We start from the raw sequence: 56,396 nt of genomic DNA, 5'->3' as shown, positions 1-56,396 counted from the left end.
GGGCCAGGTTGAAGGCCGTGAACTCGAGCGCTCGGAGGGAGAGGTCCGTGGCGGTGACGTGGTCGGCGTGGGCCAGCAGGTGCAGGGTCTGGATGCCGCAGCCGGTGCCGAGGTCCAGGGCGCGGGCCACGGGGCGGCGGATCACGTTGCCCGCCAGGGTCATCGACGCCCGGCCGATGCCGAGCACGTGCCAGGAAGGCAAGGTGGTCCGGGTCTGCAGGGCGGTCTGGTCGCTGGCCACCCATACCTCACCGAGGTCGTCGGTCGAGTAGGGCGAGAGGTCGACCACCGGGTGGAAGGCACCGTCCCGGATCCAGCCCAGGTTGAGCTCGGCGGCATCGGCGGCCGTCAGCGCGGGCAGGGCGGCGTCCAGCGCGGTGGTCGGCACCGCGTCGCCGAGCATCCAGCAGGACACGACGGCGGCGAGCGCGCGCTGGGAGGCGGGGGCGCCGGCGTCGTGCATCACCTGGGCGAGGCGGCGGCGGGCCGGCTCGGCCTGCTCGCGCTCCAGTGCGGCGGTGGCCATGGCCCCCAGCAGATCCCCGACCGCATCGGTAGTGTAGGGCAGGGCGCGCAAGTCGGCGGCGAGGGCGGCAACGGCGTCGACGGCGGCGGGACCCCGGCCCCACCGCGGCGGGTCGATCATCGCGTGGTTGAAGGGCTGCTCGGTGCTGGGAGTGCTGGCGGGACTGGCAGTGTTGGCGGCCTTCGGACGCGGTTCGGTCATGACTCCATTGTGGTGCGTGGCCGGCACCGCCTCCGCATCACCGCCGCCCCCTCCTCAGGGCGCTGCCTCACGGTGCCGCCGCGAGGAGTCCCTGCCGGAGTTTCTCGACCTGCCGGTCGAACGCCGCCACCACGGTCTCCGGGTCCACGAGGATGCCGCTGACCATGACGTGGTGATGGCCCACGGTGTCCACGGCGATGGTCACGCTGGCGTCCCCGAGCAACTCGTCACCGCTGCTGTGCGCCACCACCCCGTCCCGGCCCCCGGGCAGGGGCGCCACGGTGACAGTGGCCTCGCCCTGGCGCAGTTCCGTGGCCTCGCAGTCCCGGCCCACCGCGGTGTAGAGCGGGCCCGGCTCCGGCCCGTTCGCATCCTCGCGGGCGAACAGCGCGGTGGACAGGATGGGAGGCAGGTACGCATCCTCGTAGCCCTCGACCACGCTGACGGCCTCGGCGGCGCTGGCGGTGGTCTCGAAGGATGCGGACTGCAGGGCCTGCAGCGCGTCAGCGCAGGCGCCCTCGGCCTGGGAGGGATCGTCGACCACGGTCGCGATCAGGCTCGGGTCGATCTGCTCCCCCGGACCGTCGGCTCCCTCCAGCCCATACTCCTCCATGGTCAGGAGCATCGCCCGGAGCTGCTCCCCGGACTGGGGAGGGGTATCCGCCGGGTCGGGCGACCCGCAACCGGTCAGCAAAAGCCCCGCGAGAACCAGCCCGGCGGCCCGGCGTCTCACCGGCACACCGCGCACGTGCGGTCCGGGGCGGCCAGGACGCAGGCATCGCACACGGTGTCCAGGGTCTGGCAGGACGGATCGGAGCAGTTCCGCAGCTCCGAGGTGGGACCCGCACAGAGGGTGCACTCGCCGATAGTCGCGGACTGGTCGGAGAACTGGACCCGCATGCGCTGGTCGAAGACGGCCAGGGACCCCTCCCAGAGGCCGGAGTCACCATAGGCCTCTCCGTACTTCACGATTCCGCCGTCCAGTTGATAGACCTCCCCGAAGCCGCGGTGGTGCATCAGCGCCGTCAGCACTTCACAGCGGACCCCGCCGGTGCAGTAGGTGACCACGGGCTGGTCCTTGAGGTGGTCATAGGCACCCGAGTCCAGTTCGGAGACGAAGTCCCGGGTGGTGACGGTGTCCGGCACCACGGCCCCGGCGAATCGACCGATCTTGGCCTCCACGGCGTTGCGCCCGTCGAAGAACACCACGGGGGTCCCGGCGGACTCCTTCTCCTCCACCAACCGGTGCAGGTCCTCGGGTGTCAGGTGCACTCCGGTGTCTTGCACGCCGTCCTCGGTCACGACGATCTCGTCCGGGGCGTCGAAGGCCACCAGCTCGGGCCGCACCTTGACGGACAACCGCGGGAAGTCCTCCGCCGAACCGTCGGACCACTTGACCTCCAGACCGGCGAAGGGGCCATAGGTGCGGGTGGTCTTGACGTACTGTTTCACCGCCGCCAGCGGTCCACCCACGGTGCCGTTGATCCCGTGCGGGGACACGATGATGCGCCCGGTCAGCCCCCAGCGCGAGGCCAAGGCGTGCTGCCAGAGGCGCACGGCCTCTGGATCGGCCAACGGGGCGAAGCGGTAGTACAGGGCGATCTTGGACTGGCTCACTGCATCAAGGGTAGTCCGGGATCTCCCGCCCCACGAGGGCCGTCCGGAGACGGCGCCGCTGCGGGGGACCGCGGCATACTGGGAAGTGACGATTTGACCCGGATATTGATCCGACGCGTGCGGGCAGCCTCCGGCTCGGGCTAGTCTCGTCCCATGACTTCTGCCTTGAATGACGCGCTGGTCAGCACCTGGGTGACCGGCTGGTCCCGCTGCCGGAACTACGACGTGCAACATGACGGCGTGGTCCACGCATCCCTGCGCAGTGGAGTCCAGGCCGGTGACGGACAGGACTGGGAGTACGTCCTGGCCCACCCGGACGAGACCGCCCTCAAGGCGGTGTCCGCGGAGGTCCAGAACCACCCCGGACGGCTGCTGACCGTGGTCGGACCGCCGCCCACCGTGCCGGCCGGTGTCCCCCTCAAGGCGCTCTCCACCGGCGAGAAGCTCATGGTGGTGGACATGGGAGGCCAGGATGTCGAAGCCCCCATCGTGCCCGAGGAGTTCGAGGCCACCGTGGAACGCAAGGACCCGGACTGGTTCCTCGTCACGATCACCAGCACGGAGGAGCATCCCCAGGGCGAGGGCGCTGTGGCAGCCCGCGGCCGGGTGGCCGCCGTGGACGGCTATGCCGTGTTCGACCGCATCTGGACCTCCCCCGAATTCCGCCGGCAAGGCCTCGGTTCGCTGGTGATGCGCTACCTCGCCTCGCTGGCCCTGGAGCACGACGTCGAGGAGGGCCTGCTCGTGGCCAGTGCCGACGGACAGGCCCTCTACGGCCACCTCGGTTGGACCGAGCTCGCCGACGTCACCGTCTACGGCGCCCTGGAGCACGACACCGAGAACCCGTCCCACTCGGACGCCGGCTGAGTGGACCCCCGCGGGGAACACCCCCGGAACGGCACCGGAGACGGGCCTGAAGACGGGACTGGAGACGGGTTCGTGCAGCCGGCCGGTGGCCCACGCACAGATGACCCCCGCGACGCCGAGGCCCTGAGCCGCACGCTCGGCCGCCGCTCCATCCCGCCGCAGCTGCTCCACGTCCGGCACCTGCCCGAACGGCAGGCCATCACGGTGCCCTGGCCGGAGGGTACTCCGGACGGCCTCATCCACGCGCTCGGGGGCTCCGGGGCTTTGGAGCCATGGAAGCACCAGGCCGAGGCGGCCGGCCTTGCTGCCGCCGGGACCAACGTGGTGTTGGCGACGGGGACGGCGTCGGGCAAGTCCCTCGGCTACCAGCTCGCCGCCGGGACCGCCCTGTACGACGACCCCGCCGGGACCGTGCTCTATCTGTCCCCCACGAAGGCGCTCGCGGCCGACCAGCTCAACGCCTGGCGCGCCCTGGCCCGGGACGGCGCCACCTGGCTGCGGCCGGCCCCCTATGACGGGGACACGGACATCGCCGACCGCAAGTGGGCCCGAGAGCATGCGAACGTGCTGCTGACGAACCCGGACATGCTGCACGTCGGCATCCTGCCGCACCACGAACGCTGGTCCCGCTTCTTCCGGCGGCTGCGCTTCGTGGTGGTGGACGAGGCTCACGTGTACCGGGGGGTCTTCGGCTCCCACGTGGCCGTGCTGCTGCGCCGGCTGGCCCGCGTCTGCGCGCACTATCGGTCCGGGCGGCGAGACGGGGTCGAGGCCCCGGCCACACCAGGCCCGGTCTTCATCGGGGCCTCGGCCACCAGTGCGGACCCCGCCGGGTCCTTCTCGCGCCTGATCGGCGCGGACGCGGTGGCCGTGACCGAGGACGCCTCCCCCCACGGGGCCGTCACGGTCGGCTTCTGGGAACCGGAGCTCACGGACCGGCGCGGCGAGAACGGGGCTCCCGTGCGCCGTTCGGCCACGGCCGAGGGCGCCGGGATGATGGCCGACCTGGCCGTCACCGGCACCCGGACCATTGCCTTCATCCGCTCCCGCCGCGGAGCCGAGGCGATGGCCTCCGCCGCCAAACGTGAGCTCGCCGAGGTGGACCCGTCCTTGCCGCCCCGAGTGGCGGCCTACCGAGCGGGATACCTGCCCGAGGAGCGCCGCGAGGTGGAGACGGCTCTGCGTACCGGCCGGTTGCTGGGGGTCGCCTCCACGCCGGCGCTGGAGCTGGGCATCGACATCGCCGGACTCGACGCCGTGCTGGTGGCCGGCTGGCCGGGCACCCGCGCGTCGTTCTTCCAGCAGGTGGGACGCGCCGGACGATCGGGGCAGGAATCGGTGGCGCTCTACGTGGCCGGGGACGATCCCCTGGACACCTACGTGGTCCACCACCCGGAGGCCGTCTTCGAACTGGCCGTGGAGGACTCGGTCACGGACCCGACCAACCCGCACATCCTCGCCCCACACCTGTGCGCCGCGGCCGCCGAGTTCCCCCTGGTCCCGGACGGGCTCGGTGACTTCGGGGACCCGGACGAAGTCCGCGGACTGGTGGAACAGCTCGTCGAGGAGGGCTACCTGAGGCGCCGTCCGGCCGGCTGGTTCTGGACGCATCCGGAGCATGCCGCCGGATTGGTGTCCCTGCGGGACGACGGCGGCGGACCGGTGGACATCATCGACACCGAGACCGGCGCCCTGCTGGGCTCCATGGGCTCCCCGCAGACCCACTACCAGGCCCACCCCGGTGCCGTGTACGTCCACCAGGACCGGACGTATCTCGTGGAGGACCTCGACGAGGACGCCCACGCCGTCCTGGTCACGCGGGCGTGGCCGGACTTCTTCACGCAGGCCCGGGACATCACCGAGATCGAGATCCTGGACACCGTCCACCGCGTGGACGCGGGAGACCTGCAATGGTGCACGGGTCCGGTGAAGGTCACCACCCAGGTGGTGTCCTACCAGCGCAAAGCCCTGGTCTCCGGGGAGGTCCTCGGCGAGGAACCCCTGGAGCTGCCCGCCCGGGATCTCTTCACCACGGCCGTCTGGTTCCACTGCCCCCCGGAGGTGCTCGTGGCCGCCGGCCTGACGATGGACCGGCTGCCCGGGTCCCTGCACGCCGCCGAACACGCGATGATCGGCCTCCTGCCCATCGTGGCCTCGAACGACCGCTGGGACATCGGCGGGGTGTCCATGGCCCTGCACCCGGACACCGGTCAGCCCTCCGTGTTCGTCTACGACGGTCACCCGGGCGGCGCCGGCTTCGCCGAACGGGGCTTCGCGGAGGCCGCGACCTGGCTGCAGGCCACCCTGGACACGGTGCTCTCCTGCAGTTGCTCCTCGGGCTGCCCGTCCTGTGTGCAGTCTCCGAAGTGTGGCAACCGCAACAACCCGTTGGACAAGCACGGGGCCGCCACCCTGCTGACGTTCGTGTTGCAGGGCGTCCGGATCGCGGCGGCACGGTCGCTGCGGGGCGCCGCTCACCGCGGCACCGTTGATGCCGGCGGTCCGGCCCGGGCCACCCCTTCGGAAGGCCACGGCAGCGCCGACTCATAGCGGGTGCGCACCTGCACGGTGCCGTCTGAGGCAGCAACGCACTCGATGACCGTGGCTCCGTGGCGATCAGCCGTCTGGGCAGCCACGACGCACGGATCGGCCAGCACCAGTCCACGGGCGGCATCGGCGGCGGCGAGCGCGGCGAGGTCCGCGGCTCCGGAGGCCCGTGCCGCCGCCGTGGCCGCGGTGCCCAACGCCGCGGTGGCCCCCAGCAGCGCCAGGGTCAGGAACACGGTGGCCAGCACGGTGACGCTGCCGGCGCCCTGTTCACCCTGTTCATCCCGTTCGCGCTGTTCAGTCTGTTCGCGTGACCGGCGTTCCGTCGTCCGGTTCATGGTGCTCCCGTGGGAGGCACGGCCCACTGGTCCGGCGCGTGGGCCGTGGCCTCCAGTTCCCACCCGTCCCACCACGCCAGGGGCCCTGGAGGGGCGTGGGCCACGGTCACGGCGACCCAGCCAGTGTTCCGGTCGCTGCTGAGTTCCGTGGCCGTGCCGGCCATGCGCCGGGCGGTGGAGCGGACGTCGGCCTCGCTCTCTCCCCGGGCCAGCTCCCGGACCGAGGCCGCTGCGGCTTCCTCCAGCCGGACCTGCTGCAGGGTCGCCGCACCAGCAAGCAGGGCGCCCACCAGCACCAGGGCCGCGGCCGGCAGCATGACCGCGTATTCCGCGGTGACCGATCCTCGGTCTGCCCCGGCACCACGGGCAGCACCAGCGGGTCCGCAAGGGCGCTCGGGTCCCAGGGGGCCGCCGGGATCGGCGGAAGTGCCAGGAGTGCCAGGAGGGCCCGGATCGGCGGAACGGCCGGGCCCCGTGGACCCGGTCAGTGGAGAACGTACGGTCGGAGGACGGCGGTCCATGGCTTCCTCGAGTCTTCGGTGTCGCTCGGTTGGGACGGGAGCAGTGCGGGTGGGTGGGAGGATTCGGCAAGGTCCGGCCATGCCTGATCGGCCGGGGCCTGCCGCGGGTCCCGGGCCCCGCCGGGAAGGGTATCGGCGGGACCCGGAGGCCGGTGGCCGGTGGCCGGTGGAGGGATCTCAGCCGAAGCTGAGGGCGTTCTTGACGATGTCCAGCAGCAGTCCCTGCACGTCGGTCCCGGCGAGGACGACGGCCAGGACTCCGGCAAACCCGACGGCGGCGAGCGTGACGATGCCGTACTCGGCTGTCTGCGCACCGGTCTCATCGCCCCAATCCAGGGCCGAGGCGCGACGGCCCTGCACGGTGAGGGCGGTGGCGGCGCTCTCCGCGGTGTCGGCAGTGCTGGCGGTGCCTGCGGGCCGGTGGACTTCGCTGGCAGTTCGCAGGGTGTGGTGTTCGTGCTGCAGTGTGGCGGTCATGGTGTCTCCTCTGGTGTGATGGCGGCCGGTGTGGTCGCCTGTTTCCAGCCTGCGTCGGTGTTCTCCCCCGTGGGGCGCGGAGGCCGGCCGATCTGGATGGCTGGAGCACTTTGGGACGGTGTGGAGGACTGCGCCGGACTCCCGGCGGTGACCCCGCCTCCCCCGAGTGAACTCGCGCATGCAGGCACCAGGGCGGGTGTCAGGGCGGACATCAGGTCGGATGCCAGGTCGGATGTCAGGGCAGCAAGGCCAGGACGAGCGGGACCACACCCAGGCAGAGGAATGAGGGCAACTGGCAGAGCCCCAGAGGCAGGACCAATCGGGTGCCCAGTTCTGCGGCTCGTTGCTCGGCCCGGCGTTTCCGGTGACGGCGGAGCGTCGAGGCCGTGGACCGCAGCAGGGCCGCCGTGGGCGCTCCGGTGAGGTGGGCAAAGCGGAGTTCGCCGGCCAGTTCCTGCAGGTCGGGGTCACTGGCTTCGGGCTCATGGGCCGTCCAGGCGTCATCCCAGTCGACACCGGCCCGCAGCAGGGCGGCCACCCGCCGGACCGGCGCCGCCCCGGGGACATGGGTGCCCAGTAGATCCAGACCGGAGACGAGACTCTGCCCTGTTTCCAGCAGTCCCGCCACCAGATCCATGGCTAGGGCGGCATCCAGCGCGTCCGGTGGTGCCGAGGTGCCGGGCCGGACGGGCGTGCTCGTGCTCGTGCTCGTGCTCGTGCTCATGTGATCTCCTCCGACCGGCGGATCAGCGCGCGGGTCCAGAGCTGGCCGATCACAGCCAGTCCGACTCCGGTGCCGATCACGAGCCAGCCGAGGGGGCCGGCCAGCAACTCCGTGGGCGGCCCCCCGACCAGGGCCGTCATCGCGATCCCGGCGAGAGGCAGGAAGCCCAGCAGTTGTGCCGTGGAGCGCGGACCGGCGGCTGCCGCGTCCCGCGCCTGCTGGGCATCCTGACCTTCCTCCAGTGCATCGGCCAGACGCTCGAGCAGTCCGGCCAGCGGAATCCCGGCGTGGTGGGAGACCGCCAGGCAGCCATCCAGCTGCCGCCAATGACGGCCCTGCCCCGGCGCCTCCACGGCGGCGAACGGCTCGCCGCCGAGCATGATCTCCAGGTCAGCTACGACCAGGACGTGGTGCAGGCAGCATCCCGCCCGACTGGCTGGCCCCCGTGGCCCGCGTAACCCGTCTGGTCCGCCCGGGCACGGTTCGTAGAGCCCCGAGAGCTCCACCCAGACACGCTCCGGACGACGGCCTGCCTGCAACAGGGCGGACGCCCGGCGGAGCAGGGCGACGAATTCCTCGGTCTCGCGCTCACTCCGGCGCCGAGCCTGCCCCGGGAGCCACCGCAGCCACCGCGACCGCCACCGTCGCCTGCCTCGTCGTTCAGGCCCCGATCGCATGCCGGCCCCTACTCCGCCGCGACCCGGTGTCCCGGTGCACGTCGGCTGCGGACAGACCGTCCAGCACCCCCTGGCCAGGTCCCGCGGTCAGGGCGGTTCCGACCAGGGAGAGCGCCGGGATGACGCGCAGGGTGCCGGTCCGGTTGGTGTCCCGGTCCACGACGGACAGCTCCACGGGGTGCCGTCCGGCATCGGTCCGTTCCAGGTGGAGGACCGCGTCCACCGCACTGGAGGCCTGCAGCGCGAGGGCTTCTGACCCGAGGCCGGCCAGTGCGCCCATCGCCTGCAGCCTGGCCGGGACGTCTGAGGCCGAGTTGGCGTGCAGTGTGCCGGCGGCGCCCCGGTGGCCGGTGTTCATGGCCGCGAGGAAGTCCGCGACCTCCGCCCCGCGGCACTCTCCCACGACGAGCCGGTCGGGCCGCATCCGCAGCGCCTGCCGGACGAGTTCGGACAACTCGACGGTACCGGCGCCCTCGGAGTTGCCGGAGCGGGCCTGCAGGGAGACCACATGGCCGTGGCGCGGGCGCAGCTCGCGGGTGTCCTCCACGGTGATGATCCGTTCGTCCGCGGGGACCTCTGAGAGCACCGCGGAGAGCAGGGTGGTCTTCCCGGAACCGGTGGCCCCGCTGATGAGCAGGTTGGCGCGGGTGTGCAGCAGTTGCCGCAGTGCGGCCAGCCACTGCGTCCCGTGGGGCCAGCGCCGGGCCAGGTCCTCCAGATGAGGTGGCTCCGGCGCGGCCAACCGGACGCTGATCTGGGTTCCGCCCGAGGCCAGCGGCGGCAGGATGGCGTGCACCCGGGCACCGGTGACCTGTGCGTCACCGAACGGCTGGCCCTCGTCGAGCCGCCGTCCGCCCTGGGCCAGCAGCCGGACGGCCAGGCGGCGGGCATCGTCCGCCGGCAGGCACCGGCCCGTGTCCCGGAGGCCGTCCAGACCGTCTGTCCAGATGGTTCCGGACCCGTCCACCAGGACGTCCGTGACGCCAGCGCCGCGGGCCGGAGCCGCCAGTGGGCCCAGGCCGATGAGATCGTCCGTCAGCGCCGTCATCTGGGCGGACGCCTCCTGCGGGGTGGTCACCGACAGATGCCGCCGAACGGCTTCGGCCGCCAGCTCCGGCGGCACTGACTCGGGCCGCGGCGGAGCACCACGGTCCTGGTGACGGGCGGGGTCTGCCAGGCGACCGGCGAGCCACCTGCGGGCCCGCTGCCGTCCCGCCGAGGCTCCTGTGGCGAGGCGCCGGCCCGCTCCAGATGGTGGTTCCGGCGACCATCCGCGGCTCATCGCAGGGCCCTTCCGGCCACGGGCCAGCCGGGCTCCAGGGTCCCGGCTCCGTCCAGCCGCAGTTCGATCTCCGCCGCCAACCTCCGGGCGGAGGCCCGCCGACTCGACCGATCCCAGGAGGCCAGCGACGTACCGTCCCAATCCTGGGCGTCGACCCGCACAGAGCCGGCAGATTCCCTCGTCGGGGCTGGTTCTCGGCGGGCGTCCCGGTGCCGTGAGGCGTGCCGTGTCGGCTGGCGTGGCGTGACCTGCAGCAGCACGTCCGCCGGAAGCTGCCGGCCGGCTGCCGGCCCGCGATCGGTGCACACCAGCAGGGCCATCCCCCGTTCCGCCCAGTCGCGCGCCCGGTCCTGGTCCTTGCCGACGTCGACCACCGTCCAGGGGAACGTCTCCACGGCCACCTGCACCCAGTCCTCGCCCGTCCAGGCGTCACCCGCGGACGTCGATGAGGCCCACCCCCACCACCGCACGCCGCCGGCCCCGGGCAGATGTGAGGCCAGGGCGGGCCCGGGGACCGGCAGATCCTGCATCCCGTCCCAGCTCACGCATCGATCCCCGGGAGGCGCCAGAGCGCGGAGCCGCGCACTCAGACTCCCCTGGGGACCCTGGGCATCCACGAGCAGACCTCGTCCGGGGCCGCCCAGCAACAGCGTCAGGGCCCAGGACAGCCCGGGCCAGTGCTCGTCACCGTCGGCGCCCGGGCCATCGTGCACCAGCACGGCCGCACGTCCCCGGGCGGATGACTCGGAATCCGCCGGACGGGTCCGGGCCAGGATGCGGCAGAGCTGCTGAGACCGGGAGGGCAGGCAGAGGGCACCGGGTGGTGCGGTCGACCCGTCCAGGACGACGGACAGGAACGGCGGTTCCGGCTGATCCCGTCCGCGGTCCGGCCTCGGTTCCGGGCCGGCCGCCTCCCCCGGGGCGAGTCCCCAGAGGATGAGCGCCGGGGATTCCGGGGCAGCCCGGTGGGTCTGCACCGCGGCCGACCACTCGGAGCGCGGAACGACGCGCAGCCGGTGTCCGACCGCGGCGGCACAGGCGGCCACCTCGGTACACAGCAGTTCGGACAGGAGTGGGGTGCTGCCCACCAGGCCATGCGGGACCGGGCCATCCCGATCCGGTGGCGCGACGAACAGGATGGTCAAGGGTGAGGATGCTCGGACGGCCATGCCCCCAGCCTGTCCGTCCGGCCCCGGGCATGCTCCACACCGGCCGGCAACTGTGGAGGACCGGCCCGGGTCCGGCTGCCTGTGGAGGAACCGGCGGCCTACAGGTCGGTGCCGGGCACCGGCATGGACGCGTCCCAATCGGTGATGTCCACGATCCGGCCGCGGTCCCAGTCCTGGGTCCATCCCAGCAGGTCAAGGATCCGGTCGATCAGGATGGCCGTGAATCCCCACACGAGGGTGCCGGAGACCAGGAAGGCCGGGCTCCTGAAGCGCCGGGTTGCGCCCGCCGCTCCGCGAGACAGGGACGTGGTGATGCGATTGGCGGGGTCCACCAGGTCGGCCACGGGGACCCGGAACACCCGGGCTGCCTCGCCCTCGTCCACCACAAAGACGTCGGAGGGCCGGTCCCACCAGCCCAGCACCGGATGCACCCGGAAGTTCGAGACCGTGAGGGGTGCCGGCGGCAGGGTTCCGATGACCCGCACGCCGTTCCGGTCCAGGCCCGTCTCCTCCTCGGCCTCCCGAAGGGCGCAATCACTGAAGTCCACGTCCTCGGGATCCCGTCGGCCTCCCGGGAAGGCGACCTGGCCGGGATGGTGGCGCAGGGCGAAGGACCGCTGGGTGAGCAGCAGGTCCAGGTCCTCCGGCACGGCGGTGCCGTGGAAGTGCGCCGGCTGACCGTCCAGGGCCCCGAACAGCACCAGCACGGCGGAGTCCGAGGGCTCCTCGGCCGAAGCCGGGGGCACCACGGTGAGGCCGAAGTCCCAGCCCCGGTCGTCGTCGGGAATCCGTGACGGGGCCGGGCCAGACGGTGGCCTTGCCGCCAAGTCCGGGTCCAGGGTCCCGTAGCGCTCCACAAGGGACCGTAGGTCCGCGAGCGCTCCCTCGATCTGCATCATGCCCCCAGGCCGTAGCCCTCGGCCCGCAGCTGGGCACGGGTGGCGCCGGCGAGCATCTTGGCCAGCAGCTCTTCCCGGCCCGGAGCCAGCTCGTACTTCAGCAACGACGCCGCCGCGTCCGGATTCGTCTCCCCGATCCCGAAGGAGGGGCACCAGCGGGCGACGGGGCAGGCCCCACAGGCGGGGCGCTTGGCGTGGCAGACGCGGCGGCCGTGGAACACCAGTCGGTGGGAGAGCATGGTCCAGTCCCGCGGCTCGAAGAGTTCGGCGACCTCGTACTCGACCTTGACCGGGTCCTGCTGCGCGGTGAACCCGAGCCGCCGCGCCAGGCGCCCGAAGTGGGTGTCCACGGTGAGCCCGGGTACCCCGAAGGCATTGCCCAGGACCACGAAGGCCGTCTTGCGGCCGACCCCCGGCAGTTTCACCAACTCATCCACCGTGCCGGGCACTTCCCCGCCGTGGCGGTCGACCAGGGCCCGGGAGAGCCCCTGGATGGCGGTGGCCTTGTTCCGGTAGAAGCCCAGGGGCCGCACGATCTCCTGCAGCTCGCGCTCATCCGCGTGGGACATGGCCTCGGCATCCGGGAAACGCGCGAACAGCCCGGGAGTGGTCGCATTGACCCGCACATCCGTGGTCTGGGCCGAGAGCACGGTGGCCACGAGCAGCTCGAAGGCGTTGGTGAAATCGAGCTCGGCGACCGCATAGGGGTAAGCCTCGGCCAGCACCCGGTTGATCTTCCGGGCACGGCGCTTCAGGGCGAGCGTGCTTTCCCCGGCGCTGGGGGCGCCGGCCGGGGCGGAGTTCCTGCCCGTCACGCGCGCTCGATGTCCGTGAGGTCCTCCAGCACGCCGGTGCGGCCGTCCGTGTTCTGCACGAGGAACTCGTGGCCACGGTCCTCGAGGGCCAGGATCCAGCCGCCGGGCTCGAGTGCGAAAGCCGGGCTGCCGTCCTCGGGGTTCACGGCCGTGCGGCGCGTTCCCACGGCGAACCAGAACGCCTCGTACTCGGCCGGTTCCGTGCCCCGAGGTGCCGACGGCCCAGGTTCCAGCGGATCGATCGGTTCCGTGTGCTGGACCTCCGGCACCGGTGACGACGCAGCCGGCTGGACCGGTTCTGACGGCTCTGACGGCTCAGCAGCCGCCGGTGCTCCGAACGCGTCGGTCGCCGAGGCCGCCGCCTCGTCCGTGGAGCGCGGGCGCACGCGGGTCATCCCGAGCTCATCCTCGATCTCGGCCGCAGACTGCTGGGCATCGTCCGAGCCGGGAGCATGGGGTTCAGCAGGGTCCGGCGAGGACCGGTATTCCTCGTGGGCCTCCTGCGAGGCCGCCTGGCCGTAGGCCGGGGCCTGACCGTACTCCGCGTTCGGGTCCCAGGCCGCTCCCGCGCCCGGTCCGGCGGGGCCACTGGGCCCGGTGGGACGATGTGGTCCGGCGGGGTCACTGGACCCGGTGGACGCGGCGAAGAGCGGGGCCATGAGGGAGCGCATCGGGGAGGTGACCACCAGGCCGAAGGCACCGGCCAGACCGATCAGCAGGACGGCGTCCAGGGTGGTGACGAACGTGATGAAGAAGTAGGACAGCGCCAGCCAGGCCGTGACGTGCGCGAACTGTTCGGTGCCGAGCGAGCCGAGGCGGGGGCCGGCGTCGCCGGTGGGCTTCCCCGCGGAGGCTGCGCGGGCCAGGATGAAGCCGGCCGCCACGAGGGGCATCAGGACCCCGATGCCGAGGAAGAAGAGGTTGGTGCTGCCCCACAGGTTCAGGCCCCACCGCGAGGTGGCCAGGGGGACTATGGACCCGGCGAGGACCACGAGGACCGAGGCGAGGAAGCCGACGTCCCAGCTGGACAGCCTCAGCCCCGAGCCGGGACCACCGGCCTGTGCGGTAGCGGATGAATCCGGTGCGATGGTCATGTGGTTCCTCCTGTGCCACCCGTAACGGGCGACTCCCCAGCGATTGATCCAGACCGGACGGTGCTCGCCGGTTCCCCTATGGATGATCTCTGCACCATTCAACCAGTCACGCCCGGCCCTGTCCCCCCAGTTTGACGTGCGCGGCTTCACACCGGTGGCCGTGGCGTTAGGCTAAAGACGAAGCCACCTGTGACACCGGTTACACCCCGGCCGTCATCGCGGTGGTCCTCGTCGACCGCGCCACCAAGGAGTACGCATGAGCACAACAGCGTCCAACGAATCGGCCTCCGCATCCACTGACGGCGGCGGCACCATGGACACCCTCTCCCACGAGCACCGCAGCTTCCCGCCCTCGGCGGACTTCGCCGCGCAGGCCGTGGCCGGGGCGGACCGCTATGAGGAGGCTGCCGCGGACCGGCTGGGCTACTGGGCCGATCGGGCGCGTGAGGTACTGGACTGGGACCAGGACTTCACCGAGGTCCTGGACTGGTCGGACGCCCCGTTCGCGAAGTGGTTCGTCGGCGGCACCACCAACGCCGCCTACAACGCCCTGGACCGCCACGTGGAGGCCGGACTGGGCGACCGCGTGGCCATCCACTTCGAGGGCGAACCCGGCGACTCGCGTTCCTGGACCTACGCGGAGCTCGCCGCCGAGGTCCGGCGGGCCGCCAACGCCTTCGAATCCCTCGGGGTCACCAAGGGCGACCGCGTGGCCGTCTACATGCCGATGATCACCGAGACCGTCATCACCATGCTGGCCTGCGCCCGGATCGGCGCGGTCCATTCCGTGGTCTTCGGCGGCTTCTCCGCCGATGCCCTGCGCTCGCGCATCGACGATGCCGAGGCCAAGCTCGTGGTCACCGCGGACGGCTCCTGGCGCCGTGGCAAGCCCTCCATGCTCAAGCCGGCAGTGGATGCCGCCCTGGCCGAGCCCGGCCATTCCGTGGCCCATGTCCTCGTGGTCCGGCGCAACGAGCAGGACGTGGAGTGGACGGCAGATCGGGACCTGTGGTGGCACGACGTGCTGGGCGAGCAGTCGGACGAGCACGAGCTGGTCTGGCATGACTCCGAGCACCCGCTGTACATCCTCTACACCTCCGGCACCACGGGGAAGCCGAAGGGCATCCTGCACACCACGGGCGGTTACCTGGTGCAGACCGCCGTCACCCACCGGGACACGTTTGATCTCCATCCCGAGACGGACGTGTACTGGTGCACCGCCGACGTCGGCTGGGTCACCGGGCACTCCTACGTCACCTACGCGCCCCTCATCAACGGCGCCACCCAGGTGATCTACGAGGGCACCCCGGACTTCCCGCACAACGGCCGCTGGTGGGAGATCGTGGCCAAGTACGGCATCACCATCATGTACACCGCCCCCACCGCGATCCGCACCTGCATGAAGTGGGGCCGGCAGGTGCCGGACGCCTTCGACCTGTCCTCGATCCGCGTGCTCGGATCCGTCGGCGAGGCCATCAACCCCGAGGCCTGGATGTGGTACCGGGACGTCATCGGCGGCAACGCCGGTGCCGGGACGAAGGACGACGACGGCTCCGTCACCCCGGGTGCCCGCAAGGAGCACCCCGCCCCGATCGTGGACACCTGGTGGCAGACCGAGACCGGCGCCCACATGATCTCGCCCCTGCCCGGTGTCACGGCCACCAAGCCCGGCTCGGCCCAGACTCCCGTCCCGGGGATCACCGTGGACGTGGTGGACGAGGCCGGCCGGTCCTTCGAGGGCGCCGGCGCCGGGTTCCTGGTCATCCGGGATCCGTGGCCTGCCATGCTGCGCGGCATCTGGGGCGACCCCGAGCGCTTCAAGGAGACCTACTGGTCCCGGTTCGAGGGGATGTACTTCGCCGGGGACGGCGCCCGCCGGGACGAGGACGGGGACGTCTGGGTCACCGGGCGCGTGGATGACGTCATGAACATCTCCGGGCACCGCCTCTCCACCTCGGAGATCGAGTCCGCCCTGGTGTCCCACCCGATCGTGGCGGAGTCCGCCGTGGTCGGCGCCACCGATGCCACCACCGGCCAGGCCGTGGTGGCGTTCGTGATCCTCACCGAGGAATCCCAGGCGGACGGTGCGGTCGATCCGGTCCAGACCGAGGCCGACCTGCGGGCCCACGTGGCCTCCGAGATCGGGGCCATCGCGAAGCCCAAGCACATCCTGGTGGTGCCGGAGCTGCCCAAGACCCGCTCCGGCAAGATCATGCGCCGCCTGCTCAAGGACGTGGCCGAGGGCCGCGATCCGGGCGATGCGTCCACCCTGTCCGATCCCACGATCATGCAGCAGATCGCGGAGTCGCTGCGAAAATAGCCGTCGGCGCCGAGCTGAGCCCCCTCCAGGGCAGAAAGTGACCCTGCCCCGTCCGTTCGGACGGGGCAGGGTCACTTTCTGTTTCGGTGCGGTGTCTCAGGAAGCGTCGGTCGCACCCTCGTCGCCGGAGAGGTGGTCCGGGTTCTTCATCAGGTGGACGAGTGAGGCGGCCATGCCGCCCCACACCACGACGATGGCGATGAGCATGAAGACGATGGCAATCGGGTCCACGTCAGGCTCCCTTCTCCGGGTTCTCGGGATGTGAGGGGGTGTCGGTATGGCGGCCGTGGCTCGCGGGAGTCGACCGGACGCCCGGAGCCGAGCCCACCAGCGGTTCGTCCCCGGACTCGGAGTCGGGACGCAGATTGTCGTTGAGCTCCCGGTTGAGGGCGGACCGGTCCGACCACGGCAGCAGGGACAGCAGAATGGCCACGATGATCAGGGCGATGGACATGCCCCAGCCGAAGGTGCCGACGAACCACGAGGGCATGTCCCCGTAGCCGTCCTGCGCCTTGAGCACGATGTCCGAGATCCACATGTAGGCCAGCACGATCGGCAGGATCACGGCGACCAGCACCTTGTAGACGCGACCCACCCGGAACGAGGACACCGTGTTGAGGTGGCCGACCATGTTGTCCAGCCGGCGCAGGAGCCAGGAGACCACCACGACGGCGACGAGGGCGGCGCCCACGATGCCGAAGTTGTTGGCGAAGGCATCCGTGACGTCCAGCGTGTTGATGCCGGTGGTTGTGCTGAAGAGCAGCAGCGAGACGACTCCGGATAGGCCGACCACCACGATCACCGTGGTCCAACGGCTCCAACCGATCTTGTCCTTCACGGCGGAGACGACCACCTCGAGGATGGAGATCAACGAGGTGAACCCGGCGAACACGAGGGACGCGAAGAACAGCACGCCGATCAGCACTCCGGCCGGCGCCTGGGAGATGATCGTCGGGAAGGCCACGAACGCCAGCCCGATGCCGTTGGCGACCACGTCCGCGACCTCGACCCCATTGGCCTGCGCCATGAAGCCCAGGGCGGAGAAGACGCCGATGCCGCAGAGGATCTCGAAGCTGGAGTTGGTGAAGCCCACCATGAGGCCCGAGCCGGTGAGGTTGGTCCGGCGCTTCAGGTAGGAGGAGTAGGTGATCATGATGCCGAAGCCCACGGACAGTGAGAAGAAGATCTGCCCGTAGGCGGCGATCCACACCTGCGGATCCGTCAGCACCGACCAGTTCGGCGTGAACAGGGCGTTCAGGCCCTCCGGAGCCCCCGGCAGGAACAGTGCCACGACCACCAGGGCGATGAACATGACGAACAGCACCGGGATGCCGATCATCGAGGCCATGGCGATGCCCTTGCGGACACCGGCGCCCAGGACCACCAACAGGATCAACCAGACCACCAGCATCGGCCAGAACACGCCCGGCACGAATTGGAAGGACGGGGCGAAGGTGTCGGCCACCTGCAGATAGTCTCCGAAGAAGAACGCCTCCGGGTCATCGCCCCAGGCCTCGTGGGTGGAGAACCAGGTGTACATGGCCGCGTAGGCGATGATGGCGGCGTAGTAGACGCCGATGACGAAGCAGATCCCCACCTGCCACCAGCCGATCGACTCGGTCCACTTACTGAGGCGGCGGAAGGCCATCGGCGGAGAACCCTTGAAACGGTGGCCGATGGCGTAGTCGAAGAACAGCAACGGGATACCGGCGGTCAGCAATGCGACCAGATACGGCACGATGAAGGCGCCGCCGCCGTTCTCATAGGCGACGTAGGGGAAGCGCCAGATGTTGCCCAGGCCCACGGCGGAGCCGACGGCGGCGAGGATGAAAGCCCAGCGGGTCGCGAACTGCTCGCGACGGGCCTTGCCCCCTTGGGGTAGTGCGGTCTGCGTTGACACGGAGGTCCTCCCGGTCAGTAACCCAGCCCACGCGGTCCGGTGCCGTTCTGAGGGTGATACGGCTGCGGGCCGGCGGTGCGGTGCGAAAATGTGATGGCGACCACGTTAGACCAGTCAGGCCGTTCATGCACGATGTGGACCCCGGTTGACACTAGTCAGCCGGAGGTTCCCGGGCACAGTTCGGCTCAGTTCCCCTGGATGCACTGGCCCGTGGACACGGTGTCCACCATCTCCTCGGCCTCCGTCAGGGCCTGTTCGGCCTCCTCGCCGGTGATGGCGTAGCCCACCTCGATGTCCCCAGTGGCGCGGGCGAAGACGATGCCGGCCACGTCACCGTCCGCGGTCAGCAGTGGTCCACCGGAGCTGCCCAGCTGGACGTCGGCCTCCAGCTGGTAGATGTCCAGCAGCCCGGGCTCGGCACCGTAGACGTTGTTAACGGTCACCTCACCGCGCGCCTGGACCAGTGCCGGATCCATCTGGAAGGGCCCACCCGAGGGATAACCCATGATGTAGCCGGCCTCCTGGTCCGCCAGCTCGGCGCCCACGTCCAGCGCCGGCAGGTCTGCCCCCTCCACGGCGATGACGGCCACGTCCCGTGCCGCGTCGAAGTGCACCACCCGACCGGCGTACACGGCACCGTCCGCGGACTCGACCGAGGGTTCGGTCAGACCGGAGACCACGTGGGCGTTGGTGATCACCCGGTCGGGGGCCACCGCGAAGCCTGATCCGGTCTGGTTCTGCCCGCAGACCAGGGCGGTTCCGGAGATGCGCACCACGGAGGCACGCGCTTCCTGCAGCGCCCGTCCCGGTGCTGGGGTGGATGCCGCGGTTGCCGGGGTCTCCGTGGTGACGGGCTCGGGCAGCACCGGCACCACGTCGGTCCCCGCGACGGCGGCACGCACCCGGGCGACCAGCGACTTGGCCGATTCGGGTGCCGCGTCGTTGATCGTGGTGATGACCCGGGATTCGGAGATCGCCGAGGTCACCGGCGCCAGGCCCATGGAGGACGAGGAGAAGGCCACGAGGGAGATCAGCGCCGCGGCCACGGCCGTATTGGCCACGGCACCGCCCAGCCGGTCCACCGTCCGCAGCGCCGGCAGGGCCATGCGGAGGCGGATGGCGCGCCCCAGGGCCGCGCCGATCCCCTGGCCCAGCAACACCAGGATCAGCGCCGCGGCCACGATGGCGAGGATGCGCCAGCCGGGTTCAGTGATCCACGCGGAGACCAGCGGGATGGAGAAGAACGCGGCGATGGCCCCGGCCACCAACCCGACCATGGTCCCGAGGGTCACCAGGAACCCGCGGCGGTAGCCGGCCATCAGGAACACGAACAGGACGACGATCAGGACCCAGTCCAGCACGGTCAGTCCCAAGAACAAGGAGTCTCTCTTCCTGCGTCCGCCCCCGTATACGCGTAGGTTCCCACTTTACCGTTACCATTGCGGCAGATGGGGCAGAATGGATCACACACACTCCCCGCATGTCGCAGATGTCCGGCATGCCAGTCGACAGTGAGGACGAAGGACACATGGATCTCGAGGTACTGCGCAAGGCCCCGCTGTTCACCAACTTGGATGACGAGGTCTTTTCTGCACTGACCTCCGAGCTGACCGAGGTAGAGCTCTCCCGCGGCGCCTCTGCCTTCCATGAGGGTGACCAGGGCGATCAGCTGTATGTCATCATGTCCGGCAAGATCAAGCTGGGCCGCACCGCCCCGGACGGCCGGGAGAACCTGCTGGCCATCCTCGGCCCGGGTGAGGTCTTCGGCGAGATGGCGCTGTTCAACCCCGCCCCGCGCACCGCCACGGCCACGGCCGTGTCCGCCGCCCGCCTGGCCGGATTGCGCCATGACAACCTGCGGAAGGTCATCCAGTCCACCCCTGAGGTCTCCATGCAGCTGCTGCGAGCCCTCGCCCAGCGGCTGTCCAAGACCAACGAGTCCCTGGCCGACCTGGTCTTCTCGGACGTGCCCGGCCGTGTGGCCAAAGCCCTGCTGGACCTGGCGGACCGTTTCGGCCGCCCGGCCAACGACGGCCTGCTCGTGGCCCACGATCTCACCCAGGAAGAGCTGGCCCAGCTGGTCGGCGCCTCCCGCGAGACGGTCAACAAGGCCCTGGCCGAGTTCGTCCAGCGCGGTTGGATCCGCCTGGAGAACCGTGCGGTCGTGGTGCTGGACCTCCAGCGCCTGCGCCAGCGCTCGCGCTAGTCATTCCGACCGGAACCGAACTCCGGCTGAAACACTGCTGAACCACTGACCTCGAGGGGCCGCCATCGCGGCCCCTCGAGTCGTTTCTGCCGCACAGAGTGCCCCAGCGCCACTCCAGCAGCAGCGGCACTCCAGCAGCGTTTCAGCAACCCTCCAGCAGCGTTCAGGCGCGGGCCCACCGGCCGCCGGGCAGGTCGACGGACAGGCTGAACCCGCCGCCGTCGGCGTCTTCTCCCGGCACCTCCGGCATCCCTGGCGCCACCGATTCCTCCGGGCTGCCGTGCAGCTCCGGCGTGAACTCGGGCACGCCGCCGCGGATGGTGAGATCCATGAGGAACTCCACCGTGGATCCCGCCTCGGCCATCCGCTCAAGCAGCAGTTCCACCGCCGGCACCGTCAGGCGTCCCAGGGTCCGGCCAACGGTCTCCTCCTGGCCGATCGCATCGCCCAGCACGGTGCTGGCCCGTCCGGCCACCACCCACCGGGCCGGCACCCACGCCGACCAGACGCCCTTGCCCTCCATCAGGGAGGTGTCCTGGCCGTGCGGGACCGCCACCGCGAAGTACTGGGTGTCGAAGCGGCGGTGGGAGAAGTACGGGCTGTGCCACCGCCCGACGGCGCGCAGCAGGTCCGTGCGCAGACCGAAGCCGCGGCGGTTCACCAGGTCTGGCAGGGAGAGTTCCTGACGGTCGAGGGCCACGCGGGACTGCATCCACTCTCCGCCACCGGGGTTGGCGACCACGGCGTGTGCGTCCGGCCCGGCCAACAGGATCCCGGTCTCCTCGAACAGCTCGCGGATCGCCCCGGCCAGGTGCCGGCGGGCCACGCGGTGGTCGTCCACCCGGAGCAGCCGGGACCACTGGGCCGGAGTCGGGCCGAACCACGGGCAGTCGTCCTCGTCAGCGGCGTCGAGGGAGCCTCCCGGGAACGCCACCGAGCCCAGGGGAGTCAGTCCGGGCCGGTACCGCAGCAGGGTCTCCACCCCGTTCAGCCCGTCCCGGACCACAGCCACGGAGGAGGCACGACGCGCGGCCCGCGGCCGCCGCTCCCCGTGCACCCACCAGCTGCGAGCCGCCGCATGCTGATCCTCCGGCAGCTCGAAGAGCCGGGACACCAGGGCACGCTCGGGGCGGCGCACCGGGCCGTGGCCGACGGCCAGCCCGGTCCGCGGAGACGTCCGTGCAGAGCCCGGTCCAGAAGTCTGTACAGAAGGGAACCGGGCCGGCGGCGGGGTCAGGGGACGGGACGCCGACGATCCGGCCGGCTGCGGCCGGGGCTCGGAGGGTGACGCGGGTGACGAGGCCATGGTGCGGCGCGGGGCCGGCGCGGTCAGCGGAACCGGACGGTCATCTCGACCTCGACCGGCGAGTCCAGCGGCAGCACAGCCACCCCGACGGCGGAGCGGGCATGGACGCCTGCGTCGCCGAAGACACGGCCCAGCAGTTCCGAGGCGCCGTTGACGACCTGGGGCTGGGCGGTGAAGGACGGATCGGAGGAGACGAAGCCGACGACCTTGACGACCTGTTCGATGCGGTCGAGGTCGCCGATGACGGACTTCACGGCCGCAAGGGCGTTGACCGCACAGAGAGAGGCGAGCTCGGCCGCCTCCTCCAGGTCAACCTCGGCACCGACCTTGCCGGTGGCCGGCAGCTGGCCGCCCTGGAACGGCAACTGGCCGGACGTGTGCACCAGGTTCCCCTCGATGACGGCCGGGACATAGGCGGCCACGGGGGCTACCACCGGGGGCAGGGTCAGGCCGAGCTCGGCCAGCCGCGCCTCAATGGTCCCGGAAGTCGAGCCGCCGGAGCCGGAGGAAGCCGGCCCGTTCACTGCTTCGGACGCTTCAGGTAGGCCACGGACCCGCCTTCGGGACCGGTGACGATGGAGACCAATTCCCACCCCTCGGAACCATGCATGTCCAGCACCTGCTTGGGCGTGTGGAGGGGCAGCGGCGTGATGAGGTATTCCCAGGTTGTCATGGACCCACCCTAGCCGCAGGGATGCCCGTTCCCTCAGGTCCGTCACGGAGGGAGATCCGGCCGGTAGAATCATGACCATGGCCAATCGCAAGTCCCCCTTCTTCGACACTGCCACCACGCTGGGCAAAATCGTCGCCTTCCTCGGTGTCAGTGCGCTGTGCGGCGTGCTTGCGGCCGGCCTGATGCTGCCGATGGCCGCCGTGGGCGGGGCCACGGCCACCGCCGGCGGGGAGATGCTGGACCAGTTGCCCGCCGAGCTGAAGGAGGAGCCGCTCTCGGTGCCCTCCCGCGTCCTGGACAAGGACGGCAACGTGCTGGCCACCTTCTATGCCGAGAACCGCGTCCCGGTCGAGTTGGACCAGATCTCCCAGAACATGCAGGACGCCATCATCTCGATCGAGGATGAGCGCTTCTACGAGCACGGCGGCGTGGATGCCCGCGGCCTGACCCGTGCCCTGATCAACAACGCCACCTCTGACTCGACCCAGGGCGCCTCCACCATCACACAGCAGTACGTGAACAACGTGCTGGTCAACGCGCAGTACCTGAACAACGAGCGCACCACGATCTCCGGCACCAAGACCGTGGCGGACAAGCTGCGCGAGATGAAGCTGGCCGTGGCCGTGGAGAAGGAGATGTCCAAGGATGAGATCCTCGAGGGCTACCTCAACATCGTGCTCTTCTCCGGCCGCGTGTACGGCGTTGAGGCCGCCGCACGCTACTTCTTCAACAAGACCGCCGCGGAACTGACCGTGCCCGAGTCCGCCATGCTCGCCGGCATGGTGCAGTCCCCCAACGGCTACAACCCGGTCAACAACCCGGAGGGCGCCACCGAGCGCCGTAACACCGTGCTCGGGGCGATGCTCGGCAACGAGGTCATCACCCAGGAGGAGTATGACGAGGCCGTGGCCTCCGATCTCGGCCTGGACGTCACCCCGCTGGCCTCCGGCTGCATGTCCGCCGACTACGGCAACTACTTCTGCGACTACGTCCAGCGCACCATCCTGACGTCCGAGGCCTTCGGCCCGGACGCCGAGTCGCGCCAGCGCCTGCTGGACCGCGGCGGCCTGCAGATCACCACCACCCTGGACTCCAACCTCCAGCAGGAGGCCGAACGTGCCGCGCGGGAGAACGCCCCGTACACCGAGTTCGGCGAGAACGACGCCGTGGGCGCCTCCCTCGTCACGGTGGAGCCGGGCACAGGCAACGTCCGGGCCATGGCCCAGAACACCACCTACGATCCAGCCGCCGAGGGCGATCAGAACACCACCATCAACTTCAGCGTGGACCGTCCCATGGGCGGCGGTGCAGGTTTCCAGGCCGGCTCCACGATGAAGCCCTTCACCTTCCTGTCCTGGATTGAGTCCGGACACTCGATGACGGACACGCTCGACGCCCGGACCAACACCTACCCGAACCGGACCCAGTTCCAGGGCTCCTGTGGCCAGTCCGGGACCATTCCCCTGCTGCTGGATCGCCCGGCCTGGACCGTCCGCAACGCCATCGCGAACATGAACAAGCCAATGCGCGCCGACTACGGGCTGTATTGGTCCATCAACACGGCCACGGTGGCCGCCGCCTACGCCCAGGACCTCTGCGGCATCACGGACCTGATGGGCCGCGTCGGCATCCAGAACGCCGGTACCGGCGAGGCCATCAACCCGCTGAACCCGTCCTTCGTCCTGGGCTCGGAAGAGGTCTCGCCCCTGATGATGGCCGCCGCCTACGCGACCTTCGCGGACGACGGCAACTACTGTGAGCCCCGCGTCATCTCCGAGGTCACGGACACCCGCGGCAACTCCTATCAAGTGCCTCCGGTGGACTGCGAGAAGGTCGCCGACACCCAGCACGTCGCGGAGCTGAACAACACGCTCAAGGCCATCGCCTCGGAGCGCATCGCCCAGGACATCACCTTCCCGATCGCGGGCAAGACCGGAACGAACAACTCCTCGTCCTCCACCTGGTTCATCGGCACCACCACCGGCCTGACCACCGCCTCCTGGGTGGGCAACTTCCGCGACCTGGACACCCTGGAAGGAGAGACCATCGGCGGCGTCACCTATGACGACGTGTGGGGCTCCATCATCGCCGGACCCATGTGGGCCGACTACATGGGGACGGTGGCCGAGGCCTACCCCACGGACGAGTTCACGGCCTATGACGGCCCGGCCTCCGATCCCCGGACCATGGGCTCCCGCGAGGGCGGAGAGACCATCCGGGTGGACGGACGTCCCGGCCCCCAGCCGTACTACGATCCGGACGCCGTCGTCTCGACCGAGGACTGAGGCGCTCATGGGAAAAGCACCGGTGAGGGCAGCGCGCCGGGCGACCGGCCGGCGTCGGGCACAGTGGGTCTCCGCCGCGAAGGCGGCCGCGGTGGCGACCGGCACCGTAGCGGCGACCGGTGCCGGCATGGTGGCCTGGGGTGCGCTCGTGGAGGCCCGCAACTTCGCGGTGCGCACCGAGCAGCTGCGCATCCTGCCGCCGGGCGCGCGCCCGTTCCGGATCCTGCACCTTTCGGACATCCACCTCATTCCGTCCCAGCAGGACAAACTCGATTGGCTCTCCGGCCTGGCTGACCTGAAGCCGGACCTGGTGGTCAACACCGGGGACAACATCGGCGCGGCCGCGTCCGTGGCCCCGTTGCTCCGGGCCCTGGATCCACTGCTGGACGTGCCCGGGGTCTTCGTCCCGGGCTCCAATGACTACTACGCGCCGAAGCCGGCCAACCCCCTGCGCTATCTGGCCGGGCCGTCCCGGCAGGACCCGAACCGGACCGAGCTGCCGTGGGAGGACCTGTTCGACGCCTTCGAGGCCCGGGGCTGGCTCAACCTGTCCAACCAGCGCTTCTCCCGGGTACTCCACAGGATCCGCCTGGACTTCGCCGGCACGGACGACCCGCACCTCGGCCTGGACGCGTGGCCCGGCTTTCCCGGGGCTGGCGCCGGACCGGCCCGCTCCCTGCGGATCGGCGTCACCCACGCGCCCTACCGACGGGTGCTGGATGCCATGACCGACGGCGGCGCTGACGTGATCCTGGCCGGCCACACCCACGGGGGCCAGATCTGCGTGCCCGGGTTCGGCGCGCTCGTCACCAATTGCGACCTGCCGACCTGGCAGGCCTCCGGCCTGACCGAGTGGTCCTCCGGCGGGCGGACCGTACCGCTCGAAGTGTCCGCCGGCATCGGCACCTCGCCCAAGGCCCCCGTCCGCTTCGCGTGCCGCCCGGAGGCCGTCGTGCTGGACGTGGTCTCCCCCGCCTGACCCGCTCCGGCGGTCCCGGACGTCCCGAGCCTTCAAAGGGATCTTTCAGAACGTCCGCCGCGACCGTAGGATGGTGGATCGCCGCGTCCCTTGATGCCGGTCACGTGTCCTTGTCTGGAGGGGTTGCCTTGTCCACGCCTGCCCGCACCGATTCACCGCGTGGCACGCCGGGCCGGGGTCACACGGATGGACGCGGCCGGGTTGGTCGCCTGAATGACCCTGGCCTGGGCAACCGGGAGGGGTCCATCCTCGAGGCCATCCGCCGCCTCTCCCCCTACCTGGACGGCATCCGTTGGCGCTGGGTCGCCGGGCTCGTCTCGGCCATGCTGGCCGGGCTGGTCGCCCTGTCCATCCCGCAGGTCATCCAGCAGCTGGTGAACTCCGTACTGCATCCCGGCGGATCCCCGGCGGACGTGTGGGGTGCCGTCTGGCTCATGGCCGGGCTGGGCATCGCCGAGGGACTGCTGATCTTCGGCCGCCGCTTCTTCATCCTGCCGCCCGCCGCCGGGGTGGAGAACCGAGCCCGCGTCGCCCTGTTCACCCGCCTGCAGCGGTTGCCGGTCTCCTTCCACGACTCCTGGCCCTCCGGGCAGCTACTCTCCCGCTCGGTCGGGGACCTGTCCCTGCTGCGCCGCTGGATCGCCTTCGGCACGGTGATGTTCGTGGTCTCGATCGTCACGATCGTGGTCGGCATCATCCTGCTGTTCAACTCCTCCTGGATCCTCGGGCTGATCTACCTGGCCGGCGCCGTGCCGATCATGTGGCGCTCCTTCTACTTCCGCAACGACTTCCGGAGCGCGTCCCGCCTCTCCCAGGACCAGGCCGGTGACCTCGCCACCACCGTGGAGGAGTCCGTCCACGGCATCCGCGTGCTCAAGGCCTTCGGCCGGGGCGGAGAGGCCCTGGAGGGGTTCCGCGGCCAGGCGGACACCTTGCGCGGCACGGAGGTCCGCAAGGCCACGGTGCTCTCCCAGTTCATCGCCCTGATCGTCGCCCTGCCGGAGACCGTCATCGGCATCTCGCTGGCCGCCGGCGTCTACCTCGTCGCCTCCGGGGAGCTCACCGTGGGCGCCCTCGCCGGCTTCTTCGCCACGACGGCGGTGCTCGCCGGCCCGGTTGAATCCGTCGGTCAGCTGATGGGCATGTCCCTGTCCGCGAAGACCGCCATCGACCGCCACGTCGAGGTCATGGACACCGCAGTTGATATTGCCGACCCCATCGCGGGTCCGGCCGTTGGTGCCGGTCCCGACTCCGGTGCTGGATCTGGATCTGGATCTGGTTCGAGCCTCGCCTTCGAGGGGGTCGGCTTCCGCTATCCGGATGCCACCGCGGATGCGGAACCGATCCTGCGGGACGTGACCCTGCGCCTCGAGCCCGGCGAAACGATGGCCCTGGTCGGGCTGACCGGGTCCGGCAAGTCGACCCTCGTCCAGATGGTCCCGCGGCTCTACGACGCCACCTCCGGGCGTGTGCTGGTGGACGGGGTGGACGTCAGGGACTACGCGCTGCAGGACCTGCGGCGCACGGTGTCCATCGCCTTCGAGGACGCGACCCTGTTCTCCGACTCGATCCGCAACAACGTGCTGCTGGGAGCCCCAGCGGAGATCGCCGGCCCGAACGCTGCCGATCCGCAGGCCGCCGAGGACCTGCTGGATCTGGCCCTGGACACCGCCCAGGCCCAGTTCGCCTACGCCATGCCCGAGGGCGTGGACACCCAGATCGGCGAGGAGGGGCTGAGCCTGTCCGGCGGGCAGCGCCAGCGCATCGCCCTGGCCCGCGCCATCGCCGCTCAACCGGAGATCCTCGTCCTGGACGACCCGCTGTCCGCGCTGGACGTCCGCACCGAGGAGGTGGTCACACAGCGGTTGCGCGCCGTCCTGGCCGGGACCACCACCCTGATCGTGGCCCACCGGCCCTCCACCGTGGCCCTCGCAGACCGCGTGGCGGTGCTCCATGACGGGGCGATCCAGGACGTCGGCACGCACGCCGAGCTGCTGGGCCGGTCAGCGGGATACCGCTTCATCATCTCCAGCTTCGAGGAGGACAAGTCCATTGAGTCCGTCATGGATTCCGGGGTGATCACCGGGATGACGCCGGTGGTGGCCGTGGACGATGCGTCCGGCAGTGGCAGTGAAGGAGACCGACCATGAGCCGCGCGGACCGGACTCAGCGCCGCGGCCGTCAGGCGGTCAACTCCTCCGCCCCCGGTGAGGACCAGCGGCCCGATCCGACGTTGCTGGGCACCCAGGGCGAGGAGCGCCTGGACCTCAGCGTCCAGGAACGGAAGTACGTCAGGGCACGATCCTGGACCCTGCTCAAGGACCTGGCCCGGCCGGTGAAGTGGAAGCTCATCCTGACGGCCGTGCTCGTGGTGATCTCGAACGCCGCTCGCGCGTCGTTCCCGCTGATCATCGCGTGGGGCATCGACTGGGGGCTGCCGCAGGTCGTCTCCACGCTGGAGGCCGGGGGCTCCGCGGCGCCCGTGGTGGCCGCCGTCGGGGGCACCTATGTGGGAGCCGCGCTGACCGCGGGGCTGCTGCTGGGCACCTACACGTGGCTGACCGCCCGGGTGAGCCAGGCGATGCTGCTGGACCTGCGCGTGTGGGTGTTCCGGCACACGCAACGGCTCAGCCTCGAGTTCCACGAGAAGTACACCTCCGGGCGGGTGATCTCCCGGCAGACCTCGGACCTGGACTCGCTGCGCGAACTGCTGGACCAGGGCGTGTCCTCCCTCGTGTCCGGCCTGATGTTCATGCTGTTCACGGGCATCTCGATCGTCGTCCTCGACTGGCGTTCGGCGCTGATCCTGCTGGTGGCGTTCATCCCGGTGGCGATCGCGGTGCGCTGGTACCAGGTACGTTCCGAGGCGGTCTACCGGGAGTCGCGGGTGTCCTCCGCCCGGATGATCGTGAACTTCGTGGAGACCATGACCGGCATCCGCGCCGTGCAGGCCTTTCGCAAGGAACGCGCCAATGACCGGACGTACGAGACGCTGGCCGGCAAGTACCGCGATGACATGGTGAAGTCCCTGAACCTCTTCGGCATCCTGCAGCCGACGCTGGTGATCACCGGGAACCTGACCGTGGTGGCCATGCTGCTCTTCGGCGGGTTCCGGGTGCTGGACGGCACCCTGGCCGTGGGCGTGCTCGTGGCGCTGCTGCTGGCCGGCAAGCGCGTGTTCCAGCCGATGGAGCAGGTCGCCATGTTCTACTCCTCCTTCCAGTCCGCCACGGCAGCGCTGGAGAAGGTGTCCGGGCTGCTGGAGGAGGCGCCCACCGTGCGGGAGGCCGAGCAGCCGGTACCCCTGCCGGAGGCCGCCGGACGGATCGAGTTCACGGATGCCGAGTTCGGCTATGGGGACGGCCAGGTGATCCTGCCGCGCTTCGACCTGACGATTCCCGCGGGCCAGACGGTGGCCGTGGTCGGCCAGACCGGGGCCGGCAAGTCCACGCTGGTGAAACTGATCGCCCGCTTCTACGACCTCTCCTCCGGGTCCCTGACCCTGGACGGGGTGGAGCTGGACCAGCTCTCCGCGAGCGATCTGCGGCGCAACGTGGTCATGGTGACGCAGGAGGCGTTCCTGTTCTCCGGCTCCGTGGCCGAGAACATCGCCCTGGGCCGGCCGGATGCCTCGGATGCCGAGATCCAGGCCGCGGCGAAGGCCGTGGGGGCCCACGAGTTCATCCTGTCCCTGCCCGAAGGCTACGAGACCGACGTGACCAAGCGCGGCGGACGGCTCTCCGCCGGCCAGCGCCAGCTCGTCTCCTTCGCCCGGGCCTTCCTCGCCGACCCGGCCGTGCTCATCCTGGATGAGGCCACCTCCTCCCTGGACCTGCCCAGCGAGCGGCTCGTTCAGCAGGGGCTGACCCGGTTGCTGGGTGACCGCACCGCGCTGATCATCGCGCACCGGCTGTCCACCGTGGAGATCGCCGACCGCGTGCTCGTGGTGCATGACGGGCGGGTCGTCGAGGACGGCTCCCCCGCCGAGCTGATCGAGGCCGGTGGCCGCTTCGCGGAACTCCATGCGGCGTGGAAGGACTCCCTGGTCGGCTGAGGACACCCTGCTGCCGGGCCACTAGCCTGAAGGCATGACCACGTTGACGCTCAACGACCTGCTGACCCTGGAACACCGGGGGTGGGATGCACTGTGTTCCGCCCGGGGCGGCACCTTCTACGGGGAGTTGATGACCGACGACGCCGTCATGGTGCTCGTCAACGGCATGGTCCTGGACCGGGACACCGTGGCATCAACTCTGGACCAGGCTCCACCGTGGTCCGAGTACCACCTGGATGATGCCCGGCTGGTCCCCACGGGAACAGACGCCGCGGCCCTCGTGTACACGGCCACGGCTTCCCGTACCGGCGACCCGGATCCCTTCACGGCCCTGATGTCCAGCCACTACCGGCTACTCGATGGCCGCATCCGGATGACGCTCTACCAGCAGACGACCATCACCCACTAGACCCCATCGCGCCCTGGGGTGGCTAGGGCGTGAAGGTCTGGCCCGTCAGGGTCTCGTAGGCCTCGATGTAGCGGGCGCGGGTCTTGGCGACGACGTCGGCCGGCAGGGCCGGCGGAGCCTCGCCCGAGTGCCGGTCCCAGCCGGAGTCCGGGCCGGTCAGCCAGTCGCGGACGAACTGCTTGTCGAAGGAGGGCTGGGCGCGGCCCGGCTCATACTGGGCGGCATCCCAGAACCGGGAGGAGTCCGGGGTCAGGACCTCGTCCCCCAGCACGATCCGGCCGGTGGCATCCAGTCCGAACTCCACCTTGGTGTCCGCCAGGATGATCCCGCGTTCCCGGGCGATCGACTCGGCCCGGCGGTACACGTCCAGGGTCAGCTCGCGCAGTCGTTGGGCGGGGGTGTCCCCGATCAACCGGGCCATCTGCTCGAACGTGATGTTCTCGTCGTGCTCGCCCACCTCGGCCTTGGCGGACGGGGTAAAGATGGCCTCATCCAGCTTCGAGCCGTCCACCAGACCCTCCGGCAGCTCGATCCCGGTGACCGTGCCGGACTCCCGGTACTCGGCCAGCCCAGATCCGGTCAGGTAGCCGCGAGCGATGCACTCGACCTCGTACATATCCAGCCGCTGCACCACCATCGCCCGTCCCGCCACGGCCTCCGGCACATCCAGGGACACCACGTGGTGCGGCACCTGCAGCTGCTCGAACCACCACAGGGACAGCTGGGTCAGCACCGCGCCCTTGTCCGGGATCTCGGTCTCCAGCACGAAGTCGTAGGCGCTGATCCGGTCCGAGGCGACCACCAGCAGGTTCGCAGACTGGCCCGACTCCCCCGGCGCCGCATCGACCGGCTCATAGAGGTCCCGGACCTTGCCCGAGTAGACGTGCCGCCAGCCCGGCAGCTCCACGGCCCGGGCGTCGAACCCTTGCGAGAATCCGGCCATCAGCGTGCCTCTCCTTCCGGGAGCGTGATCTCGCCGCGCTCGGCCTTGAGCCCGATGTCGGTGCGGTGCTGCGATCCCTCCAGGGAGATCAGGTCCACCCCCGCGTAGGCGCGGGCCCGCGCTGCGGCCAAGTCTTCCCCGAGCCCGACGACGGCCAGCACCCGGCCGCCGGAGGCGACCAGTCCGCCGTCGTCCGCCTGGGCGGTGCCCGCGTGCAGGACCGAGACGTCCTCCAGCGCGTCCGCCTCGGCGACGCCAGCCAGCGTCCCGCCCTTGAGGGGGGATTCCGGGTAGCCGGCGGCGGCCACCACCACGTCCACGGCGTACTCGTCCGACCAGTCCAGCTCCTGCAGCCCGGCCAGGCAGCCCGTGGCGGCGTCCATCAGGAAGCGGCCGAAGGGGGTCCGCAGCCGGGCCAGCACGGCCTGCGTCTCCGGGTCGCCGAAGCGCACGTTGAACTCGATGACGCGCAGGCCGCGGCTCGTCAGGGCCAGGCCGCAGTACAGCACGCCGGCGAAGGGGGTGCCGCGGTCCGCCATGGTGGCGATGACGGGGCGGGCCACGGCCTCCATGACCTCGTCCACGAAGCCGTCTGGCAACCAGTCGAGCGGGGTGTAGGCGCCCATGCCGCCGGTGTTCGGGCCGGCGTCGCCGTTGCCGATGCGCTTGAAGTCCTGCGCCGGGACCAGGGGGACCGCGTTGGTGCCGTCCGAGATGACGAAGAGGGAGACCTCGGGGCCGTCCAGGAACTCCTCGATGACCACGGTGCCGTTGACGTCGAAGCAGGACCGGGCGTGCTCGAGGGCCTCGGCCCGGTCCGAGGTGACCACCACGCCCTTGCCGGCGGCCAGCCCGTCGTCCTTGACCACGTAGGGGGCGCCGAACGCATCCAGGGCGGTCTCGGCCTCCGCGACCGTGGAGCAGGTGTGGGCGGCGGCGGTGGGGACGCCGGCCTGGGCCATGACGTCCTTCGCGAAGGACTTGGAGGCCTCCAGCTCGGCAGCGGCCTTGGAGGGGCCGAAGACGGTGAACCCGGCCTGCCGCAGGGCGTCGGAGACGCCGGCCGCCAGCGGGGCCTCGGGTCCCACCACCACCAGGTCCGCGTTGAGCTCACCGGCCAGGACGGTGACCCCGGTGACGTCAGTGGCATCCACGGCATGCACCGGGACGTCGAGGGCGATGCCCGCGTTGCCCGGGGCCGCATGGACCTCCTGGACTTCAGGGTCCAGCTGCAGGGCGCGGATGATGGCGTGTTCGCGGCCGCCGGAGCCGAGGACGAGGATCTTCACGGTGCCCAAGCCTAGACCGTCCGGGCCGTCCCGGCGCGCGTGTGTGCGCCCGGCCCGGCCGTACCGGTCCGTACGATGGGCTCCATGACGTCCAACCACCCCGGGCCCGACGACGGCCGGCACCTTCCCGAGCACCGTGGCCGCCACGAGGGACAGGACCCGTCCGGCCAGGAGTACGGGCAGCAGCAGTACGGCCACCCGTACGGCCGCGCGCCCCGTCTCACCGGCTCCGGTGGCTCCGGAAACCTCTTGCGCACCGTCTACACCTTCGTGATCGTCTGGCTGACTTGCGCCGTGATCATGTGGTTCGGGACCCGGATGCTCGGCTTCGAACGCGGTGACCTGGGCGCTGCCGTGGTCTCCCTCATCGTCTCCCTGGCCGCAGCCGTGTCCGTGACCGTCTGGGCCGCCCGCCGGCGGCCGCTGAGGCGGCGCCCGCCGGTCCTCTGATCCGCCCTTTCTCCGCCAGTTTCCGTCCAGTTTCCCGCCAGGGTTCTCAGCGTTGGCTCATGCGTTCCTCATCTGGGGCTCATGCTCCTCAAGCACGATGAGCGCATGTCCTTCACGAACAGCATGACTACCATGCCCGGTGCGTCCGGCACCACGCCCGGCGTTTTCGCCCAGCAGGACGCCGCAGAACTGGTCCACCTGACCCGCAATGGGCAGGTGGAGTCCCGCCACAGTGGCGCCGCCGTGGTCACCGGCCCGGATGGCGGCGTATTGGCCACACTGGGTCCGGCCGACGCCGTGGTGTTCGGCCGCTCGGCCCTCAAGCCGCTGCAGGCCATCGCCTCCCTGCGCCTCGGTGCCCCGCTGGAGAGCCGCCACATCGCCATCGCCGCTGGCTCCCACCGCGGCTCCTCCCGCCACCGCGCCCTGGTCCGGGAGATCCTGACCGCGGCCGGCCTCGACAAGACGGCGCTGCAGTGTCCGCGCGCCTGGCCCAAGGACCGCCGCGAGCTGCTGAAGATGGCCGCCCGCACCCGGCGCCCGGACGGCCCCCGCCCGAACCGCCTGGCCTTCAATTGCTCCGGCAAGCACGCCGCCTGGCTGTCCGCCTGCGTGGCCGCCGGCCTGGAGACCGAGAACTACCTGGAACCGGACCATCCACTGCAGCGGGAGGTGCTCCGGGTGATCGAGGACTACTGCGGCACGGAACCGGTGCACGTCGGTGTGGACGGCTGCGGCGGCCCGGCCCCACGGTTGGCCCTGGCCGGGCTGGCGCGCGGGTTCGGCCGGGTCGCTTCCGCCCCCGAACGGGCCGCCCAGGGGTTGCCAATCGACGACCATGCCATCCAGGTGGCCGTCTCCATGCTCCGCCACCCGTGGGCGGTCCAGGGCAGGAACAGCTCGAACACCCGGATCATGCGTGAACTCGGCCTGCTGGCCAAGTCCGGGGCGGACGGCATCCTGGTGGTGGCGGCACCGGACGGTACCGCCGTGGCGGTCAAGACCCTGGACGGTGCCTCCCGGGCCAACAACCTCGTGGCACTCAACCTCCTGGCCCACTTCGCCCCGGATCAGGTGGACCTGCCGGCGCTGCGGAACGTCCTCGACGCCGTGACACCGACGGTCCTCGGCCGCGGCCAGCCGGTCGGCCGCGCCGAACTCGCGGATCCGGTGCTTGAGGTGCTCTCCGCCTGAAGTAGTGACAAGCTAGTGACCATGCCCGCACCGCAGCAGCATCCCGACCTGCACGAGTCCCGCCAGACCGCCCGGAGCCCCTCGGCCACCTTCACGGTCGGCGAGGCCGTGGAACTGGTGCACGTGGTCCGCAACGGGTTCATCGAGTCCCGTACTATCGGTTCGGCCGTGGTGACGGCACCGGATGGTTCGGTGCTGGCCTCCCTCGGCAGCCCGGCCTCGCTGGTCTACCCGCGCTCCACGCTCAAGCCGCTGCAGGCCATCGCGTCCCTGCGGCACGGGGCCCGGCTGGTCGAGGAACAGATCGCGCTGGCCTGCGGGTCGCACCGCGGGACGGCCCGCCATCGCCAGACGGCTGCCACGGTCCTGTCCTACGCCGGCATGGACGAATCCTTCCTGCAGTGCCCGCCGGCCTGGCCCGCGGATCCGGCCGGGATCATCGAGATGGCCGGGGACGCCGGCCCCGGCGGTCCCCTCCAGACCCCGCTGGCCTACAACTGCTCCGGCAAGCACGCCGGTTTCCTCTCGGCCGCCAAGCACGGCGGGCACGACGTGAGCACCTATCTGGACCTCGACCACCCCGTCCAACGTGAGGTGGCCGCCGTCCTCGAGGAGTACTGCGGCGAACCGGTGGCCCACTGGGGCGTGGACGGCTGCGGTGCGCCAGCCCCCGTGCTGTCCCTGAATGGCCTGGCCCGCGGCATCGGCAAAGTCGCCGCGGCTCCGCACCGCCGCGACTCCGAGGTGCATGCTGCCTCCGTGGCCACGGCCATGCTGGAGCACCCGTGGGCCGTGCACGGCGAGACCAACACGAACACGGTGGTCATCCGCGAGCTCGGGGTGCTGGCCAAGCTCGGCGCGGACGGCGTCATGGTCATGGCCGCGCAGGACGGCACGGCGGTGGCCGTCAAAGCGCTCGACGGCGGCACGCGCGCCGGCAACCTCGTCGCCCTGGTCCTGCTGGCCCAGTTCGCCCCCACACAGATCGACCTCGAGGCCCTGCCGGGCGTCCTGGACACCGTGGCGCCGAAGATCCTCGGCCGCGGCAAGCCCGTCGGCCGGGTCCAGCTGGCCCGCCCCGTCCTGGACCTGCTGGACTGAACGGCACGGCAACAATCATGTCCATCAAGCGCCGCATCTCCGACGACGACGGCCGCGCCGCCCTCGAGTCCTGGTTCCGTGCCCGCTCGGCTGGAGCGGACGGGGCGGACGGGGCGGAGGGCGCCGCCGCCCTGCCCCGCAGCACCCGGGCCACCGCCGTCCGCTACACCCTGGAGGAGCTGGCCACCCGGGCCCCAGGGAACTCCGTGGAGGTCAGGGTGCCCCCGTTCGGGGTCTGCCAGTGCGTCGAGGGCCCGCGCCACACGCGCGGCACTCCACCGAACGTCGTCGAGATGGATCCGGCGACGTGGCTGGAGCTGGCCACAGGGCTCACCGACTGGGAGGCCGCCGTCGGGACCGGGAAGGTACTCGCCTCCGGTTCCCGCGCCAACCTGTCCGATTGGATGCCACTGCGGCCCTGACTGTCTGCGGTACGGCCGCTGACCACCCTGAACCCGGGGCAATGGTCACCGGCGCAGCCCACGTTGCATCATGAGGCGAACAGATCTGTCCACGCATGTGTCATTGAGCGCCCGCTGAGCGGCCCGCACGAGTGTCAATTTCAGTACATGAATCCATGTACTATCGAGGCGTGACCACATTCACCACGGTGACCGATACCCATGCCTCGGCGCTGTCCCGACTCGGGCACGCGATCTCGGACGGGACCCGCACCGGGATCCTGCTGGCCCTGCGCGAAGGTCCGGCCCGGCCCTCGGAGCTGGCCGCCCGGCTCGAGGTCTCGAAGCAAGTGATGTCCAACCAGCTGGCCTGCCTGCGCGGCTGTGGCCTGGTGGAGGGCGACCCGGCCGGCCGCAGCACCTGGTACCGGCTCACGGACGAGCGCATCGGCTCGGCCCTGGGAGACTTGCTGGAGCTGGTGGTCACCGTCGACCCGGACTGCTGCACCCCGAAAGGATGCACCTGCCGATGACCAGCCTCTCGCTCACACCTCGGCCCCTGACTGGGGCCCGTCGGGCGGTACTGCACCGGCGGATTCGCTGGGTGGTCGCCGCGACCATCACCTACAACGTCATCGAGGCCGTGGTCGCCCTGACCGCCGGCACCGTGGCTTCCTCCTCGGCGCTGATCGGGTTCGGGTTGGATTCGATCGTCGAGGTCCTCTCCGCCGCCGCGGTGGCCTGGCAGTTCGCCGGCCCGGACCCGAACCGCCGGGAGAAGCCGGCGCTGCGCCTGATCGCGATCTCATTCTTCGGGCTCGCCGCCTTCGTGACCGTCGACGCCGTGCGGTCCTTGCTCAACGCCGCGGAGCCGGAGCACTCCACGGTGGGGATCGCGCTGGCCGCGGTCAGCGTGATCATCATGCCCGGGCTGTCCTGGTTCGAGCGGCGCACCGGCCGGGAACTGGGCTCGGCCTCGGCCGTGGCGGACTCCAAGCAGACCTTGATCTGCTCCTACCTCTCGGCCGTGCTGCTGGTCGGGCTGCTGCTGAATAGCCTTCTCGGCTGGTCCTGGGCCGATCCGATCGCGGCCCTGGTGATCGCCGGCTTCGCCGTCCGGGAGGGGATCGAGGCCTGGCGCGGGGACGCCTGCTGCACCCCCGTCTCCGTGCTCACCGGCGCCGCGGACGATCCTGGCTCCGACTCTTCCGGCTCCGACGGTTGCGACGGTAGCTGTTCGTGCTGCACCCACTGACCGGGTGCTCTCCCTGAACCCTTATCTGCACCGATTGGACCACTTGTGAACTCCACCGCTGCCACGACGCCCCGCCAGGCCAGCCGCGCCGGCCGGGCCAAGACCGTCTTTTGGATTCTGCTGGGTGTGGTGGCCCTCGGTGTGGTCATCGGTGTTCTCGTTTCCCGAAGCGCCAACACCACCGCGGCCCCGGACGACGCCGGCCAGCTGGTGCGGGAAAACGGCCGAATGCTCTCAAAGGCCCCGGACGAGAAGGCCCTGCTGGTGGAGTTCCTGGACTACGAGTGCGAGGCCTGCGCCGCGGCCTACCCCTTCATCGAAGACCTCCGGACCGAGTACGCGGACACGCTCACCGTCGTGCACCGCTACTTCCCGCTGCCCGGGCACCCGAACTCGATGACCGCCGCGATCGCCGTGGAGGCCGCCGCCCAGCAGGGCGCCTACGAGCCGATGTACCAGCAGATGTTCCAGACCCAGACCCAGTGGAGCCACAACCAGCAGGACCAGAGCGCCGTGTTCCGCGGCTACGCCGAACAGCTGGGACTGGACATGGCCGCCTACGACGCCGCCGTCGACGACCCTGCCACCCGCCAGCGGATTGAGCTGGACGTGGCCGACGGCACCGCACTGGGCGTGGTCGGCACCCCCACCTTCTACTTGGACGGAAAGCCCCTGCAGCCGGACTCCCTGGATGAGTTCACCGCCGCCGTCGACGCCGCCACCCAGGACTAACCACCACCCGCCCACTTATCTCTGCGGTTCACAGGACGCCCCTTCGACGCCGGACAACCGCGCCCTCGACCTCTGCCCCTTCCATGGTTCGCATTAAGACCCGAGTCTCGGTGCGGGATCGTCTATTGATCGCCCGTCCTGCGGGTGCGATCTGGGGTGTGGTCGGGAAAGTCTTCCTCCCCGATGCCACCAGGTTCATAGAACCCTTCGATGAAGCCACGCGCCTCATCCATTAGTTGCTCCGGTGCCCTTTGTGCCCTGGGGTCCGACCAAGCGACCGAGAAGCCCACGGTGAAGCCGTACTTGCCGTTGTCCGGTCCGTTGAGCCAAGCGAAGTCATAGCTCATCATCCCGGTGGGTTGCCGCCTCTGGCTCACACGGAACAGCTCGTCATCGATCGAGAACTCCAGGTCATCCATCCAACTAGATTAGACGCGGGGTGCCGTCCTCATCGTGGCCACAATCCAACCGTTACTGGATTCGAGTGGCGACCGATGACAAGGGATGGGTTGATCTTTGCGATGACGTGGGCAATCGCAAGGGTCGGCGACTGGCTGACCCGTCACGCTGCGGGATCGTTGTTCGAAGAGGCCCACCTCAATCCCGGCTGAGCGTCGTACTCAAGCGTCCGCTGCACCCTGGCAAGCTGGTGTTGCGAGTCAATCGTCGAGAAGCGCCATCAGCCGCGTCACTGTCGCCCAGTTGCGCATAGTGTTGACCACCTCCGTGGCCGTGGCGGCCGGTGGGCGGGACAGTTCGGCCGCCAGCACGCTACGACCCAGGCCATCTGGGGTGCGCAGGTACAGGGAGCTGCCGATCACGGTGGCATCGTCGCGACTGCCCTTGCCCCGGGCTCGCTGCACAGCTGCCGTCACGGTTTCGGCTGTGGCGCGGCTGATCTGATCCCTGTGGAACACCACGTGCAGGCACTTCGGGTTGGTCTCTTGCGGGTAGGGGTTGTCCGCCACCACTGACCTCAGCTGAGGCCGAGACAGCACGACGACACCCGTTCGCACGCTTGACCGATCAGTTATCGCCTGCTCGAGCTGGGTGGAGAGTTGCGTGCAATCAGTCTCGATGCAGCTGAACACCACGTTTCCGCTCTGTATGTAGGTCACGACATCACTGAAGCCGAGACCCGTCACGATCTCGCGTAGATCCGACATCGCCAACCGGTTGTGCCCTCCGACGTTAATGCCGCGCATGAGGCCGACGTGGGTGCGCATGACCACATTCTGTCAGATTCCATAGGGTATCCCTCTCGCTTGGAAGACCGTCCTCAGCCGTCTCATCAGGTCTCGTTTCACGAGGAGAACGCACCGCGCCGTCTCGCAAGCCGATCGGCTATCGGAACATGAGTATCGCGGTCTTTTTTTGCCCCACCAGCCGCGTCATCGGAGCCCGCGGGCGGGACACGTACTGACCCGAGCCCACGGCGGACCCTCGGGATACGGTGGGAGCACGCATCCTGAGGGGGAACCACCGTGAAGACCGCGAGACACCTGACCCTGCCCGCCGCCGTCGCCCTGCACACCATGGGCGCCGTCCTGGTCTCGCTCGTGACCTGGGCGGTGATCGCCAGCAGCGCATCACCCGGGGCGGTGGACGGTGGGCTCTGGGTTCTGAGCTACACACTCGCCGCCGTCGTCGGGCTCCTAGGGGTCCTCGGCCTGACGCTGGCCCTCCGGGACCGGCAGGCGGGCCCGAGCGGCCAGGCGGCCCAGACCCTTGCATCCGTGGCCCTGGCCGCCGCCCTGATCCTGTTGGCCATCCGGACTTTCATACCCCTCGGCGTGGTCGACCGCGCGATCGGCATCGAGGGCTACAACGCCGTACTACAGACCCTCTCCCTGGCCGGACTGCTACTGGCCGCCACCGCCGTGGTGGCCGGCGCCGTGGCCGCGCGCCATGCCCCACGGGGCCCCGGCACCGCAACACGCATTCTGGCGGCCATCGCCCCGCCGGCAGCGCTGCTGGCCTGGGGAGCGATCCCGCTGTTGGCCCTCACCCCCTCGGGGCTCACCATCGCCTCCGCCCTGGGCGGGGTGTTGGCACTCGTGGGCCTGGGGGCCGCCGTCGTGCTCCTGCGCCGCTCCCCGGGCACGGAGCTGGCGGGTCACGAAGGCGCCGGCAGAGAAGTCGGCGGAACACTTGTGCCCGACGACGGCCCGGCCGGAAAGGCCGCCGACGCCGCGACCGCGATGGAGGGCACCGCCCGGCGGTTCCTGCGCCACCTGGCCACCCCGCTGGGCCTGGCCTGCCTGGCGCTCATCCTGCCGCTGCTAGACGTCGTCCAGACCGGTATGGGTGCCTGGCTGCCGCTGGTCTTCGCCGTGGTTCTTGCCATCGCCGCCGTGGCCGGGGCCGTGCTGGACTTCCGCGCGCTCGCCGGGACGGGGGTGCCGCGGGCCGGGCACCTGGTCGGCGAGCTGGGCGTTCCAGCCTCGATCCTCGTGATCCCGGTGGCCCTGCTGTTCGGCGGGCTGGCCGGTGGCGGCTGGGCGATGCTCGGCGCCCTGGTCATCGGCTTGCTGGTGGCCGCCCTCGTGGCGCTCGTCGGCCTGATCGGGGTGCTGATCTCCGCGTTCACCGGGCGCTACACCTCCGGAGCAGCACGGTCCTCCGTCATCGCCACCGCCCTGGTGTTCGTGGCGGCCGCGACCTTCATCCCGTTCCAGTCTGCCGGAGCGGCCCTGATCAGCGTCATCACAGCCGCCATCCTGCTGCTCATGGCGCTGGGATCCGGGCTGGTCGCCGTACTCTCGGCCCGGCCCACCCTGCAGCTGCCCGAGCCGACGGAGCCGTTGTTCACGGAGACGACCGACGCTGACGTCGACGCCGTCCGCAACCCCTACCTGTAGCCTCACCTCCGCGCCGCGAACGTGTCCGACCCACGGCGGATTCGACCTGTTGCGCCCCGTACCATGGAAGGCATGACTTTTCCCCCCGACGGTTCCGCGGACACCCCCGCTGGCACCCCGGCAGACGAACCCAGCACGCCGGATCAGAACAGGCCTGAGACGGTCCGGCCCGGCATGGGCTCCCCGCAGGAGGATGCCCTCAACCGCCGTACCCTGGTGGTCCGCCGGGCCCCGAAGGTGCAGGTGTTCCTGATCGGGGGTGCCCTGCTCGGCGCCATCATCGCGCTGCTGGTGACTGCTTTCGGCGAGGCCAACCCCGAGTTCACCTTCGGTTCCACCTTCGGGTACTTCCTGGTGATCTTCGGCATCCTCGGTGTGGGGATCGGAGCGATCGTCTGGCTGGTGCTGGACCGCAGGTCGAAGAAGCACACCTATACCGTGACCGCACAGTCCGTGGACAGCTATGAGGACGCCGATTACGCCGTCCAGGACCACGACCTGCAGCAGTGGACGGACAAGTGGGAGAATGGGGGACGTGATCAAGATGCGCGGTGACGGCCTGCTGACACACGACCTCGACCCCCATGAGAAGAGTCCCCAGGACGAATGCGGGGTGTTCGGCGTCTGGGCCCCCGGCGAGGAGGTCTCCAAGCTCGCCTACTACGGCCTGTATGCCCTGCAGCACCGGGGGCAGGAGTCCGCGGGCATCGCCACCTCGGACGGCAAGCGGATCTCCGTGTACAAGGACCTGGGGCTCGTCTCCCAGGTCTTCGACGAGGCGACCTTGAACACCCTGACCGGGCACATCGCCGTCGGGCACTGCCGGTACTCGACCACCGGCGGCAACAACTGGGAGAACGCCCAGCCGACCCTCGGCGCCACCGCGGGCGGCACCGTGGCCCTGGGCCACAACGGCAACCTGGTGAACTCGGCCGAGCTCTACCGGATGGTGCAGGGCCGCTACGGCAAGCAGACCCGGGGCGAGATGGCCCAGGGCAACACCACGGACACCGCGCTCGTCACGGCCCTGCTGCAGGGTGAGGAGGGCTCCACCCTCGAGCAGACGGCCACCGAGCTGCTCCCGCTGATCCGCGGGGCCTTCTCCTTCGTCTTCATGAACGAGCACACCCTCTACGCCGCACGGGACCCGCAGGGCGTGCGCCCGCTGGTGCTCGGCCGCCTCGAGCGAGGCTGGGTGGTGGCCTCCGAGCAGTCCGCCCTGGCCACGGTGGGCGCTTCCTTCATCCGTGAGGTCGCTCCCGGCGAGCTCATCGCCATCGACGAGGAGGGCATCCGCTCCACCCGGTTCGCCGAGTCCAAGCCGGCGCACTGCGTGTTCGAGTACGTCTACCTCGCCCGCCCGGACGCCACCATCAGCGGCCGCTCCGTGTACGAGTCGCGCGGGGCCATGGGGCGCGCGCTGGCCCGGGAGAACCCGGTGGAGGCCGACGTCGTCATCCCGGTCCCAGAGTCCGGCACGCCCGCCGCGGTGGGCTACGCCGAGGAGTCCGGCATCCCGTTCGGCCAGGGCTTCGTCAAGAACTCCTATGTGGGCCGCACCTTCATCCAGCCCTCGCAGACCCTGCGCCAGCTCGGCATCCGGCTCAAACTCAACGTCCAGCCCGCCGTGGTGTCCGGCAAGCGTGTGGTGGTGGTGGACGATTCGATCGTGCGCGGCAACACCCAGCGCGCGGTGGTCCGGATGCTCAAGGAGGCCGGCGCCGCCGAGGTGCACGTGCGGATCTCCTCGCCGCCCATCAAGTGGCCCTGCTTCTACGGGATCGACTTCGCCTCGCGCGCCGAGCTGATCGCCAACGGTGCGGGGGTCGCGGAGATCGCCGCCTCGATCGGGGCCGATTCCCTGGAGTACATCTCCGCCGAGGGCATGATCGAGGCCACCGAACAGCCCCGCCGCTCGCTGTGCACGGCCTGCTTCACCGGTGACTACCCGATCCCGCTGCCCAGCGAGGACGAGCGTGGCAAGCACCTGCTGGAGCGGCCGGTCGCCGCCGCGGCATCCGCGGCCACGTCCAGCCCCGTCACCGATCCGGAGTCCACGGTGGACCCGGAGGAGCGCCCCGGCGCCGTCGGCGGGGACCCGGGCCCCGGATCCTCCCTTGAAGACCTGCTGACCGCAACCGACAGGACCCCGCTGTGACCGCTTCCGAGCACCCCCACGATTCGACCGGCGCAGTGCCCGGCGCCGCCGAGTCCGCACCCGGGACCACCTACGCCTCCGCCGGCGTGGACGTGGAGGCCGGTGACCTGGCCGTCGAGTTGATGAAGGACGCACTGAAGGCCACCCACAACGACTCCGTCATCGGCGGCGTGGGCGGCTTCGCCGGGCTCTACGACGTCTCGCCGCTGCTGAAGTACTCGAAGCCACTGCTGGCGACCTCCACGGACGGCGTCGGCACCAAGGTCGCGATCGCGCAGGCGCTGGACAAGCACGACACGATCGGCTTCGACCTGGTGGGCATGGTCGTGGACGACATCGTGGTGGTCGGCGCCGAACCGCTGTTCATGACCGACTACATCGCCTGCGGCAAGGTGGTTCCCGAGCGCATCGCGGACATCGTCCGCGGCATCGCCCTGGGCTGCCAGGCTGCCGGCACCGCCCTGGTGGGCGGAGAGACCGCCGAGCACCCCGGCCTGCTGGGCGTGGACGAGTATGACGTCGCCGGTGCCGCCACCGGCGTGGTCGAGGCCTCCGCCCTGCTCGGCCCTGAACGCGTGCGTGACGGGGACGTGGTCATCGCCATGGCCTCCTCCGGCATCCACTCCAACGGATACTCCCTGGTCCGCCGCGTCATCAACGACGCCGGCTGGTCCCTCGACCGTGAGGTCACCGACCTGGGCCGCACGCTCGGCGAGGAGCTGCTCGAACCCACGCGCATCTACACGGCCGACTGCCTCGACGTGATGCGCCACCTCAATGGCGACCCCGTCGCCGGTGCCGCGGGCGCGGTGACCACCGCCTCTGGCGAGCCTGCCCTGCACGGGTTCTCCCACGTCACCGGCGGCGGGCTCGCGGCCAACCTGGCCCGCGTGCTCCCCCAGGGCCTGATGGCCACCGTGGACCGGGGGACCTGGTCACTGCCGGCCGTGTTCTCCCTCGTCGGCCAGCTCGGGCGCGTCCCGCTCGAGGACCTGGAGCGCACCCTGAACCTCGGCGTCGGCATGGTCGCCGTGGTGGATCCCGCCGCCGCCGACGAGGCCCTGGCCCGGCTCAATGCCCGCGGCCTGACCTCCTGGGTCGCCGGCACCGTGGGCCGCGTGACGGACGAGGCCCGGAACGCCGGAGCCGATTTCATGCAGGGCGCCAAGGGCGTGGACGGCGGAGCGGTGCTGCTGACCGGAGACTACGCCACGGCCTGACGCGCTACCGAGTTCGGGAAGGGTCAGAGCCGGGCGTCCAGCCACGCCAGCGCAGGGGCCAGGCGCGTGCGCCAGCGGAAGGCGGCCTTCGTATCGGCGCGCGTGGGGCCGCCGTTGAGGACCGCCACCGGCTTGCCCGCCTTCTCTGCGTCCAGGACGAACTTGAAACCGCTCATGACGGCCAGCGACGTGCCGATCGCCAGGACGGAGCCGGCCCGTTCGAACGCCTGGCGGGCGGCGGCCTTCCGTTCGGCCGGCACGCTCTCGCCGAAGTAGACCACGTCCGGCTTCAGCTCCACCGAACCGCACACCCGGCAGCCGACCAGGTGGAACCGGTCCACCCACTCCGGTCCCAGCGTCACGTCCCCGTCCGGATTGACCATGAGCGGGTCCACCTGGACGGCCTCGAGGTAACCGGGATTCGCCTCGACCAGCCGGGCATCGAAGGACCGGCGGTCCTCCAGGGCCCCGCAGTTCAGGCAGCTGACCCGGTCCAGGTCCCCGTGCAGGGCCACCAGGCCCGGGGTGCCCGCCGCGGCGTGCAGTCCGTCCACGTTCTGGGTCACGACGCCGGCCAGGATCCCGGCGCGCTGCCAGCCCGCCAGGATGTGGTGGGCCGGGTTCGGGGAGGCGGCGTCCATCTGCCGCCAGCCCACGAAGGACCGCGCCCAATAGCGGTGCCGAGCGCCGTCGTCGTGCCGGAACTCCTGGTAGGTCATCGGCCGGTGCCGCCGCAGCGACCCCTGCGGTCCGCGATAGTCGGGGATGCCGGAGTCCGTGGAGATGCCCGCGCCGGTGATCACCAGCGGGTGGTGCTCCCGCAACAGGTCCAAAATGCCCGCTCGCGCGATGGCGGGATCCTGCGGCGGGGCCGCGTCCTCCACGATGCGCGCGATCGAGCGCAGGGCAGCCCGGTGACCGTTAGCTGCCGGATGGCTCGGGAGCAGGGTGGTGCCCGGAAAGCCTTCTGTCATCTCCACCGAATCGGCGGTGTCCGCCGTCGCCGACGTGCTCCGAGGAGGCTCGGCGGATGGTGGCTCAGTCGACATGGCGACGATCAACCCTGCGTGCGGGGATCGTCGTCCTCCTCGGCATCCTTCACGTAGTCCGCGTACTTGTCCGCGTAGTCGATGTACTGGTCATCGTCATGGCTGGAACCGCTGTTGCCGGCCAGCTCACGCTCCAGTGCCGACAAATCAGTGGCCGGGGAGAAATACTTCATGTCCCGGGCCTGCTTGGTTGCTTTTGCCTTTTGACGGCCGCGCCCCATGAGCGTGACCCCCTTTGTTGTCCGTCCCCGTGCTGTCAGCCCCTAGGCAGGGCTGGTCCGGAGTATGCACTGATCATGATGGTTCGTGGACACTAGGTTAACATGTTTCAGCACCCCTTGGAGCCGCCTGCCAGCGTGACGGCACCGAAAGGACCATGACCATGGACACACGCCCGGACGGGTCCGGCGACGAGTCAACCCCTGACGCCCCCGAACCCACCGACACAACAGAGACCTCGGAGTCGCCGGAGGCCCCTGAGACGGCCGAGGCCGCCGGCTCCGGCGATCGCTACGTCCCCTACCTGCCGCCCCGTCAGCCGGAGACCACCCCGGCGCCCCAGCCCCGGCGGCAGCGCGGCTGGTGGATCGCCATCGGCGCCTTGGTGGTGGCCCTGGCCGTGTTTGTCCTCTGGCCGCTGCTGAACTCTGCACAGAACGGCCCGTCCGGTGAGACTTTCGAGCCCGGGCCGACCGTGTCCCGCAACGCCGAACCCGGGTTGGACGGAATCGTGGCCCGCGAGGTGCCCCCAGCCCAGATCGTGCCCGGCGACTGTCTGACAGACTTCGAGTCGGTGGGCGAACCCTCCACCGTGGTGGAGTGCAACCGCGATCACGAGGCCCAGCTGATCGGCCGCAAGCTCTGGCCCACCGGCCGCGCCTTCCCCGAGGACATGCAGGCGGCCGCCGAGCGCTTCTGCGCCACGATCGAACTGGACAGCGCTCCGAACGCCCAGGTCATCGTCGAGATCTCCCACCCCACCCAGGGCACGTGGGACGAGGGCGACCGCCGCGTGGACTGCCTCGCAGTGGCCCATGACGGGACCCTGAACGCCTCCCTCGTGGCGGAGCCCGTCCTGGAGGACTGGACAGACCACGTGGATGGTTAGCTGACGTCAGCCGGCCTTCCGGGTGACGGAGAGGCGGTCCTGTTCCTCGGCTTCAGGCCCCTCGCCCGCGGCGCGGTCCACCAGGACCGTGTCCCCATCGGCGATGGTGCCGGAGAGCAGGGCCCGGGCGAGCTGATCACCGATCTCGCGTTGCACCAGGCGGCGCAGCGGCCGGGCACCGTAGGCCGGATCGAATCCGGTCAGGGCCAGCCACTCCCGCGCGGCGTCGGTGACCTCCAGGGACAGCCGGCGTGAGGCCAGGCGGGCCGCGAGTGCGTCCACCTGCAGGTCCACGATCCTCGTGAGGTCCTCGATGGACAGCGGATCGAACATGATGATGTCGTCCAGCCGGTTGAGGAACTCAGGCTTGAAGGAGGAGTTGACCACCCTCATGACCGCGTCCCTCTTCCCCGCCTCGTCCAGGCTCTGGTCCACCAGGAACTGCGAGCCCAGGTTGGACGTCATGATCAGGATGACGTTGCGGAAGTCCACGGTGCGGCCCTGGCCGTCGGTGAGGCGGCCGTCGTCGAGCACCTGCAACAGGATGTCGAAGACCTCGGGGTGGGCCTTCTCCACCTCGTCCAGCAGGATCACCGAGTAGGGGCGGCGCCGCACGAGTTCGGTCAGCTGCCCGCCCTCCTCGTGGCCCACGTACCCCGGAGGGGCACCGACGAGCCGGGACACCGTGTGCTTCTCCGAGTACTCGGACATGTCGATGCGGACCATCGCGTGATCATCATCGAACAGGAATGCCGCGAGCGACTTCGCCAGTTCGGTCTTGCCCACGCCCGTGGGGCCGAGGAACAGGAACGAGCCCGTGGGGCGGTCCGGGTCGGCGATTCCGGCGCGGGACCGCCGGACGGCGTCGGACACCGATGACACCGCTTTCCGCTGGCCGATCAGCCGCTCACCGAGGTGGTCCTCCATGGACAGCAGCTTGTCCTGCTCGGACTGCAGCATGCGCCCGGCCGGGATGCCGGTCCAGGCCGAGATGACCTCCGCGATGTCGTCCGCGGTGACCTCCTCGGACACCATGGACGGTCCGGCGTGCTGCTGGCCTCCCGGCCCGCCGCCGGAACCGGACTCGGCCTCCACGGCGGCCTGGAGTTGCTTCTCCAGCGCGGGGATCTCTCCGTAGAGAATCCGCGAGGCCTCGGCCAGGTCACCGTCCCGCTGGGCCTTGTCCGCCGCGGAGCGCAACTCGTCAAGCTTCACGCGCAGGTCACCGGCCTGGTTGAGGTTGGCCTTCTCGGACTCCCACTGGGCATTGAGTGCCGCGAGTTCCTCCTTCTGATTGGCCATCTCCTCGCGCAGGGCGGCCAGCCGCTCCACGGAGGCGGGATCCGATTCATCCGCGAGCGCCAGTTCCTCCATGGTCAGCCGGTCCACCGAGCGGCGCAGCTGGTCGATCTCCTCGGGAGCCGAGTCGATCTCCATGCGCAACCGGGAAGCGGACTCGTCCACCAGGTCGATGGCCTTGTCCGGCAGCTGGCGGCCGGAGATGTACCGGTCCGAGAGGTTGGCGGCGGCCACCAGGGCGGAGTCGGCGATGGCCACCTTGTGGTGGGCCTCGTAGCGTTCCTTGAGCCCGCGCAGGATGGCGATCGTGTCATCCACGGTCGGCTCCCCCACGTAGACCTGCTGGAACCGGCGCTCCAGTGCCGGGTCCTTCTCGATGTTCTCGCGGTACTCGTCCAGGGTGGTGGCGCCGATCAGGCGCAGCTCGCCGCGGGCCAGCATGGGCTTGAGCATGTTGCCGGCGTCCATGGCGCCCTCGGAGGCACCGGCGCCGACGACGGTGTGGATCTCATCGATGAAGGTGACGATCTGCCCGTCCGAGGCCTTGATCTCCTCCAGGACGGACTTCAGGCGCTCCTCGAACTCACCGCGGTACTTTGCCCCGGCGATCATGGATCCCAGGTCCAGGGAGATCAGGGTCTTGCCGCGCAAAGATTCGGGGACGTCCCCGGCCACCATGCGCTGGGCGAGGCCCTCCACCACGGCAGTCTTGCCGACGCCGGGCTCACCGATGAGCACCGGGTTGTTCTTGGTGCGGCGGGAGAGCACCTGCACCACGCGGCGGATCTCCGAATCGCGGCCGATGACCGGGTCGAGCTTGCCGGCGCGGGCGATCTCCGTGAGGTCGGTGCCGTACTTCTCCAGGGCCTGGAAGGTGTTCTCCGGATCCGGTGTGGTCACGCGGGTGTCCCCGCGCACCTCCTTGACGGCGGCGGAGAGCGCCTCCACGCTGGCACCGGCATCGCGCAGGGCGGTGCCGGCCTTGCCGGCGTCGGCGGCGAGGCCGAGCACGAGGTGCTCGGTGGAGACGTAGTCATCCCCCAAAGCCTCGGCCTGCTGTTGCGCCGCCTGGACCACCAGCAGCGCCTGGCGGGACAGCTGGGCCTGTGCCACGGAGGAGCCGGAGCTGGCGGGCAGCTCCTTGATGGCGGTGGAGGCGGCGGCGGAGACGACGTCCGGGTCCACGCCGGCGGCCTTGAGGACCGCGACGGCCACGGAGCCGCGCTGGTCCATCAGCGCCTTGAGCAGGTGTGCCGGTTCGATCTGGGGGTTGCCGAGGGTGGAGGCGTTCATCGCCGCCCCGGACAGCACCTCTTGGCTCTTCGTGGTGAATTTGGCGTCCATGCTGGTCCTTTCTGCCGCCGCTCATGACATGCGGGGCGTCTGACGGTGAAACGGGTCTGTGATTCGGGTCGATACTCAAAGTTGAGTGTACTTAACTCAACCCGGTTCTGATACCCGCTATTCCCCCACTTTTCCCCTTCTTATGCCCCTCATCTGCCCCGCGTCATGCATCCCGGTCCATCGCCGATTCGACCCGACTCAGACCGTGGCGCCAGCGTCCTGCAGCACGGCTTCCACGTGATCGACCTGGGCTTGCAGGATGGCCTCGGCGTCCCCTCGCGACACACCGCTGAGCACACCGTAGACGTGGTGGTCACCCAGGGAGCGGCCGCCGGCCACCAGCGTCGACTCCCCGCCCTGACCGTCCGAGATCGTGAGGTAGGTGGCATCCAGGCCGCCCAATTGCTCGAAGGTGGCAGTGGCTCCGGCCTGTTCGTCACTCTCCAGGGTTCCGCAGGCAGTGGGCAGTTCGGAGTAGATACCCATAATCTCCATCGGCTCGGCAGTCTGCGCCACCAGCAGCTGGACGCTCGGCGCTGCCGAACCGGTGGTGTTGACCGTCCCCAGGTCGGTCTCGTAGACGGAGGTGGCCCCCTGGACGGCCTGGGTCTCGAAGGCGTTGATCCCGTCCAGGAGCACCGCGCACTCGCCCTCGGGGGTGAACCCGGTCAGGTTGAGGTTCATGGTGAACGGGGCTCCGGCCACCAGGGACTCCTCCTTCGAGAGGACGGTCCCCACGGGAAAGTCCTGCTCGGGGAGGGTGAGTGCCACGAAACCCTCGTCCGCGGCCCCGGCAGTGTTTCCGGCATCTCCGGTGGCTCCGGCGCCGTCGGTTGCCGACTCGGAGGCTGCATCCGCCGACGACGTGGGCGAGCCGGCACTGGGCGCGGAGCTGGACGAGACCGGAGACTCGGAGGCCTTGCCGTCCACGTTGATCGAGACGCAACCGGTCAGCACCAGCGTGGACGCCGCCAGCAGTCCGGCGGCCCGCAGGGGCAGGCCGGTGCTCATGGCCCGGGAAGCGGTCCGGGGTTCGGTGCCGAAAGAGTCTCGGGCGGCAGTCGGCGTGGAGGTTCTCGGTCGGCGTCGGTGCAGGTCAGTGGTCATGTTTTCCCTCGATGATGCGATGTGTGGTGAGGTCTCCATCCTCCCACCGTCCGCTGGCTGGCCCGAGACAGGTGCGTGCGGCCGTGGCCGGACGCCCGGGGGTACCCTCGGTAGCATGCCCCGCCGACTGCTCCGCCGTCCGGCACCGGCGCATACCTACCTGCGGCCCCGGGTGACCCTGTTCCACGTGATCCGCCGGACCATCATGAAACTGGTGGACATCCAGGTGTGGGACGTGGCCGGTTCCATGACCTTCTACACGCTGCTTTCCACGGTGCCGGCGGCGATCTCGATGGTCTCGATCGTGTCCTTACTGGGGCTCGAGGACGAGACCGTGTTCACGGGCGCCGAACTGGTGCATGAGCTCATGCCGGGCGTGGACCCGAACGTCGTCACGTCGGCCCTGCTGGCTCTGGCCAACACCTCGGGCGGGGTGGTCGGCCTCGTCCTCGGCCTGATCGGCTCCATCATCGCCGCCTCGAACGCCCTGGCGTCCTTCCACCGGGCGATGCACCGCATCCACGACACCCGTGAAGGCCGGCAGTTCCTGTGGTTCCGCGCGGTGATCTTCGTCGAGACCCTCGTGCTGATGATCGCCATGATCGCGGTCCTGCTGCTTGTGCTGATCGGCGGCGGGCTCTCCGAACGGCTGGGCAGCGTCCTCGGCCTCACGACAGCCACGGTCGCCACCTGGAACGCCCTGAAGTGGCCGGTCATCCTGGCCGTTCTGGTGTTGGCCGTCACTCTCGCCTACCACCGCGGCCCCAACGTGGTGCAGCCCCGCTTCCGCTGGTTGTCCTGGGGTGGGCTCACCGCCGTGCTCGTCCTGTTCGCCATGACCATCGTGCTCGGCTGGCTCGCTGACCTGTCCGGACCCTTCGACGAAATCCTCGGCACCCTGAACAGCCTCGTCGTCCTCCTGGTGGTGGTGTGGCTGGGCTTCATCGTCCTCGTGGCCGGCGCCGCTTTCGACGCCGAGCTGTTGCGCGGCCGCCAGCTGGCCGCCGGGCTGCCGGCCGCGGAGACCCTGCAGCTGCGGACCCGGCACACCGGGGTGCTGGAATTCCTCGACGAGGACGCCGCCAAGGCCCGCACGACCGCCCGGGCCGTGGCCGAGTCCGTCCGCACCGGCGAACCGGTCACACTGTCCAGGAGTCCCTGGGTCGCCGAGGCCGACACCCTGTGGTCCATCGACGCCGTGGACCGCGAGATCTCCACCGGCGCACCCTACGACGCCGGCTAGATCCAGCCCTGCTCCCAGGCCATCTGCGAGGCCTCCCGCCGGGTCCCCACCCCGAGCTTGCCCATGGCCGAGGACAGGTAGTTGCGCACCGTGCCCGGCGCCAGGTGCAGCCGCTCGGCGATCTGCTGCACAGTGGCCGCATCCCGGCCGGCCCGCAGCACGTCCAGCTCCCGGTCCGTCAGGGGGCTCCGCTCCCCGCCGAGGGCCGTGGCGGCGATGTCCGGGTCCACATACCGCTTGCCGGCGGCCACGTCCCGGATCACCTTGGCCAGCTCCTCGGCCGGCGTGGATTTCGGCACGAAGCCGGACACCTTCTCGCTCAGGGCCCGCCGCAGCACCCCGGGCCGGGCGTGCCGGGTCACGATGATGACCTTCGTGGCCACCTGCCGCAGGATCTGCCCGGCGGCCTCCACACCGTCCATCTCCGGCATCTCCAGGTCCAGCAGGCAGACATCCGGCGCCAGGTCCCGGGCGGCGGCCACAGCCTGGATCCCGTTGTCCACGCCGGCCACCACCTCGAAGTCCTCCTCCAGGCCCAGCAGGGTCTCGAGCGCGCCGCGGATCAGCACCTCGTCATCGGCGATCAGCAAGCGGATCATGGGGTCGGCTCCTTCGGTTGGACGGTGGAGGATTCTTCAGTGACCCGGCCCGGCACTGCGGGCAACCGGGCCTCGAGGACGAAGGCGCCGTCGCAGTACCGGCCGGTCACCGACCCCCCGGAGGAGGCGAACCGTCGGTTCAGTCCGGACAACCCCGTGCCCGACGCCGGCCCGCCCACCCCGCGTACCCCGTGGCCGCCGGGTGCCCCGGCGCCATCGTTGACGTGGTTGCCTTCGTTGCCGTCGTGACCGGCGGGCGCCTCGACGCCGTCGTTCACCATGGCCAGCCGCAGACCGTCGTCGACGGCCTCCAGGGTGATGGACACCTTCGTGGCGGAGGCGGCATGGCGCAGGATGTTGGTGGCGCCCTCACGGACGGCCAGGCCGAACAGGGTGCGCGCAGCAGGATCCTCCACGAGGATCCCCCGGACGGTGACGGTGGCGCTGGATGCCTCGAGGACGTCCTTGGCGTTGGCGATCTCCTCCTCAAGGGAGACCTCACGCAGGTTGCGCACCAGCGAGCGCGTCTCCTCCAGGGCGGTGCGCGCAATCGTCCGGACCTCGTGGATGTTCTCCGCCGCGGCGTCGGGCTTCCCAGCGCCCATCAGTCGCTCCGCCAATTCGGCTTTGAGGGCGATGACCTGCAGGTGGTGTCCCTGGATGTCGTGCAGGTCCGAGGCGAACCGGAGCCGCTCCCTGGCCACCGCCAGCTGGGCGGCATCCCGGCGGGCCACGTCAAGCTGGACCACGATGTTCCACCACCAGGCGGAGAAGAGGAAGACCACCGGGACGAAGATCACGAAGAAGACCAACGGTGGCATCTGCCGCGCGGCCTCCCCGGCGGGTACCACCACCCCCGTGAGGTGGGCACCGGCCCACCAGTGGCCCGCGAACAGGACGACCCCGGCGGCGAGGACCAGCCTCCGGGTCACGCCGTGGACCAGGATGGACAGGACGTTGGCGGCCAGCCACAGCGGGATCGCCCCGGGGAACCCTCCGCCCGGCATCCAGAGCGTCAGCACCCACACCAGCGCCGCGGGCGCCACCAGGAGCGCGGTGGCCCACGGGCGGGGCCAGCCCGCCCCCATGCCCGCCCGCACCAGCCAGGTGACGTAGACCTGGGTGAGTCCGGCCACCCACGTCAGGATGGCGGCGGTGACCACCGGCCACCAGGTCTGCCCGCCGGCCTCACGGTGGAAGTACAGCAGCATGGACGCCGTGATGAAGGCCATGAACAGGGCAAAGAAGGCCATCGAGGAGTAGGTGTACCACCAGGTGGCCCGGACTCCGCGGGCGGGACGGCCGGGCGCCGTCGAGGGGAATTGCCCCGAGCGTCGGCTCGCGGACGGTTCTGGCGTGCTCACGGTTCCCACAGTAGGCCGATGACAACTGTCACGGCGGCGCGGTGACTCTCACCCGTGAAGAGGTGACAGCCGGACACTGCCGCTGACCCGCCAGCCCGACGAGGCTGGAAGCACACCAACCGCAGTACAGCGGACCACCCGCATCGGGGCCGTCACACCGGCCGCGGCACCGAAAGGCAGCACCATGGACATCCTCGCCAACATCCAGTCCTTCACCGAGTCCCTGCCGAGCGCCCTGCGATTCCTCGGAGTCGTGCTCGCCGCCTTCATCCCCTATATCGAGGGCGAGGGCGCCGCCATCGTCGGCATCATCGCCGGCATGGAGCCCTGGCTCGCCATCCCGGTGGCCATCCTCGCCAACGTGGCGATCGTGGTGGTGATCGTCCTGTCCTTCGAGAAGATCCGCGCCGCGATCATCAACCGCCGGATCGCCGCCGGCAAGACCCCGAAGCCGGCCTCGGAGAAGCAGCAGAAGGTCCGCCGCGCGCTGGACAAGTACGGCGTCCCCGGCGTCTCCCTGCTCGGCCCCTTCCTGCTGCCGACCCACTTCACCGCCGCCGCGTTGACCTCCTTCGGTATCACCAAGGGGCGGGTCATCACCTGGCAGGCCGTGGCCATCGTCCTCTACTCCACCGTGTTCGGGATGCTCTTCTACGGTGTGCTCTCCGTGGTGGCCTGAGCCGGCGCGGGCTACGGTGACACCATGACCTACTCGCCGGGACCCCACGACCTGACGGCGCTGACCCGCACCACGCTGGAAGCCGCCCTGGACAACCCGCACGGCCGGCACGGTGACCTGCTGTTGCGGGACGGCCACCTGCGCCAGTCGATCATCGCCCTGAAGTCCGGGGCCCAACTGGCGGACCACAACGCGCCGCCCGCCGCCACGCTGCAGGTGCTGATCGGCGCGGTGGACGTCACGGCCGGATCCGGAGCGAATCTGCACCTGGAGCAGGGCCAACTCGTCCAGCTCACGAAGGAACGCCACGGAGTGACGGCCCGGGAGGACAGCGTCTTCCTGCTGACCACCGTGACCGGGGTGGACGAGGGCAGCCACGGGGACTGACCCCCGTGGCGCGCGGCACCCATCATCCCGGCAGGCTGCCCGCCGGACCACCCGGTGGCCCTCACCTCTTCCCGGTAGACTGTCCGTCTCGACGCCCTGCACCGCAGCAGGGCCCCCCGCACCGGAAGACCCTTCATGACCCCGTCCCGCACCCGACTCGCCCTGGTGGCCGTCCTGGGAGCCGGTTCACTGGCCCTGAGCGGATGTGCCGTGCTCGGCCCGCAGCTCGGTGGTTCCGAGACCGGCGAATCCTCGCCCCTGGTCGACAGCCTCGATCTGGTCAACCCCGGCCAGCTCACCGTCTGTGCCGATATCCCGTACCCGCCCTTCGAGTTCATGCAGGGCAACGACCTCGTCGGGTATGACATCGACATCGTCCAGCGGATCGCCGACGACCTCGGTGTCCCCCTCTCCGTGGTGGACTCCTCCTTCGAGGCCATCGAGTCCGGCTCCTCACTGACCGGCTGCGACATCAACGCCTCCTCGATCTCCATCACCGAGGCCCGGCAGCAGATCATGGCGTTCTCCGTCCCCTATCTGGACGACGACCTGGTGCTCGTGGCCGAGGAGGGGTCCGGCATCACCGACCTGGAATCGGCCCAGGGCAAACGCGTGGGCGTCCAGGCCGCCACCACCGGCGAGACCTTCGCCGAGGAGAACGGATTGGCCCCGATCCAGTTCGAGGACGGCGGCATGCAGATGGAGGCCCTGCGGGCCGGCACCGTGGAGGCCGTGCTCGGCAACCAGTCCGTGGTGCTCTACAACGTCAAGGACGACCCCCAGTACGAGGTGGTTGCCGAGCTTCCCACCGGTGAGCAGCTCGGCGTGGCCGTGGCCCCGGACAAGGCGAAACTGCTGTCCGCCGTGAACGCGTCGCTGCAGGGCATGGAAGAGGACGGCACCCTCGACGAGTCCCGCGTTCGCTGGTTCGGCGAGGCAGCAACGGAGGGCGATCAGTGAGCACCGTCAACACCACCGGCCCGGCGCCGGGTCCCAACCCCTCTCCGGGCAGCAGCCCGGAGAAGGGCCGAACGATGAGCAACCGGCGGCGCCGCCAGCTCTCACTCGGCCTGCAGGCCGGCGTCTTCGTGCTGGCCATCGTGGTTCTCATAGCCGTCATGGATTGGCCGACCCTGGGCCAGTCCGTCTTCAACTTCGCGGAGATCGGCCCGCTGTTCCCGGACATCATCCTGGTGGGCCTGGGCAACACCCTGCTCTACACGGCGTCCTCGTTCGTGGTCGGCCTGCTGGGCGGTACGCTGCTGGCCCTGATGCGGCTCTCCTCCTTCCCGCCGTACCGCTGGCTGGCGACGGCCTACATCGAGCTCTTCCGCGGCCTGCCCGCCCTGCTCGTCTTCATCGCCTTCGGCTACGGCGTGCCCTTCGCCTTCGGCGTCCAGTGGCCCATCCCCCTCGTGGTGATGGCCTCCCTGGGCATGGTCTCCTCGGCCTACATCGCCGAGACCCTGCGCGCCGGTCTGCAGGCCGTCCCGAAGGGACAGGCGGAGGCCGCCCGCTCCCTGGGCATGCCGGCCTGGCGCGCCATGGTCACGATTGTCATCCCCCAGGCCTTCCGCCTGGTGCTGCCGCCCCTGACCAACGAGGTCATCCTGCTGACCAAGGACTCCTCCCTCGTCTATGTTCTGGGACTGGCCGCGCACGAGTACGAGCTCACCAAGTTCGGCCGGGACGGCATCACCGCCCTGGACGCCGGCCTGACCCCGGTGCTCGTGGCCGGTGTCATGTACCTGATCATCACCGTTCCCCTGTCCCTGCTGGCGCGGAAGTTCGAATCGCGCACCAACCGCACGCGCGTCTGAGAGGCCACGATGACCGAGACCACCAGCCACGCCAGCGCCATCCGCGCCGGCGGCGTCGCCATCACCGGCCTGCACAAGTCCTACGGCTCCAATGAGGTCCTCAAGGGCATCGACCTGACCGTGGCCCCCGGCGAGGTGGTGTGCCTGATCGGCCCCTCCGGCTCGGGCAAGTCCACCCTGCTGCGCTGCGTGAACCTGCTGGAGGCCCCCAACCAGGGCACGGTGGCTGTGTCCGGCTTCGACGCCACCGATCCGGAGGTGGACCTGAACGCCATGCGGCGCCACGTCGGCATGGTGTTCCAGCAGTTCAACCTGTTCCCGCACCTGTCCGTGCTGGAGAACTGCACGGTGGCCCAGGTCAAGGTGCTCCGCCGCGGCAAGGCCGAGGCGGCCGGCGTCGCACGCGAGAACCTGCGCCGCGTGGGCCTGGACGGCTTCGAGGATCGCTATCCCGACCAGCTCTCCGGCGGCCAGCAGCAGCGCGTGGCCATCGCCCGCGCGCTGTCCATGGACCCGGAGCTGATGCTCTTCGATGAGCCGACCTCCGCCCTGGACCCGGAGACCGTGGGCGAGGTGCTTTCCGTGATGCGTGGCCTGGCCGGCGCCGGGATGACCATGCTCGTGGTCACCCACGAGATGGGCTTCGCCCGCGAGGTCGCGGACCGCGTTGTGTTCATGGACGGCGGCGTGGTCGTCGAGGAGGGCCCGGCCGAGCAGGTCATCGGCTCCCCCACCCAGCCGCGGACCCAGGACTTCCTGCGCCGGGTCCTGAACCCGACCGACGTCGAGCTCTAGGTGTACTTCCCCGGGAGGTTGTGAACGGCTGAGGTAAGGCGAAGACCTCCGGGCAGGATGTGGGTTACCACACTCGCATCCTGACCACGGAGGTCTTCGTGACTCACGCTAA

At 70.2% G+C, this 56,396-nt stretch carries 56 protein-coding genes (1 of these 56 running past the window's edge); 27 read left to right on the top strand and 29 right to left on the bottom strand.

Features of this window, described 5'->3' with window-relative positions:
- From IEX49_RS09395 to trhO, 3 genes are all read right to left on the bottom strand, one after another.
- Positions 1-727, bottom strand: the beginning of a protein-coding gene (locus IEX49_RS09395) for a DUF7059 domain-containing protein (protein ID WP_229672498.1). Its footprint begins 1,199 nt before the window's first position; only the first 727 of its 1,926 coding nucleotides appear in the window; the start codon lies at positions 725-727; the stop codon falls past the left edge of the window.
- A gap of 67 nt (positions 728-794) precedes the next feature.
- Complete coding sequence (locus IEX49_RS09390; RefSeq protein ID WP_188805921.1) at positions 795-1,460, bottom strand: hypothetical protein; 666 nt, start codon at positions 1,458-1,460, stop codon at positions 795-797.
- Positions 1,457-2,344 carry an oxygen-dependent tRNA uridine(34) hydroxylase TrhO gene (gene trhO / locus IEX49_RS09385; RefSeq protein ID WP_188805920.1) on the bottom strand — a complete coding sequence of 296 codons (888 nt, stop codon included), beginning with the start codon at positions 2,342-2,344 and terminating at the stop codon, positions 1,457-1,459. Before trhO ends, IEX49_RS09390 begins: the two co-directional genes overlap by 4 nt.
- A 153-nt stretch (positions 2,345-2,497) precedes the next feature.
- On the opposite strand from trhO, the gene IEX49_RS09380 reads away from it, so the two are divergent.
- Positions 2,498-3,211, top strand: a complete 714-nt coding sequence (locus tag IEX49_RS09380; protein WP_188805919.1) for a GNAT family N-acetyltransferase — start codon at positions 2,498-2,500, stop codon at positions 3,209-3,211.
- 72 nt (positions 3,212-3,283) lie between these two features.
- On the top strand, positions 3,284-5,761 hold the full coding sequence (gene sftH, locus IEX49_RS09375; RefSeq protein ID WP_373286710.1) for a DEAD/DEAH box helicase: 2,478 nt from the start codon (positions 3,284-3,286) through the stop codon (positions 5,759-5,761).
- On the opposite strand, the gene IEX49_RS09370 is transcribed toward sftH, so the two are convergent.
- The 10 genes from IEX49_RS09370 to IEX49_RS09325 all read right to left on the bottom strand — a co-directional run bounded on the left by IEX49_RS09370 (position 5,686) and on the right by IEX49_RS09325 (position 13,754).
- The gene (locus tag IEX49_RS09370) at positions 5,686-6,096 is read right to left on the bottom strand and encodes an Rv3654c family TadE-like protein (protein ID WP_188805918.1); all 411 of its coding nucleotides are present in this window, start codon (positions 6,094-6,096) and stop codon (positions 5,686-5,688) included. The genes sftH and IEX49_RS09370 overlap by 76 nt on opposite strands.
- A complete protein-coding gene (locus tag IEX49_RS09365) occupies positions 6,093-6,500 on the bottom strand; it encodes a TadE family type IV pilus minor pilin (protein WP_308421932.1) in 408 nt (135 codons plus the stop codon). The genes IEX49_RS09370 and IEX49_RS09365 overlap by 4 nt, the downstream gene beginning before the upstream one ends.
- A 294-nt stretch (positions 6,501-6,794) precedes the next feature.
- Entirely contained in the window at positions 6,795-7,094 is a 300-nt protein-coding gene (locus IEX49_RS16820) for a DUF4244 domain-containing protein (protein ID WP_229672497.1), read from the bottom strand.
- Positions 7,095-7,329: 235 nt separating this feature from the next.
- Positions 7,330-7,818, bottom strand: a complete 489-nt coding sequence (locus IEX49_RS09355; RefSeq protein WP_188805915.1) for a type II secretion system F family protein — start codon at positions 7,816-7,818, stop codon at positions 7,330-7,332.
- Complete coding sequence (locus tag IEX49_RS09350; protein WP_188805914.1) at positions 7,815-8,198, bottom strand: type II secretion system F family protein; 384 nt, start codon at positions 8,196-8,198, stop codon at positions 7,815-7,817. The genes IEX49_RS09355 and IEX49_RS09350 overlap by 4 nt, the downstream gene beginning before the upstream one ends.
- Positions 8,199-8,478: 280 nt before the next feature.
- Positions 8,479-9,777, bottom strand: coding sequence for a TadA family conjugal transfer-associated ATPase (locus IEX49_RS09345; protein ID WP_188805913.1), 1,299 nt, complete (start codon positions 9,775-9,777; stop codon positions 8,479-8,481).
- Positions 9,774-10,946: a hypothetical protein gene (locus tag IEX49_RS09340; protein WP_188805912.1), complete on the bottom strand. Its 1,173-nt coding sequence runs from the start codon at positions 10,944-10,946 to the stop codon at positions 9,774-9,776. Before IEX49_RS09340 ends, IEX49_RS09345 begins: the two co-directional genes overlap by 4 nt.
- A gap of 98 nt (positions 10,947-11,044) precedes the next feature.
- Positions 11,045-11,845: an NUDIX hydrolase gene (locus IEX49_RS09335; RefSeq protein WP_188805911.1), complete on the bottom strand. Its 801-nt coding sequence runs from the start codon at positions 11,843-11,845 to the stop codon at positions 11,045-11,047.
- Positions 11,842-12,660, bottom strand: a complete 819-nt coding sequence (gene nth, locus IEX49_RS09330; protein ID WP_188805910.1) for an endonuclease III — start codon at positions 12,658-12,660, stop codon at positions 11,842-11,844. The genes IEX49_RS09335 and nth overlap by 4 nt, the downstream gene beginning before the upstream one ends.
- Positions 12,657-13,754 (bottom strand): hypothetical protein, encoded by a 1,098-nt coding sequence (locus IEX49_RS09325; RefSeq protein WP_188805909.1) that lies wholly within the window; start codon positions 13,752-13,754, stop codon positions 12,657-12,659. Before IEX49_RS09325 ends, nth begins: the two co-directional genes overlap by 4 nt.
- Positions 13,755-14,067: 313 nt before the next feature.
- On the opposite strand from IEX49_RS09325, the gene IEX49_RS09320 reads away from it, so the two are divergent.
- On the top strand, positions 14,068-16,074 hold the full coding sequence (locus IEX49_RS09320) for an acetate--CoA ligase (protein WP_229672533.1): 2,007 nt from the start codon (positions 14,068-14,070) through the stop codon (positions 16,072-16,074).
- A 96-nt stretch (positions 16,075-16,170) separates the two neighbouring features.
- On the opposite strand, the gene IEX49_RS09315 is transcribed toward IEX49_RS09320, so the two are convergent.
- From IEX49_RS09315 to IEX49_RS09305, 3 genes are all read right to left on the bottom strand, one after another.
- A complete protein-coding gene (locus IEX49_RS09315) occupies positions 16,171-16,305 on the bottom strand; it encodes a methionine/alanine import family NSS transporter small subunit (RefSeq protein WP_188805907.1) in 135 nt (44 codons plus the stop codon).
- A 1-nt stretch (position 16,306) separates the two neighbouring features.
- Positions 16,307-17,974 (bottom strand): sodium-dependent transporter, encoded by a 1,668-nt coding sequence (locus tag IEX49_RS09310; RefSeq protein ID WP_188805906.1) that lies wholly within the window; start codon positions 17,972-17,974, stop codon positions 16,307-16,309.
- A gap of 185 nt (positions 17,975-18,159) precedes the next feature.
- Entirely contained in the window at positions 18,160-19,353 is a 1,194-nt protein-coding gene (locus IEX49_RS09305; RefSeq protein ID WP_188805905.1) for a MarP family serine protease, read from the bottom strand.
- 149 nt (positions 19,354-19,502) lie between these two features.
- Here IEX49_RS09305 and IEX49_RS09300 point away from each other — a divergent pair, with 149 nt between their 5' ends.
- Complete coding sequence (locus IEX49_RS09300) at positions 19,503-20,180, top strand: Crp/Fnr family transcriptional regulator (protein ID WP_115933361.1); 678 nt, start codon at positions 19,503-19,505, stop codon at positions 20,178-20,180.
- 163 nt (positions 20,181-20,343) lie between these two features.
- On the opposite strand, the gene IEX49_RS09295 is transcribed toward IEX49_RS09300, so the two are convergent.
- The 3 genes from IEX49_RS09295 to sp36 all read right to left on the bottom strand — a co-directional run bounded on the left by IEX49_RS09295 (position 20,344) and on the right by sp36 (position 22,159).
- Entirely contained in the window at positions 20,344-21,318 is a 975-nt protein-coding gene (locus IEX49_RS09295) for an NUDIX hydrolase (RefSeq protein ID WP_188805904.1), read from the bottom strand.
- Positions 21,319-21,509: 191 nt separating this feature from the next.
- Positions 21,510-22,010: a RidA family protein gene (locus tag IEX49_RS09290; protein ID WP_188805903.1), complete on the bottom strand. Its 501-nt coding sequence runs from the start codon at positions 22,008-22,010 to the stop codon at positions 21,510-21,512.
- On the bottom strand, positions 22,007-22,159 hold the full coding sequence (sp36, locus tag IEX49_RS09285) for a Sp36 family protein (protein WP_188805902.1): 153 nt from the start codon (positions 22,157-22,159) through the stop codon (positions 22,007-22,009). Before sp36 ends, IEX49_RS09290 begins: the two co-directional genes overlap by 4 nt.
- A 77-nt stretch (positions 22,160-22,236) precedes the next feature.
- Here sp36 and IEX49_RS09280 point away from each other — a divergent pair, with 77 nt between their 5' ends.
- The 5 genes from IEX49_RS09280 (at position 22,237) to IEX49_RS09260 (ending at position 29,886) form a co-directional block, all read left to right on the top strand.
- The gene (locus IEX49_RS09280; protein WP_188805901.1) at positions 22,237-24,444 is read left to right on the top strand and encodes a transglycosylase domain-containing protein; all 2,208 of its coding nucleotides are present in this window, start codon (positions 22,237-22,239) and stop codon (positions 24,442-24,444) included.
- Between the two features lie 7 nt (positions 24,445-24,451).
- Positions 24,452-25,423, top strand: coding sequence for a metallophosphoesterase (locus IEX49_RS09275; protein ID WP_188805900.1), 972 nt, complete (start codon positions 24,452-24,454; stop codon positions 25,421-25,423).
- A 224-nt stretch (positions 25,424-25,647) separates the two neighbouring features.
- A complete protein-coding gene (locus IEX49_RS09270; RefSeq protein WP_188806128.1) occupies positions 25,648-27,573 on the top strand; it encodes an ABC transporter ATP-binding protein in 1,926 nt (641 codons plus the stop codon).
- The gene (locus IEX49_RS09265) at positions 27,570-29,477 is read left to right on the top strand and encodes an ABC transporter ATP-binding protein (protein WP_188805899.1); all 1,908 of its coding nucleotides are present in this window, start codon (positions 27,570-27,572) and stop codon (positions 29,475-29,477) included. Before IEX49_RS09270 ends, IEX49_RS09265 begins: the two co-directional genes overlap by 4 nt.
- A gap of 34 nt (positions 29,478-29,511) precedes the next feature.
- Complete coding sequence (locus tag IEX49_RS09260) at positions 29,512-29,886, top strand: nuclear transport factor 2 family protein (protein WP_188805898.1); 375 nt, start codon at positions 29,512-29,514, stop codon at positions 29,884-29,886.
- A 22-nt stretch (positions 29,887-29,908) separates the two neighbouring features.
- Here IEX49_RS09260 and IEX49_RS09255 read toward each other — a convergent pair whose 3' ends face one another.
- A complete protein-coding gene (locus tag IEX49_RS09255) occupies positions 29,909-30,829 on the bottom strand; it encodes a phosphoribosylaminoimidazolesuccinocarboxamide synthase (protein WP_188805897.1) in 921 nt (306 codons plus the stop codon).
- Positions 30,829-32,118 (bottom strand): phosphoribosylamine--glycine ligase, encoded by a 1,290-nt coding sequence (gene purD / locus IEX49_RS09250; protein ID WP_188805896.1) that lies wholly within the window; start codon positions 32,116-32,118, stop codon positions 30,829-30,831. Before purD ends, IEX49_RS09255 begins: the two co-directional genes overlap by 1 nt.
- Before the next feature lie 84 nt (positions 32,119-32,202).
- Between purD and IEX49_RS09245 the strand changes: the two genes are divergently transcribed.
- The 7 genes from IEX49_RS09245 to IEX49_RS09215 all read left to right on the top strand — a co-directional run bounded on the left by IEX49_RS09245 (position 32,203) and on the right by IEX49_RS09215 (position 37,251).
- The gene (locus IEX49_RS09245) at positions 32,203-32,568 is read left to right on the top strand and encodes a hypothetical protein (protein WP_188805895.1); all 366 of its coding nucleotides are present in this window, start codon (positions 32,203-32,205) and stop codon (positions 32,566-32,568) included.
- Between the two features lie 123 nt (positions 32,569-32,691).
- The gene (locus tag IEX49_RS09240; RefSeq protein WP_229672493.1) at positions 32,692-33,762 is read left to right on the top strand and encodes an asparaginase; all 1,071 of its coding nucleotides are present in this window, start codon (positions 32,692-32,694) and stop codon (positions 33,760-33,762) included.
- 21 nt (positions 33,763-33,783) lie between these two features.
- Positions 33,784-34,863, top strand: a complete 1,080-nt coding sequence (locus IEX49_RS09235) for an asparaginase (RefSeq protein ID WP_188805894.1) — start codon at positions 33,784-33,786, stop codon at positions 34,861-34,863.
- A 17-nt stretch (positions 34,864-34,880) separates the two neighbouring features.
- The gene (locus IEX49_RS09230) at positions 34,881-35,285 is read left to right on the top strand and encodes a sterol carrier family protein (RefSeq protein ID WP_188805893.1); all 405 of its coding nucleotides are present in this window, start codon (positions 34,881-34,883) and stop codon (positions 35,283-35,285) included.
- Between the two features lie 170 nt (positions 35,286-35,455).
- Complete coding sequence (locus IEX49_RS09225; protein WP_229672491.1) at positions 35,456-35,797, top strand: ArsR/SmtB family transcription factor; 342 nt, start codon at positions 35,456-35,458, stop codon at positions 35,795-35,797.
- Entirely contained in the window at positions 35,794-36,519 is a 726-nt protein-coding gene (locus IEX49_RS09220) for a cation efflux transmembrane domain-containing protein (protein WP_188805891.1), read from the top strand. Before IEX49_RS09225 ends, IEX49_RS09220 begins: the two co-directional genes overlap by 4 nt.
- 45 nt (positions 36,520-36,564) lie before the next feature.
- Positions 36,565-37,251 carry a DsbA family protein gene (locus tag IEX49_RS09215; protein ID WP_229672490.1) on the top strand — a complete coding sequence of 229 codons (687 nt, stop codon included), beginning with the start codon at positions 36,565-36,567 and terminating at the stop codon, positions 37,249-37,251.
- A gap of 122 nt (positions 37,252-37,373) precedes the next feature.
- Here IEX49_RS09215 and IEX49_RS09210 read toward each other — a convergent pair whose 3' ends face one another.
- Positions 37,374-37,670, bottom strand: a complete 297-nt coding sequence (locus tag IEX49_RS09210) for a hypothetical protein (RefSeq protein ID WP_188805890.1) — start codon at positions 37,668-37,670, stop codon at positions 37,374-37,376.
- A 240-nt stretch (positions 37,671-37,910) separates the two neighbouring features.
- Positions 37,911-38,477: a DUF1697 domain-containing protein gene (locus IEX49_RS09205; protein ID WP_188805889.1), complete on the bottom strand. Its 567-nt coding sequence runs from the start codon at positions 38,475-38,477 to the stop codon at positions 37,911-37,913.
- 258 nt (positions 38,478-38,735) lie between these two features.
- Between IEX49_RS09205 and IEX49_RS09200 the strand changes: the two genes are divergently transcribed.
- From IEX49_RS09200 to purM, 4 genes are all read left to right on the top strand, one after another.
- Positions 38,736-40,112: a hypothetical protein gene (locus IEX49_RS09200; protein ID WP_188805888.1), complete on the top strand. Its 1,377-nt coding sequence runs from the start codon at positions 38,736-38,738 to the stop codon at positions 40,110-40,112.
- Positions 40,113-40,184: 72 nt separating this feature from the next.
- Positions 40,185-40,667: a DUF2273 domain-containing protein gene (locus IEX49_RS09195; RefSeq protein WP_188805887.1), complete on the top strand. Its 483-nt coding sequence runs from the start codon at positions 40,185-40,187 to the stop codon at positions 40,665-40,667.
- Positions 40,657-42,270, top strand: a complete 1,614-nt coding sequence (gene purF / locus IEX49_RS09190) for an amidophosphoribosyltransferase (RefSeq protein WP_188806124.1) — start codon at positions 40,657-40,659, stop codon at positions 42,268-42,270. The genes IEX49_RS09195 and purF overlap by 11 nt, the downstream gene beginning before the upstream one ends.
- Before the next feature lie 35 nt (positions 42,271-42,305).
- The gene (purM, locus tag IEX49_RS09185; RefSeq protein ID WP_188806125.1) at positions 42,306-43,490 is read left to right on the top strand and encodes a phosphoribosylformylglycinamidine cyclo-ligase; all 1,185 of its coding nucleotides are present in this window, start codon (positions 42,306-42,308) and stop codon (positions 43,488-43,490) included.
- A 23-nt stretch (positions 43,491-43,513) separates the two neighbouring features.
- Here purM and IEX49_RS09180 read toward each other — a convergent pair whose 3' ends face one another.
- Together IEX49_RS09180 and IEX49_RS09175 are read right to left on the bottom strand one after the other, a co-directional pair.
- Complete coding sequence (locus IEX49_RS09180; protein ID WP_229672488.1) at positions 43,514-44,464, bottom strand: Sir2 family NAD-dependent protein deacetylase; 951 nt, start codon at positions 44,462-44,464, stop codon at positions 43,514-43,516.
- An 83-nt stretch (positions 44,465-44,547) separates the two neighbouring features.
- On the bottom strand, positions 44,548-44,760 hold the full coding sequence (locus tag IEX49_RS09175) for a DUF3073 domain-containing protein (protein ID WP_188805886.1): 213 nt from the start codon (positions 44,758-44,760) through the stop codon (positions 44,548-44,550).
- Positions 44,761-44,921: 161 nt separating this feature from the next.
- On the opposite strand from IEX49_RS09175, the gene IEX49_RS09170 reads away from it, so the two are divergent.
- The gene (locus tag IEX49_RS09170; protein WP_188805885.1) at positions 44,922-45,647 is read left to right on the top strand and encodes a hypothetical protein; all 726 of its coding nucleotides are present in this window, start codon (positions 44,922-44,924) and stop codon (positions 45,645-45,647) included.
- A 6-nt stretch (positions 45,648-45,653) separates the two neighbouring features.
- Here the strand turns inward: IEX49_RS09170 and clpB are convergent, their stop codons facing one another.
- Together clpB and IEX49_RS09160 are read right to left on the bottom strand one after the other, a co-directional pair.
- On the bottom strand, positions 45,654-48,290 hold the full coding sequence (gene clpB, locus IEX49_RS09165; RefSeq protein WP_188805884.1) for an ATP-dependent chaperone ClpB: 2,637 nt from the start codon (positions 48,288-48,290) through the stop codon (positions 45,654-45,656).
- A gap of 198 nt (positions 48,291-48,488) precedes the next feature.
- A complete protein-coding gene (locus IEX49_RS09160) occupies positions 48,489-49,397 on the bottom strand; it encodes a hypothetical protein (RefSeq protein WP_188805883.1) in 909 nt (302 codons plus the stop codon).
- Positions 49,398-49,512: 115 nt separating this feature from the next.
- Between IEX49_RS09160 and IEX49_RS09155 the strand changes: the two genes are divergently transcribed.
- Entirely contained in the window at positions 49,513-50,640 is a 1,128-nt protein-coding gene (locus tag IEX49_RS09155; protein ID WP_188805882.1) for a YihY/virulence factor BrkB family protein, read from the top strand.
- Here the strand turns inward: IEX49_RS09155 and IEX49_RS09150 are convergent.
- Positions 50,637-51,239, bottom strand: a complete 603-nt coding sequence (locus tag IEX49_RS09150) for a response regulator transcription factor (protein WP_188805881.1) — start codon at positions 51,237-51,239, stop codon at positions 50,637-50,639. The genes IEX49_RS09155 and IEX49_RS09150 overlap by 4 nt on opposite strands.
- Positions 51,236-52,603, bottom strand: a complete 1,368-nt coding sequence (locus IEX49_RS09145) for a sensor histidine kinase (RefSeq protein ID WP_188805880.1) — start codon at positions 52,601-52,603, stop codon at positions 51,236-51,238. The genes IEX49_RS09150 and IEX49_RS09145 overlap by 4 nt, the downstream gene beginning before the upstream one ends.
- A gap of 184 nt (positions 52,604-52,787) precedes the next feature.
- Here IEX49_RS09145 and IEX49_RS09140 point away from each other — a divergent pair, with 184 nt between their 5' ends.
- The 5 genes from IEX49_RS09140 (at position 52,788) to IEX49_RS09120 (ending at position 56,284) form a co-directional block, all read left to right on the top strand.
- The gene (locus IEX49_RS09140) at positions 52,788-53,282 is read left to right on the top strand and encodes a small multi-drug export protein (protein WP_188805879.1); all 495 of its coding nucleotides are present in this window, start codon (positions 52,788-52,790) and stop codon (positions 53,280-53,282) included.
- Positions 53,283-53,306: 24 nt separating this feature from the next.
- Entirely contained in the window at positions 53,307-53,669 is a 363-nt protein-coding gene (locus tag IEX49_RS09135; RefSeq protein WP_188805878.1) for a cupin domain-containing protein, read from the top strand.
- 135 nt (positions 53,670-53,804) lie between these two features.
- Entirely contained in the window at positions 53,805-54,629 is an 825-nt protein-coding gene (locus IEX49_RS09130; protein WP_188805877.1) for an ABC transporter substrate-binding protein, read from the top strand.
- 74 nt (positions 54,630-54,703) lie between these two features.
- Positions 54,704-55,489, top strand: coding sequence for an amino acid ABC transporter permease (locus IEX49_RS09125; RefSeq protein ID WP_188806122.1), 786 nt, complete (start codon positions 54,704-54,706; stop codon positions 55,487-55,489).
- A gap of 9 nt (positions 55,490-55,498) precedes the next feature.
- Positions 55,499-56,284 (top strand): amino acid ABC transporter ATP-binding protein, encoded by a 786-nt coding sequence (locus IEX49_RS09120; protein WP_188805876.1) that lies wholly within the window; start codon positions 55,499-55,501, stop codon positions 56,282-56,284.
- Positions 56,285-56,396 lie beyond the last annotated feature (112 nt).

The organism is Citricoccus zhacaiensis (assembly GCF_014645315.1).
In the GTDB taxonomy this organism is placed as follows: Bacteria; Actinomycetota; Actinomycetes; order Actinomycetales; family Micrococcaceae; genus Citricoccus; species Citricoccus zhacaiensis.
The sequence above is the reverse complement of the archived record's forward strand: the minus strand, read 5'-3'. Positions and strand labels throughout refer to the sequence as shown.

Bases quoted from the DNA above. Each gene is read 5' to 3' on its own strand.
- IEX49_RS09180 (WP_229672488.1), bottom strand. From the start codon at position 44,464: ATGACAGAAGGCTTTCCGGGCACCACCCTGCTCCCGAGCCATCCGGCA.
- IEX49_RS09320 (WP_229672533.1), top strand. From the start codon at position 14,068: ATGGACACCCTCTCCCACGAGCACCGCAGCTTCCCGCCCTCGGCGGAC.
- IEX49_RS09195 (WP_188805887.1), top strand. From the start codon at position 40,185: ATGACTTTTCCCCCCGACGGTTCCGCGGACACCCCCGCTGGCACCCCG.
- IEX49_RS09380 (WP_188805919.1), top strand. From the start codon at position 2,498: ATGACTTCTGCCTTGAATGACGCGCTGGTCAGCACCTGGGTGACCGGC.
- IEX49_RS09265 (WP_188805899.1), top strand. From the start codon at position 27,570: ATGAGCCGCGCGGACCGGACTCAGCGCCGCGGCCGTCAGGCGGTCAAC.
- clpB (WP_188805884.1), bottom strand. From the start codon at position 48,290: ATGGACGCCAAATTCACCACGAAGAGCCAAGAGGTGCTGTCCGGGGCG.
- IEX49_RS09340 (WP_188805912.1), bottom strand. From the start codon at position 10,946: ATGGCCGTCCGAGCATCCTCACCCTTGACCATCCTGTTCGTCGCGCCA.
- IEX49_RS09160 (WP_188805883.1), bottom strand. From the start codon at position 49,397: ATGACCACTGACCTGCACCGACGCCGACCGAGAACCTCCACGCCGACT.
- IEX49_RS09175 (WP_188805886.1), bottom strand. From the start codon at position 44,760: ATGGGGCGCGGCCGTCAAAAGGCAAAAGCAACCAAGCAGGCCCGGGAC.
- IEX49_RS09150 (WP_188805881.1), bottom strand. From the start codon at position 51,239: ATGATCCGCTTGCTGATCGCCGATGACGAGGTGCTGATCCGCGGCGCG.
- IEX49_RS16820 (WP_229672497.1), bottom strand. From the start codon at position 7,094: ATGACCGCCACACTGCAGCACGAACACCACACCCTGCGAACTGCCAGC.
- IEX49_RS09335 (WP_188805911.1), bottom strand. From the start codon at position 11,845: ATGATGCAGATCGAGGGAGCGCTCGCGGACCTACGGTCCCTTGTGGAG.
- IEX49_RS09355 (WP_188805915.1), bottom strand. From the start codon at position 7,818: ATGAGCACGAGCACGAGCACGAGCACGAGCACGCCCGTCCGGCCCGGC.
- IEX49_RS09300 (WP_115933361.1), top strand. From the start codon at position 19,503: ATGGATCTCGAGGTACTGCGCAAGGCCCCGCTGTTCACCAACTTGGAT.
- IEX49_RS09130 (WP_188805877.1), top strand. From the start codon at position 53,805: ATGACCCCGTCCCGCACCCGACTCGCCCTGGTGGCCGTCCTGGGAGCC.
- IEX49_RS09260 (WP_188805898.1), top strand. From the start codon at position 29,512: ATGACCACGTTGACGCTCAACGACCTGCTGACCCTGGAACACCGGGGG.
- IEX49_RS09140 (WP_188805879.1), top strand. From the start codon at position 52,788: ATGGACATCCTCGCCAACATCCAGTCCTTCACCGAGTCCCTGCCGAGC.
- IEX49_RS09210 (WP_188805890.1), bottom strand. From the start codon at position 37,670: ATGGATGACCTGGAGTTCTCGATCGATGACGAGCTGTTCCGTGTGAGC.
- sp36 (WP_188805902.1), bottom strand. From the start codon at position 22,159: ATGACAACCTGGGAATACCTCATCACGCCGCTGCCCCTCCACACGCCC.
- IEX49_RS09205 (WP_188805889.1), bottom strand. From the start codon at position 38,477: ATGCGCACCCACGTCGGCCTCATGCGCGGCATTAACGTCGGAGGGCAC.
- IEX49_RS09235 (WP_188805894.1), top strand. From the start codon at position 33,784: ATGCCCGCACCGCAGCAGCATCCCGACCTGCACGAGTCCCGCCAGACC.
- purF (WP_188806124.1), top strand. From the start codon at position 40,657: ATGCGCGGTGACGGCCTGCTGACACACGACCTCGACCCCCATGAGAAG.
- IEX49_RS09170 (WP_188805885.1), top strand. From the start codon at position 44,922: ATGGACACACGCCCGGACGGGTCCGGCGACGAGTCAACCCCTGACGCC.
- IEX49_RS09135 (WP_188805878.1), top strand. From the start codon at position 53,307: ATGACCTACTCGCCGGGACCCCACGACCTGACGGCGCTGACCCGCACC.
- IEX49_RS09325 (WP_188805909.1), bottom strand. From the start codon at position 13,754: ATGACCATCGCACCGGATTCATCCGCTACCGCACAGGCCGGTGGTCCC.
- IEX49_RS09350 (WP_188805914.1), bottom strand. From the start codon at position 8,198: ATGCTCGGCGGCGAGCCGTTCGCCGCCGTGGAGGCGCCGGGGCAGGGC.
- IEX49_RS09120 (WP_188805876.1), top strand. From the start codon at position 55,499: ATGACCGAGACCACCAGCCACGCCAGCGCCATCCGCGCCGGCGGCGTC.
- IEX49_RS09240 (WP_229672493.1), top strand. From the start codon at position 32,692: ATGACTACCATGCCCGGTGCGTCCGGCACCACGCCCGGCGTTTTCGCC.
- IEX49_RS09155 (WP_188805882.1), top strand. From the start codon at position 49,513: ATGCCCCGCCGACTGCTCCGCCGTCCGGCACCGGCGCATACCTACCTG.
- IEX49_RS09345 (WP_188805913.1), bottom strand. From the start codon at position 9,777: ATGAGCCGCGGATGGTCGCCGGAACCACCATCTGGAGCGGGCCGGCGC.
- IEX49_RS09125 (WP_188806122.1), top strand. From the start codon at position 54,704: ATGAGCAACCGGCGGCGCCGCCAGCTCTCACTCGGCCTGCAGGCCGGC.
- IEX49_RS09370 (WP_188805918.1), bottom strand. From the start codon at position 6,096: ATGAACCGGACGACGGAACGCCGGTCACGCGAACAGACTGAACAGCGC.
- IEX49_RS09275 (WP_188805900.1), top strand. From the start codon at position 24,452: ATGGGAAAAGCACCGGTGAGGGCAGCGCGCCGGGCGACCGGCCGGCGT.
- IEX49_RS09255 (WP_188805897.1), bottom strand. From the start codon at position 30,829: ATGGCCGGATTCTCGCAAGGGTTCGACGCCCGGGCCGTGGAGCTGCCG.
- IEX49_RS09245 (WP_188805895.1), top strand. From the start codon at position 32,203: ATGACGTCCAACCACCCCGGGCCCGACGACGGCCGGCACCTTCCCGAG.
- IEX49_RS09230 (WP_188805893.1), top strand. From the start codon at position 34,881: ATGTCCATCAAGCGCCGCATCTCCGACGACGACGGCCGCGCCGCCCTC.
- IEX49_RS09280 (WP_188805901.1), top strand. From the start codon at position 22,237: ATGGCCAATCGCAAGTCCCCCTTCTTCGACACTGCCACCACGCTGGGC.
- IEX49_RS09220 (WP_188805891.1), top strand. From the start codon at position 35,794: ATGACCAGCCTCTCGCTCACACCTCGGCCCCTGACTGGGGCCCGTCGG.